This window comes from Pseudomonas sp. NFACC05-1 (assembly GCF_900100135.1).
Lineage (GTDB): Bacteria > Pseudomonadota > Gammaproteobacteria > Pseudomonadales > Pseudomonadaceae > Aquipseudomonas > Aquipseudomonas fluorescens_Q.
In genome coordinates, this window is the sequence record NZ_FMTR01000027.1 from 1 (window position 1) to 57,671 (window position 57,671).

Consider the following 57,671-nt stretch of genomic DNA (forward strand, 5'->3'; position numbering starts at 1 on the left):
CAATAAGACGATCGAGTTGGCTGACGGCGGCTACGACGAAGTGCGCACTAATCAGGCCACCTTCACCCTGAACCCGTACATCGAAAAATTGACCTACACCGGCACGACGGCTTTCACTGCTTATGGCAGTGTCACCGATAACATCATCATCGGCGGCGCAGGTAACGACGTGCTGTTCGGCGGTGACGGCGCCGATCAGCTCTTCGGCGGCGAAGGGTTGGACGTCGCCGGTTATACCGACAGCAAGGTGGCGGTGAATATCAACCTCAAGACGGGGGTTCACTCTGGTATCGCTACCGGCGATACCTTTACCGACATCGAAGTGATTCGTGGCTCAAGTTACAACGACACCTTTGTAGCTGACGGTCTGGCGATTGGCTTCGATGGTGGTCTGGGAATAGACACGGTAGATTATTCGACCTCGGCCGAAGCGATCAATGTCGATATTCGCGTCTATAAAGGCTTGCCTGGAATTGGCGGTGATGCCGAGGGCGACACGCTGGAAGGTATCGAAAAGGTTATCGGTACGGCGTTCAATGACACATTCACCAGTGCCTGGGGGGCTGTAACGCTGGAGGGAGGGCTCGGTGACGACGTCTACATTGTCAACACCAGCGGGAACAAGACGGTCGAGCTGGCTGATGGCGGCTTCGACGAAGTATTTACTAACCAGGCCATCTTCACCATGGACCCGTTCATTGAGAAGATGACTCACACTGGCACGGTGGCATTCACAGGCTACGGCAACACCGGCGATAACATCATCATAGGTGGCGCAGGCAACGACGTACTGTTCGGCGCTGCTGGTGCAGATCAACTCATTGGTGGAGCAGGCGTGGATGTCGCCAGCTATGGCGATAGCCGGGTAGCGGTTACCCTTAATATGACCACAGGCGTCCATTCCGGTATTGCAGCAGGCGATACCTATCAAGAGATTGAAACGCTGCGTGGGTCGGGTTTTAACGACACCTTCATCGGCGGTTCGCAAGCGATGGGCGTGGATGGCGCGTTGGGAACTGATCTGGCCAGCTATGAACAGTCCTCCAGCGCGGTGACCATCGACCTGACAACCAATGTGAATGCCGGTGATGCGGCAGGCGATACGTTTACCGCGATTGAGATCTATCAGGGCTCCGATTTCGATGACACGCTATTGGGCTCTGCTAAAGCCGACATTTTTATTGGTGGTGCGGGCGCCGACGTCATTGATGGTCGCGATGGTGTGGATCAAGCCTGGTATATCAACAGTGCTGCCGCTGTGGATATCAACCTTCAGACGGGTATTCACCAGGGCGGCGACGCCCAGGGTGATGTGCTGACTAACATCGAGCGGGTCATGGGCAGCCAGTTCAATGATTCGATGACAGGAGACAGCCTGGCTAACTGGTTGGAGGGTGGGCTGGGCAATGACACCATCTACGGGGGCGATGGCGCCGATTACATCTATGGCGGCTTGTACACTGCTACAGGCCCGATGCTTCCCGGTGGCCCTGCCAACGTAGCCCAGGCCGATCAGCTCTATGGCGGCCTCGGCAACGATGCGCTTACCACGGCCAACCTGGACACCGGAGCAGTGGCCTATGGAGAGGCAGGCAACGACGGCATTGCCGTGTTCAGCGGCACTGCTGATGGTGGGGCAGGCAACGATATTTTGTTGGGCAGAGGGGATGGTTTCCGCTTGTTGGGCGGGGCCGGCGATGACACTTTAACTGTCGCCGAAGGTGGTCAGGGGTTCGTTAATGGAGGTCAGGATGACGATACCTACGTCATCGATACCTACGGCCAGGTCACGATCAAGGATGACGGTACAGGAGGGTTTGATCGGGTGTTGCTGAACGGAATGGAGTCGATGGACACGATAACGACCGTGCGCAGTGGCAATGACGCGTATATCTTCAATACCTCGAGCTACCATTCAGGCCAACCGCTTTCGGACATGGGCGTGAAGCTGCAGGATTGGTACGCGGGCTTCAACACCATCGAGCAGTTCCATACCTCTAATGGAGATGTCTTTACGATCCCCGCATAACAGCGTTCCCCCTTGCCCGGGGTGCTTGATATAGGACAGGGCTACAAAAACGCCTCTGGGTCAATAAGACCCAGAGGCGTTTTTTATTTGCCCGCGCAGCATGGGCGCAATTTTACGCAGGCGAGTCCAGCCGTAAACGGACTGTCTGGTGCGGAACTTGCAGCCCAGCGCAAAGCGCTCGAAGAGCGTCAAGTTTCCTTACGACCTCTGTCATCAAGTCAGTATTGACTGGCGACATGGATGTCATGAAAAACCAAGGGATGGATAACAGTTGAAAACCCCTAACGCTGTCAGTGCGCCTGTTGTTGCGCCTCCATTGAAATCGGCATTGCGCCGGGGGCTGATAGGCGCCGCGCTGTTTTCCGGGGTGATCAATATCCTGGCGCTGATTGGCCCGGTGTTCATGCTGGAAGTCTACGACCGGGTCATTCCCAGCCAGAGCGTCCCGACCCTGGTCGCCCTGGGGCTACTGGCGCTGGGGGTTTATGCGCTTTCGGGCCTGCTGGATATCATTCGATCCCGAGTCATGGTGCGAATTGCTTCCTCGCTGGATCTGACGCTGTCTTCGAGAGTCTTCAACGTGATTGCCGGTGCTTCGCTGAAAACGCCGATTACCGGAGACGCTCTGAAACCGGCCCAGGAGCTGGATCAGATCCGCGGTTTTATTGGTGGTCCGGGACTTGTGGCATTTTTCGATTTGCCGTGGATGCCGGTTTACCTCGCGGTCTGCTTTTACATTCACCCGCTCTTTGGTCTTTTAACCGTCGCCTTGATGATTATCCTCATCGCGCTGACCGTACTCACTGACCGGCAGACCCGCAAATTGATGCAGGCGTCGGCCGATGCGTTGAACAAGCGCAATCACCTGGGCCAGCAAGCTCACCAGAACGCCGAAGCGCTGATGGCCATGGGCATGTTGGTCAACACGTCGACTATCTGGCAGAAGAATCACAGCACCTTCATTACCCTGCAACGACGCTCGATCGACATTGGTGGCTTTTACGGTGGCATTTCCAAAACCCTGCGCCAGGTCGTTCAGTCGGCCGCCCTGGCCTTGGGTGCATGGCTGGTGATCCAAGGCGACTTGAGCGGCGGCACGATGATCGCGGCCTCGATTATTGTGGCGCGGACGCTGGCACCGGCGGAGCAGGTCATTGCCTCGTGGCGCAGCCTGTTGGGTGCCCAGATCGCCTGGAAGAAACTAGTGGAAGTGTTCTCGCTGTTCCCGGATGCCCAGAGCAAGACCGAGCTTCCTGCGGCCCATCGCAACTTGCAGGTCGAAAGTGTTTTCGCAGCGCCACCCGGCGCGCAGCGCCTGACCTTGCAAAATATCAACTTCCTGGTCGCCGCGGGCACTGCTGTGGGGGTGGTGGGGCCGAGCGCATCGGGCAAGTCGTCATTGGCGCGGGTCCTAGTCAACGCCTGGGCCCCGGCGCGGGGGCATGTCCGGCTCGATGGCGCGCCGCTGGATCTGCTGACCGAACAGGCTCGAGGCAAGTTGATCGGTTATCTGCCGCAAAGCGTTGGGCTGTTTACCGGAACCGTCGCCCAGAACATCGCCCGCCTAGACCCTTCGGCACCGGACAGCGCGATTGTCAGCGCTGCGCAATTGGCCGGGGTTCATGAGCTGATCCTGCAGTTGCCCCGAGGCTATGAAACCCAAGTAGGCGAGGGCGGGGTCAACCTCTCGGCCGGTCAGCGACAACGGGTGGCACTGGCCAGGGCTTTATTCGGTGATCCGTTCCTGGTGGTGCTGGACGAGCCAAATTCAAACCTCGATGCCGAAGGCGAACAGGCGCTGGCCAAAGCCATCCTGGCGCTCAAGGCTCGTGGTGCAATCGTGGTGGTGATTGCCCATCGCACCAGTATCTTGTCGGTGATTGACCATGTGCTGATTCTCGAAAACGGCATGCAGGCAGCTTTCGGTCCCAAGGATGTCGTCCTTAAAAGGCCGCCTGCACCAGCTCCCAGGCCCGCCAACAATGTCGTGGAATTGGGAGTGCCCAACTGATGCAGGCCGATCAAGAAGCCAATCTGACCGATTCTTTATCCCGTCATCTGCGTTGGGGGGCGGTGTCATTGGTGCTGCTGCTCGGTGGAAGCCTGACTTGGGCGATGTTGACCAACCTGTCTGGTGCAGTCATTGCCTCGGGGGTAGTGGCCGTGGAGGGCAGCGTCAAGACGATTCAGCATCCTACCGGAGGTGTGGTGGCCGAATTACTGATCAAGGAAGGGCAGACAGTCGCGGCAGGGGACGTGCTGTTGCGCCTCGATGCCACATTGCCCGCCGCCAGCCAGGCCATTGTCAGTAAATCCTTGAACCAGGCTTGGGCGCGTCTGGCTCGCCTGGAGGCCGAGCGGGACGATGCCAGCGAGGTAGTGGTACCAACGGAGTTGCTGTCCCGCATGAGCCTGGAGGAGGCCGAGTCGGTCATGGCTATAGAGCAGCAACTGTTTCTTGACCGGCGCGCTTCCCGCGAAGGCCAGAAGAAGCAACTGCGCGAGCGTGTCCAGCAACTCAACGAAACCATTGCCGGTCACGACATCCAGCAGAAAACCAAGCTGGAAGAAATCGAACTGATCGATAGCGAATACCAGGCCGTCAAGAAACTGTTCGACAAAGGCATGATGACTCTCGATCGGGTCAATGCCCTGGCTCGAGGTATTGCCCGCTTGCGCGGAGAGAGGGGACAGTTGATGGCGTCCATTGCCGAGGCTCGGGGCAAGATCGCCGAAACCGAGTTGCAACGACTCCAGGTTGACCAGACTTTCCGCAGTGAAGTGTCCCAGGAACTGAGAGATTTGCTGGCCCGTCAGGGCGAATTGATCGAGCGGGAAATCACTGCCAGCGATCAGCTCAAACGCATCGACATCACCTCGCCTATTGCCGGACGCGTGCAGCAATTGGCCGTCCACACAATCGGTGGCGTCATCTCACCGGCCGAGGGGCTCATGCAGATCGTACCCGCCGACGATGAACTGCTGGTGGAGGCGAAAATCAGTGCCCAAGACATTGACCAGCTAACGGTCGGGCAATCCGCGACCTTGCGCTTGAGCGCGTTCAACCGCAGCACCACGCCCGAACTGACCGGCACCGTGGTGCGACTGTCAGCAGATCTGATTCAGGATGAGCGCACAGGGGCGGGGTTCTATCGGGCGGGTATCAAAATTCCTCAAAGCGAATTGGCGAAGCTGCAAGGGCTAGCCCTGGTGCCGGGAATGCCGGTTGAGTCGATGATCCAGACCGGCTCCAGAAACGTCATGTCTTACTTGCTCAAACCAATCAGCGACCATGCCCAGCGAGCATTCAGAGAGGGCTAGTTTTTAACGTTGAATGGCTTGGCGAGGTTATGAACGCTAGAGCTTTCGATACCAGGATTTGCTGGCGCGTTTCCTGCAAGCCCCCCTCATATCGCCATAAAACGAGCGCTCGCGGACCATCGCAGCGCCCGGATCGGCATTGAAGGTGTAATCCCCGCGCCAGCAGAGCGAAACAACGCTTGGCTGAGCCCGGTGATGGACAAGAGGGGAGACGATGAAGGCAGTTATCTTGGCAGGTGGTCTCGGCACACGGATCAGCGAGGAGTCGCACCTCAAGCCCAAGCCGATGATCGAGATCGGTGGCAAGCCAATTCTTTGGCACATCATGAAGCAGTATTCCGCCCATGGAATCCACGACTTCGTCATTTGCCTGGGTTACAAGGGCTACGCCATCAAGGATTTTTTCGCCAACTACTTTCTGCACACCTCCGACGTCACTTTCGACATGTGCAACAACCGCATGGACGTTCACCAGAACTACAGCGAGCCGTGGCGCGTGACCCTGATCGACACTGGTGAAGACACCATGACCGGCGGCCGGCTGCGTCGGGCGGCGCGTTATCTGGAAAATGAAGAAGCGTTCTGTTTTACCTATGGCGACGGCGTGTCGGATCTCAATATTGGCGCGCTGGTGGAATTTCACTTTTCGCACGGCAAGCTGGCCACGGTGACGGCCGTCCAACCGCCAGGCCGTTACGGGGCTCTGGACAGGGATAACGACCAAGTATTGGGTTTCACCGAAAAACCACGGGGGGATGGTGGCTGGATTAACGGCGGTTTCTTCGTATTGTCGCCCAAGGTGTTGCCGTTGATCGAAAACGATGCAACTTCATGGGAATCCGGTCCTCTGGACGGCCTTGCCGCGCAAGGCCAGTTGATGGCGTTCCAGCACGATGGCTTTTGGCAGCCGATGGACACCCTGCGGGATAAAAATCACCTCGAAGCCCTGTGGCAAAGCGGGGAGGCCCCATGGAAGCAGTGGGACTGAGCCCCGAGTTCTGGCGCGGCAAGCGGGTGCTGGTTACCGGTCACACCGGTTTCAAAGGCAGCTGGTTGACGCTGTGGCTGCAGAGCCTGGGCGCACAGGTCAGTGGTTTTTCCCTGGACCCGACCACTCAACCGAACCTGTTCGAACTGGCCCGGGTCGGCGAGGGCATCGATGATCGGCGCGCTGATTTGCGCGACCTTGGCGCCTTGCTGGAAGTGCTTGCCGACGTGCAGCCTCAGATCGTCCTGCACCTGGCGGCCCAGCCGCTGGTACGCGAGGGTTATCGCGACCCGTTGGGGACCTATTCCAGCAATGTCATGGGCACCCTGAACCTGCTCGAAGCAATCCGTCAGGTTGGCGGCGTGCGCGCCTGCGTATTGGTGACCACAGATAAGGTCTACGCCAACCAGGAGTGGCTGTGGCCCTATCGCGAAAATGAACCCTTGGGCGGCCACGACCCCTACAGCAGCAGCAAGGCCTGCTGCGAATTGCTGGCGCAGTCTTATGCCGCGTCGTTCTTTTCGGCCGAGCGATTCGCTGAGCACGGCCTGGCCTTGGCCACGGCGCGGGCTGGCAACGTATTGGGCGGCGGTGATTTTGCCCCTGAGCGCCTGATTCCGGACGTGCTCAAGGCCTGGTCGGCGGACGAGCCGGTGACGCTGCGTTATCCACAAGCCGTACGCCCGTGGCAGCACGCCCTGGAACCGCTGGCCGGTTATTTACAGTTGGCCGCAGGCCTTCATGAGCAGGGGCCGGAATTTGCCGGCGCCTGGAACTTTGGCCCCGGCGAAGCGGATATGTGCAGTGTCGGTGACGTCGTCCAGTTGCTGGCCGAGCGCTGGCCGCAAGCGCCGGGCCTGCGCATCGAGCCGAGTGATCTGCATGAAGCCGGCCTGCTGCGCCTGGACAGCAGCCGCGCCCGGCAATTGCTGGGCTGGCAGCCGCGCTGGTCGCTGCAGCAATGCCTGGCCCAGACCCTCGATTGGCACCTTGCCTGGCAGAACGGCGACGACATGCGCCAAGTCACGCTGGGGCAGTTGAACCTGTACCGAGGCACGTTGTGAGCGAGTTTTCAATGAAGGCATTACCGTTGGCCGGTTTGTTCACCGTCCAGCACAAGCGCTTCGAAGACCAGCGCGGGCATTTCGCCCGGCTGTTCTGCGAAGGCAGCCTGAGCGCGTTCGGCCAGCCATTCCATATCCGTCAGATCAATCATTCTTGTACCCATGAGCGCGGTAGCGTGCGTGGGTTGCACTATCAGAACGCGGCACAACCGGAAGCCAAGCTGATTACCTGTCTGCGTGGCGAAGTCTGGGATGTGGCTGTGGATTTGCGTCCCGACTCCGAGACTTTCCTGCATTGGCACGCCGAGCACCTGAAGGCCGGTGATGGCCGCAGCCTGTTGATCCCGGCTGGGTTCGCCCATGGGTTCCAGACCCTGACCGACGATGCCGAGCTGCTTTATCTGCACAGCGCCGATTACGCCCCGGAGCACGAGGGCGGCCTGTCGGTGAGTGATCCGCGGCTGGCGATTGCCTGGCCGCTGCCTGTCAATAATCTGTCGACCCGGGACAGCAGTCATCCCTTGCTCGATGAGCGTTTCGCTGGAGTGCGTGTATGAATTGCCGAGGTTGCGGGACTGCCCTGGTGTTGCCACTGATTGACCTTGGCACGTCGCCGCCGTCCAATGCATACGTGCGGGCCGACCAACTGGAGCAGGCCGAGCAGTGGGTCCCGCTCAAGGTTGCTGTATGTCAGCAGTGCTGGCTGGTACAGACCGAGGATTACACCCGCGCCGACAGTTTGTTCGACGCCGAGTATGCCTATTTCAGTTCGTTCTCCAGTACCTGGCTGGCCCATGCCGAGCGCTATGTGGCCGAGATGGTCGAACGCTTCGATTTGACCCCGAACAGCCGCGTGGTGGAGATTGCCGCCAACGACGGTTACCTGTTGCAGTACGTGGCCAAGCGCGGGATTGCGTGCCTGGGTGTCGAGCCAACTCGCAGCACCGCCAAGGCTGCCCGTGAAAAAGGCCTGGAAATTCGCGAGCTATTCTTTGGCCGCGATACCGCGTCGCAACTCATGGGGGAGGGTTGGGCAGCCGACTTGATGGCGGCCAATAACGTGCTCGCCCATGTGCCTGACATCAATGATTTCCTCGCCGGTTTCGCCACGCTGCTGAAGCCTACGGGCGTAGCGACGTTTGAGTTTCCGCAATTGCTCACGCTAATGGCCGGGCAGCAGTTCGACACCCTGTATCACGAACATTTTTCCTACCTGTCGCTGACGGCCGTGCAAACACTGTGCGAGCGCAACGGGCTGGAAGTTTTCGATGTCAGCCAACTGTCGACCCACGGCGGTTCGTTGCGGGTGTTCGTCCAGCGTACCGATGGCGTGCGTCGTCCGGTGCAGGCCACGGTGCAACAGCAACTGCAGGCTGAGCTTGATGCCGGTGTGAAAACTTCCGCATATTACGCCACCCTGGCGCCGGCCGCCGAGGCCATCAAGCATGGTTTGCTGCGTTTCCTGTTGCAGGCCAAGGCTGATGGCAAGCATGTGGTCGGTTATGGCGCGGCCGCCAAAGGCAATACGTTGCTCAACTATGCCGGGGTCAAATCCGATCTTTTAGCCTGGGTGGCGGACGCTAATCCGCACAAGCAGGGTAAATACCTGCCAGGTAGCCGGATTCCTATCGTCTCGCCGGAGCGTATCGCTCAGGAGGAACCTGATTACGTGTTGGTACTGCCTTGGAACCTACTGGCAGAGATCACAGGTCAGTTTGCCTCGATTAACAGTTGGGGCGCACAGTTCGTTGTGGCGGTCCCGGAGTTGAGTATTCAATGAGCAGAATTCATTACACCAAACCGAGCATCGGCGAACTGGAAGCGCGGTACGCACTTGACGCAGTGAAGAACGGTTGGGGGGAGCGTTGCTACGAGTACCTGAACCGTTTCGAGCGCGGTTTTGCTGAGCACCTTGGAGTGACTTATGCCATCGCAACCTCCAGTTGTACCGGGGCGTTGCACATGGGTATGGCGGCCCTGGATATTGGCATCGGTGATGAGGTAATCCTCGCCAATACCAATTGGATCGCGTCCGCGGCCCCCATAACTTACCTGAACGCCACGCCGGTGTTCGTTGACGTACTGCCAGATAGTTGGTGCCTGGACCCGGAACAGGTCCGACGTGCAATTACTTCGCGAACTAAAGCAATTCTGGCGGTGCACCTTTACGGCAACCTATGTGACATGGATGCTCTGCTGGCAATCGGCCGCGAGCACGGCATACCGGTAATCGAAGATGCTGCTGAGGCGATTGGTTCGCAATGGCGTGGTAAAGCTGCGGGATCCTTGGGAGCATTTGGTGCGTTTTCTTTTCATGGCACAAAGACCATGACTACCGGCGAGGGGGGGATTTTCGTTACTTCGGATAAGGGATTGTATGAGCGAGTTCTTACCCTGTCCAACCATGGTCGTGTTGCTGGTAGCGTCCGACAATTCTGGCCGGATTTTATTGGCTATAAATATAAAATGAGCAATTTGCAAGCGGCGGTGGGTTGTGCCCAGGTCGAGCGGATAGAGGAGCTCATTCAGCGCAAGCGCGTGATATTTGATGTTTATGCCCAAGCATTGACTTGTTTGCCGGGCCTGTACATGAATCCTGAACCGGCGCATTCCCGTAACGGCTATTGGATGCCTACTGTGGTTTTCGACGAGTCCACTGGTATTGATCGGGAGCATCTAATTGGCGCATTCCAGGCCGAAAACATTGATGCCCGAGTGTTCTTTTGGCCGCTCTCCTCGTTGCCGATGTTCTGTGGTAAGACGGTCGACACGCCAGTTTCCAATTCGCTGCCGGGGCGTGCGATTAATTTGCCGAGCTATCACGACATGACCTATGCCGATCAGCACAGGGTCATTGATGTTGTGCGAGCGGTTCTTGAGCATAAGGAAAAATTATGAAAGTTTATTTGTTGGGTGCGGCTAATCCCGAGTCGATTCGTATGATCCAAGCAGTGCGGCGCGCTACGCCAAACTTGGAGTTCGCGTTTCTAGATAACGATCCGGCCAAGCAGGGCACTTTATTTTATGGTGTTCCCGTTGTGGGAGGTCTGGATCGAGTGGGTGAACTCAAGGGTGATGATGTGCGTTTCGTCAATTTGATAACCGGTAACACTGTCACGCGTTATGAAACTACGTGTCGGCTGGTAGAGGCTGGTGCAACCCTAGGTAACTTCCTGCACCCCAATATTGATCTGACGATGACCGAAATAGGTTTGGGTAACTACCTGCAAGATGGAGTGATGGTGCAGGCCGAGGTTTCAATTGGAAATAATAGCAGCATTCACATGGGCACGCTGATCGGTCATGAGAGCCGTATCGGAAATTCGGTATTTATTGCTCACGGGGTCAGTGTTTCCGGTTGTTGTGAAATTGGCGACGGTTCTTTTGTTGGAACTAATGCAAGTATTCTGCCTCGCGTTCGCATCGGCCGCTGGGCAACAATTGGTGCGGGTGCGGTTATTAATAAAGATGTCCCGGATTACGCGGTTGTTGTAGGTAATCCCGGAAAAATTCTAAGAATTCAGGATGTTCCTTATCAGGATGCCCAAGTTCTCAAGTGATCCTAGCGTTTTTTGGAGAGTTTAAAATGAATCCTCAGGAACAGTTTCGCGAAGAAGTGGCTTCAAATATTGAAGGTTTGAAACACGACGAAGCCGTGCAAGCCGCATCTTTGGCTTGGGTATGCGATACCGCCAAACACAAATACACCTACAACTTTAGCTGGATGGGCCGTCCGATTATCCAGTTCCCTCAGGACATGATTGCCATGCAAGAAATCATCTGGTCCTTGCAGCCGGATGTCATCATCGAAACCGGCATTGCCCACGGCGGTTCAATTGTGTATTACGCTTCACTGCTTGAGTTGATCGGAAAGGGGGAGGTGATTGGGATTGATGTCGATATTCGTCAACACAATCGTGAGGCGATCGAAGCACATCCGATGAAGCGTCGTATCCATATGATCCAAGGCTCCAGTATCGACGAGGCCATTGTTGATCAGGTCCGCGCACGGGTAGCCGGTAAGAAAGTATTGGTGGTCCTTGATTCAAACCATACACACGAACATGTACTGGCCGAACTGCGTCTTTATGCACCATTGGTGTCGGTAGGCGGTTATTGTGTAGTGATGGATACGGTAGTGGAAGATATGCCTGCTGACTCCTTTCCAGATCGTCCGTGGAGTAAAGGCAACAATCCTAAAACTGCGGTGTGGGCTTACCTTCAGGAAAATCACGATTTCGAAGTTGACGAAAAAATTCAAAGCAAGTTGCTAATTACAGTTGCTCCCGATGGCTATCTGCGTCGGATTAGTTAAGTTAAAATCATCAGCGTTGGTTTGGTCGGTTGTGGGGAGGATTTATGCTAGGCAGTAATGGTTCGGGACAAAGGCTTTCATCAGAAGAGCGGTTTACCATCGTATTGATGACCCACAATCGACCTGCTTTCCTGCGTAGGGCATTGCATTATTACAGCGCGTATCCCTGCTCGATTATGGTGCTCGACTCGTCGGATGAGGCGTGTGTTGAACTTGCCAGACTCTACCCGAATATTGATTATCAGCATCTTCCTCAATTTGGCTATTGGGGTATTCAGTCAAAACTCGTCTATGGGGTAAGCCGAGTCACCACTGAGTTTATGGTTTTTGCCGCTGACGACGATTTCATTTTATTTGACGGTATTACCCAATCCCTTGAGTTTCTTAAGGCGAATAGCGATTACGGGCTGTGTCATGGTTATGGCATGATGTACTTGGCACATGCTACTTCGGTTGATTTTTACCGTCGGGATAAGATTGTTTGCGAGGATTATTGCTCACCCAGTGCTGCTGAGCGAGTGCAAAGTTATTTGGGGCAGTTTTTGCCACCGTTCTACGCGGTTACTCGAACCGATCTGCTACGTGATTGGTATAAGGTACTACCGGATGGAACTCGTTTTGAATGGCAAGAAATCGGTCATGCTTATTATTTGTTGGGGCGTGCTAAAGCTCGCTTGCTGCCCATCCCCTATTCATTGCGTGAAGTCAATTACGGCTATTCAGAGCACAGTACTAACGTGTTGACTGTGCTTGCAAATAGCGACGCAAAATCTGTGCAGGAGCGTGAACAGTTCGCTGAGTTTCTTGCTTCTTTACCCATCGGTGTCGAAGGGAACGCGGCACAGCGCCGACAAACTGCACTCGACAGCTTTACGGCCATGAGAGATGGCTTGCTGGGACGTCGGTCATTGACGCTTGAGGTTATTGTTAATTCCTATTGGCGTAATGCTTTCCAAGAGCCGCTACGCCAGTTTCGACCCAATCAGTACCTAGAGCTTCCGTTTTATAACAAGCCGTTCTTCGATCTGCTTCAGGATTTAGAGTTCATGTTGCATGCGATGCCGGCTGGCCGCCTGCAGCTTCAGGAACTGGAAGGCATTTTGGTGCGCCAGCATGAGTTGATGCGCGTCCATCCCAACGACAACGAACGCACTATCCGGGCTCGCCTGTGGGAGGCACTAGGCCTAAACGTATTCAATCGCTCGGTGGTCAAACGTCTGGCCGAGTCGCTTCAGGGCACCGAGGAATACCAAGAGGGGCTCAAGTTGCAGGTCTGGGCCGAGCGACTGGATTCGTTGCCGGGACAAGCAGGCGACGAACTGTTAAAAAACTTGCCTTCTGGTCGCCTGTTGAACTGGCTCGAAGCGCGTAACCCCGATGCGCAACAACTCAAGTCGATCGCTGCCCATTTGGCCGAGCATCAGGGCGGGCCGCGGTTCGGCATCCTGCTGCTGGATCTGGACGCTGACATGTTCAAGTTGCAGGCCACCTTCGACAGCCTGGTCAACAGCTATTGCAAAGCGTTCAACATAGTGGTGTTCACCACCGGTGACCTACCGGCTACAACCACGGCGCGTGACACCGTGCATTTCGTCAAAGTCAGCACGACCAATTACATCGACTTCATCAACCAGATCATCGGGCAATCTGCCGCCGACTGGCTGCTGCTGGCCGAGGCCGGTGACCAGTTCACTCCGAGCGGGCTGCTGCGCGCCAGCCTCGAACTGATCGGTGCCGAAGGTGTGCGCGCCGTGGCCATGGATGAAATCCAGCGCAAGGCTGATGGCAGTCTCACTGACGTATTCCGTCCGGGGGTCAACCTTGATCTGTTGCAGTCGGTGCCGTCGTTGATGGCGCGACACTGGCTGATTCGCCGTGAGGTGCTGACCCAGACCGGTGGCTTTACCGCGCAATACACCCAAGCCTTGGAGCTTGACCTGCTGTTGCGTCTGATCGAAGACGAAGGGCTGGCCGGTCTGGCGCATTTGGCCGAACCGTTGTTGATTTGCAATGCGCCATCGCAGGAGGAAAACCCTCAAGAGCGTCAGGTGCTGACTCGTCACTTGGCTGCCAGGGGCTATCGCGCTCAGGTCACTTCGGCCCAACCGCTGAGCTATCAGATCGATTACCAGCACGCCGAGCGGCCTCTGGTGTCGATCATTCTCGAGAGTCGCGACAACTTCGAGTACATCCAACAGGCGTTGGTCAGCGTGCTGCAACGTACGCGCTACCATCGTCATGAAATAGTGATCGCGGACAACCACAGCCAATCCGTGGAACTGGCCCAGTGGTTGGACAGTCTGGAAGGCAAGGGCGAGCGGATTCGCATTCTGCGCAGCGACCGACGTCTGAGCACTTCGGCGTTGTACAACTGGGCCAGTACCGAGGCCAAAGGGGATTATCTGGTGATGCTGTCGGCCCAGTCGCAAGTGGTCAATGCCAACTGGCTCGACAGTTTGCTCAACCAGGCCCAGCGGCCTGAAGTGGGGATCGTTGGCAGCAAACAGATGGACATTCGCGGTATCACCACTCAGGCCGGTCTGGTGCTCAAGCCCGATGGTCAGGTGGCCTCGGTGTTTGTCGGCGAGCGCAAGGACGCCAAGGGCTACCTCAACGGCCATCAGGTGGAGCAGAACTATTCGGCGGTGTCGGGCGTTTGCCTGATGATCCGCAAGGACTTGTTCGAAGCCGTGGGCGGCCTGGACGAGGAGCACTTCGCTGAAGCGTTTGCCGATATCGACCTGTGCCTCAAAGCGGCCGATGCGGGTTATCTCACCGTCTGGACCCCTCAGGCCCAGATGCTGCACCCCGGCACACTCGCCGAAGCGCCACAGGCTGCCGACGCTCTTCAGGACAAATGGCAGGCGCGCTTCGAACACGACGCGGCCCGTAACCCCAACCTGGCCTTGACCGGTACGGGCTTCGCGCTGGGCACCGCCACGGCGGTGGACTGGGCGCGGTTGTTGGCATAGGCCTGGCTGTCAGGCAAAAGGATTCAAAGCATGTTCAACGGTAAATCGATTTTTATTTCCGGTGGCACCGGTTCGTTCGGGCGCAATTTCATCCGCCGGTTGCTGGAGCAATACCAGCCCAAGCGCGTGGTGGTATTTTCCCGCGATGAGCTCAAGCAATACGAAATGCAGCAGACGTTCAACGCCCCTTGCATGCGTTATTTTTTGGGGGACGTACGTGACGCTGACCGTTTGCGTCAGGCCATACGCGGGATTGACTACGTGGTGCATGCGGCGGCCCTCAAGCAAGTGCCAGCAGCGGAATACAACCCCACCGAATGCATACGCACCAACGTCAATGGCGCCGAGAACATTATTGCCTCAGCCATCGACAATGGTGTGAAAAAGGTCGTTGCGCTGTCCACCGACAAAGCGGCCAGCCCGATCAATCTATACGGCGCGACCAAGTTGCTGTCGGATAAACTGTTCGTGGCGGCCAACAATATCGCCGGTGAACAGCAGACCCGTTTCGCCGTGGTGCGTTACGGTAACGTCGCCGGCTCACGAGGCTCGGTGGTGCCATTTTTCAGCAAGCTTATTGCAGAAGGCGCCACGCAGCTACCGATTACCGATGAGCGCATGACCCGCTTCTGGATCACCCTTGATCACGGCGTGCAATTTGTGCTCGACAGCTTTGCCCGCATGCACGGCGGTGAAGTATTCGTGCCGAAGATTCCGTCGATTCGTATCGTCGATCTGGCGTTGGGCATGGCTGGGCATTTACCTCACCAGAACGTCGGTATTCGTCCTGGCGAAAAACTCCATGAGCTGATGGTGCCGCTCGATGATGCGCATGACCATCGAGTTTGCCGATCACTACACTATCCAGCCGTCGATTCGTTTCACCAGCGTGGATGTGGATTTCGCACAGGACAACCTGGGTGAGCGCGGCAAGCCTGTGGCGGAGGACTTCGAATATCGCTCCGACACCAATCCGCACTTTTTGTCGGTGGATCAGATTGCCGACCTTCATGCCCGGTTGCCGACATGATCCCCTACGGGCGGCAAAGTCTCGATCAGGCTGATATCGATGCAGTGATCGCGGTATTGCACTCCGATTGGCTGACCCAGGGGCCGACTCTTGAGCGTTTCGAGCAGGCCATGGCCTTGCGTTGCCAGGCCGCTCACGCCGTGGCGGTGTGCAATGCGACCGCTGCGCTGCACATTGCCTGCGTGGCGGCGGGGCTTGGGCCAGGTGATCGTTTATGGACCACCCCCAACACCTTCTTGGCCTCGGCCAACTGCGGGCGTTACTGCGGTGCGCAGGTCGATTTTGTTGATATAGATCCACCGACCTGGAATCTCGATGCCGCTGCCCTTGCCACAAAACTTGAAGAGGCCGAGCGCGATGGGAGGCTGCCCAAGGTGCTGGTGGCGGTGGCGTTCTCGGGACAAAGCTGTGACATGCGCAGAATCGGTCAGCTATCCGAGCGATACGGCTTTACAGTGATAGAGGATGCTTCCCATGCCGTGGGGGCGTCTTATGCGGGCCGGCCGGTGGGCTGCGGCGAGTTCGCGGACATGACCGTGTTCAGTTTCCACCCGGTGAAAATCATCACCAGCGCCGAAGGCGGCATGGTCCTGACCAATCGCCCGGACCTGGCACAGCGCCTGCAACGCCTGCGCAGCCACGGAATGACCCGCGACGCCGGACAAATGACCGAGCCCAGCCATGGACCGTGGTATTACCAGCAAGTCGAGTTGGGTTTCAATTACCGCATGACAGACCTGCAGGCCGCGCTGGGGCTCTCGCAGTTGAACAAGCTGGATGGGTTTATCGCACGGCGCCGTGAGCTGGCAGCGCGATACCATCGTTTGCTGGGCGGTTTGCCATTGACCTTGCCCGGCTTACAGCCTGACGCGGAGTCGGCCTGGCATTTGTATGTGGTGCGCTTGCAACTCGATGCCATTACCCTCAACCATCTTCAGGTGTTCGAGGGCTTGCGTGCGGCCGGGATTGGCGTAAACCTGCATTACGTTCCGGTTCATTTGCAACCGTATTACCGTGACCTGGGATTCGCCACAGGTGATTTTCCCCAGGCCGAACGTTATTACAGCGAAGCCATCAGCTTGCCCATGTTTCCTTCCCTCAGTGATGAACAGCAGGACTATGTGGTCGAGCAACTGCGCCGATTGCTTGAGGAGTAACGAGGTGAACGCCATCGCGATCATTCCCGCCCGGGGCGGCAGCAAGCGGATTGCGCGCAAGAACCTGAAGCTGTTCGCTGACGTACCCATTATTGTCCACTCGATTCGCACGGCCCTGGCGTCGCGGCTGTTCGATGAGGTGATCGTCAGCACCGACGACGAAGAAATCGCCGAGCTGGCGCAGGTTCACGGCGCGAGGGTACCGTTTATGCGTCCGTCCGCGCTGGCTGATGATTTCACCGGGACGGCAGCGGTGATCGCCCATGCGGTGGGCGAGTTGCGCGAGCAGTCGTTCGATTTTGCCTGTTGTATCTATGGCACCGCGCCGCTGTTGCAGATGCGTTTCCTGCGTGAGGGATTTGAGTTGCTGCGCGAGCACCCTGACAAGTCGTTCGCGTTTTCAGTGTCCGGTTTTGGTTTTCCCGTACAACGGGCCTTGACCCTGGATGAGCAGGGCGCGCTGACCCCGCTCTATCCGCAGTTTCGCGACACTCGCTCCCAGGACCTGCCCCAAGCGTTTCAGGACGCCGGCCAATTCTACTGGGGGCGCCGGGAGGCATGGTTACGGGGGGACGTGCTATTTTCGTCCAAGAGTTTGCCGGTGATCCTGCCCCGCCATCTGGTGCAAGACATTGATACCCCTGAAGACTGGAAGCGGGCTGAATATCTCTACGCGGCCTTGAAAGCAGGCGGGGAGCTGCAATGAGGGTACTGATTCGCGCGGACGCTTCGCCAACCATTGGCAGCGGGCACATTGCTCGCTGCCTGACGCTGGCTCGCGAGTTGCGCGGGCAGGGGGCGCATGTCGCGTTTGCCTGTCGCTTGCTGTCAGGGCATCGATTACAGGCATTGGCAACCGAAGGCTTCGAAACCTTTGCCTTGCCGGATCTCTATCCCGACGAGGATCCGCTACAGGCGATCGAGTCGTTGCTGCCCTGGCAGGCGGATATCACTGCGTTGGAACAGGCCTTGAGCGGTCAGCGGGGTTTCGACTGGATCATCGTCGACCACTACGGCCTGGATCATCATTGGCAAACCGCCGCACGGCGCTTTGCGCCCAGGATCATGGCCCTGGACGACCTGGCAACGCATCCCTAGCGTCGATCTACTGCTCAATCAGAACCTGTCCGGCACCCGGGCCGCCTACGCAGGGCTATTGCCGGAGCATTGCCAGACACTGCTGGGGCCGCGGTACGCGTTGTTGCGTGATGAGTTTTGTGCTCGGGCGATTGAGCCAAAACCCAAGGTCAGAAGGGTATTGGTTAACTTCGGCGGGTTTGATGCAGCGATGCAAACCCATCACGCCATGCGGGCGATGGTGGATTTTCATAATCTTGACGTCGATTTTGTCGCCGGAGCCGACAACCCGGCCTGGGCTCAGATGCAGGCGATGGTGGCGAGTCGGCCGCGCTGGCGGTTGCACAGCTTCGTGCGTAACTTTCATCAGCTCATGTTCGAGGCCGACCTGTTCATTGGCGCCGGTGATGGTACCAGTTGGGAACGCGCCGTAATGGGGCTGCCGACAATTTGCATTGCGGTGTCGAACAATCAACAGGCCAATGGCGAGGTGATGGCGACGTTCGGCGCACACGTGTATCTCGGTCCTCGGGAAGCGGTCAGCGTCGAGCAGTTGCGCCAGGCCATTGGGTTCGTTGCGGACAATCACGGCATGCGCTGTAGTTTGGCCCAGCGCTCACGGCAATTGGTCGATGGCTTGGGCGCAAAAAGGGTCGCCGCGACGCTGGCCGGTGCCTTGCTCCAGATTCGCCCGGCCACGCAAGCCGACGCCCAGCTGCTTTTTGACGGTCGTAACGCCGAGGCCGTGCGCCGCGTATCGCTGGATACGTCGATCATTGACTGGGACCGCCATTGCCAATGGCTACAAGCAAGCCTGGTCAACGCACAGCGTCTGTTACTGATCGGCGAATCCACGGACGGGCCCGTGGGCGCCTTACGGTATGACTTGCAAGGCAGCGAGGCGCTGGTGTCGATTTATCTGTTCGAAAGTCGCCTGGGGTTTGGTTGGGGCAGGGCGCTACTGGCCCATGGCGAAGCCTTTGTCACCACCCATTGGCCTCAACTACGGACTCTCACTGCGCAAATATTACCCGGCAACCCAGCATCCCTGAACCTGTTTCGACAGGCCGGTTTTATTCAAGGTACCTGCGTGTTTACGCGTGTATTGAAGGATCACCCCCATGAGTAGTTTCAAGATTGGCCACCGCAGCATCGGGGCGCAGGTGCCACCGTTCATCATTGCCGAGATGAGCGGCAACCATAACCAGTCCTTGGAGGTGGCGTTGCAGATCGTCGAGGCCGCCGCCCGAGCCGGTGCCCACGCCTTGAAACTGCAGACCTACACCGCCGATACCATGACGCTGGATTTGAGCGAAGGTGAGTTCTTCATCAAGGACCCCAACAGCCTGTGGGCCGGGACCTCGCTTTATGACTTGTACGAAAAGGCTCATACACCGTGGGAGTGGCATGCGCCAATTTTCGCCCGGGCAAAGGCGCTGGGCATGCTGGCGTTCTCGACCCCGTTTGACGAGACAGCCGTGGATTTCCTTGAGAGCCTGGAGGTGCCGGCCTACAAGATCGCCAGTTTCGAGAACACGGACTTGCCGCTGATCCGCCGGGTCGCTGCCACCGGTAAGCCGTTGATTATTTCTACCGGCATGGCAAGCATCGCCGAGCTCGACGACACCGTGCGTGCTGCCCGCCAAGCCGGCTGCAAGGATCTGGTGCTGCTTAAATGCACCAGCACTTATCCGGCCACGCCAGTCAACAGCAATGTGCGCACCATCGCTCATTTGCGAGAGTTGTTCGGCTGTGAAGTGGGCTTGTCGGACCATTCCATGGGCGTTGGGGTGTCTGTCGCCGCCGTGGCGTTGGGGGCGACTGTGGTGGAAAAACATTTCACCCTTGACCGCGCCGCTGGCGGAGTCGACGCCAGTTTCTCCCTGGAGCCGGCGGAACTCGCGGCGCTGGTGATTGAAACCGAGCGCGCCTGGCAGGCGCTTGGGCAGGTGCATTATGGCGTGACGGAGGCTGAGCGCAAATCGCTGGTTTTCCGTCGTTCGTTGTACGTAACGCAGGACATGAGCCCTGGCGATGTGTTTACACCGCAGAACGTCCGGGCCATTCGCCCGGGCTTGGGGCTGGCGCCCAAACATGCCGAATCCCTGATGGGCCGTCGCGCTCGCCAGGCGATCACGCGGGGTACACCTCTGGCCTGGTCGCTGGTGCACTAGCTTTATGATCGAGCTTAATCAGCAAAATCGCGTGACCTGCGAGTCATAACGCGCATCTTCACTGTATTGTATTGACCGGGAAGATGGCGCCTGGCCCTTATCAGGACCAGTGATAGCCCTTTACACTTCCCGCTTGTCGGCGCCCCTCGATTCCTTGCGAGCGGTGGTATTGGGCTGTTTTTGATTGGGAAGCCGTAATGATTGGCATAAAAAGCATTGCGAGCTACGTTCCTGTAGCCGGCGTGGACAATTACGCACAAGGTGCAAAATTTGAGAAGGATGAAGAATTCATCCTTGGCAAGATTGGTTCGGCCTTCTTGCCACGCAAGGATGACGGGCAGGAAACCTCGGACCTGTGTGTAGAAGCGGCCAATGCGCTGTTTGCCAACAATCCCGGCCTGAAACGCGAATCCATCGACGTGCTGATCGTCGTTACGCAGAACGGCGATGAAGAAGGCTTGCCGCACACGGCCGCCATCGTCCAGGACAAGCTCGGCCTGCCCACTACGGTGGCGGCGTTCGATATTTCCCTGGGTTGCTCGGGTTATGTCTATGGCATCTACGCCATCAAGGGCTTCATGGAGGCCGCTGGCCTGAAGAATGGCTTGCTGGTGACCGCCGACCCGTATTCGAAGATCGTCGACCCGGAAGACCGCAACACCACGATGCTGTTTGGCGACGCCGCCACCGCCACCTGGATGGGTGAAGATGCGCCGTGGCAACTGGGCAAGGCCAAGTTTGGCACTGACGGTTCCGGTGCGCCGCACCTCAAGGTCAGCGACGGTGTGTTCTTCATGAACGGTCGCCAGGTGTTCAACTTTGCGTTGCTCAAGGTGCCGGCTCATTTGCATGAGCTACTGTCCGAATCCAACCTGCAGCCCAGTGATATCGATGCGTTTTGCATTCACCAGGGCAGCGCGGCGATTGTCGATGCCGTGGCGCGGCGCTTCGAAGGCGAGCCGGAGAAGTTCATCAAGGACATGGTCGAGACCGGCAACACCGTGTCGTCGAGCATTCCACTGCTGCTGGAGAAGCATGTGCTCGATTCCGATTGGAAGCGCGTGGCCTTGAGCGGTTTCGGTGTGGGCCTGTCATGGGGCTCGGCGATCATCTATCGCCCGTGAGCCAATAAAACCCAGGCACAAAAATGGCGTCCAAGGTGTAACCTTGAACGCTATTTTTTTGCCTGACGCGAAAGCGAGACACCATGAGCGAGTTCTTCGAGCGCAATCTCCAAATAATCCAGCAGCGTTGGCCAGTCTTGGCTGAGCGCTTGTCGATGGAGGATGTCGGTGGATTGCAAGTCGATCTGGTAGAGGGGCTTGGGTCGACGTTGAGCGTCAATGGTATCCAACTGACCAGCCGGCATGACCGTCTCGCCGAGGCGGACCAGCAAGCCGCCAGTGTGGCGTTAGATGCCTCCATTGTGCATGTCTATGGTACCGGGCTCGGCGATCTGCAGAATCGCTTGCTGGAGCGGGCCGGACTTGAACGGTTATTTGTGCATGTCCTCAACGGTGCGGTATTCGCCCTGGTGCTGCAGGTGCTGGATCAATCTCCTTGGCTTGCCGATCCGAGAGTGGTGCTGCTCTATGCCGGTGATCTGGCGGAAATCCAACTGCCATTTTTCGCTCTTCCCGCCGAATTGGTGCTGGCCGATGATTACAGCGCCAAGATTCGTGATCGGTTGATCAGTGAAATTCATCTGGACTTCACTAACCGCGCGTTCGATCCGCAGTCCCCTGAGATTGTCGAGCGCTTGCAGTCGACTTTCAGTCTTGTGCGTGAAGATCGTGACGTTGCCGAGCTGTTCGGCACCTTGAACGGGCGTGAGGCGTTTGTCGTTGCTACCGGCCCCAGTCTCGAACAGCACTTCGAGAAACTGCGTCGTCTGAGCAAACAAACCGAGCGACCGTTGCTGATTTGTGTCGATACTGCTTACCGACCGTTGATCGATCGTGGCATTACCCCGGATATCGTGGTCAGCATCGACCAGCGTATCTCGGCGCGTCATCTTCCATCCGAAAGTACGGACGCCATTGCCCTGGTCTATCTGCCGATGGCCGACCCGTTGGTGATCGGGGCTTGGCAGGGGCCGCGTTACGCCGGTTACTCTTCGAGTCCCATCTACCTTCAGATGCGGGGACTGTTGCGCCGGGCCGAACTCCATGTAGGCGGCAGCGTGATTCATCCGGCTGTCGATCTGGCGGTGAAAATGGGGGCTGCGCAGGTCACGCTCTTCGGTGCTGATTTTGCCTTTCCCCATGACAAGACTCATGCAGGTTGGGGGGACGGTGACTTGGGACCGCAGTTGGCCGCGTCCAGGCATTGGGTGTTCGATGGGTATGGCCGGCGAGTCAAGACCCAGCTCAACTTCCGCGGTTACCTCTGCGAGCTGGAGCGTTTTATTGCCGGTAACCCCCAGGTGCGTTTCCATAACAGCAGTCGGGACGGGGCTATGATTGCGGGCACTGATTTCCACCCGGAGTATGTGCAATGAACCCGCTTCAAGGGGTGGTTGATGACGCCCGCGAATGCGCACGCCTGTTTCGTCTCGGAAGGGACATTGAGGCGGGATTGGCAATGGTCGTGTTGATCGAATCGGCTCAGCCCTTGGTTGAATCGATGCCGGGCGATGTCCCCTCGTCATGGAACACGCTACTTGCCTTGATGCTGGGTGATCAGCAGGCGCAGAACTGGATCTCCTTGGCCGATTATCTGGAGTACGAGTGGGTCCAACTGCTGACCGCTGATCAGTCGTTATGATTTTTTTGCCACCGCACCGCTGCCATTCATCTCCAGCGACATCGGCGGCGTTTCCCTGACGCCATTTTTCTACCTTTGCACGGCGGCCAAGTCCTTGATTTATGAGGGGTGGCACCCTGATGGCAAAAATTTTGAAAATTCTGCTAAAGCAAGTTCCGATTACGACGATAACTATTACGAAGGTTCTCTAGGCCACACCCGGCGGTTGCCAGGGCCGGAAGCCGCAGTACCCAACCAACGAGGAATTCGTCATGGCTTTAACAGTAAACACCAACGTCACATCGTTGAACGTTCAAAAGAACCTGAACAAGGCTTCCGATGCACTGTCCACTTCGATGACCCGTCTGTCTTCCGGCCTGAAAATCAACAGCGCCAAAGACGACGCCGCCGGCCTGCAAATCGCTACCCGTATGACTTCGCAAATTCGCGGTCAGACTGTTGCGATCAAAAACGCCAACGACGGTATCTCCATCGCTCAGACCGCTGAAGGTGCTCTGCAGGAATCCACCAACATCCTGCAGCGTATGCGTGAACTGGCTGTCCAGGCACGAAACGACTCCAACGGTACCGCTGACCGTGAAGCTCTGAACAAAGAATTTGCTCAGATGTCGGACGAACTGACCCGTATCGCCGAGTCGACCAACCTGAACGGCAAGAACCTGATCGACGGTTCCGCTGGCACTATGACTTTCCAGGTCGGTTCCAACACTGGTGCCACCAACCAGATCACCCTGACCCTCGATAGCGGCTTCGACGCAGCGACCCTGAGCGTTGATTCTGCAACTGTTACCATCACTGGTAACGACAGCGCCACCGCCGAAGCCAGCACCTCTGCTGCAATGGACGCGATCGATGCCGCTCTGGCAACCATCAACGCCAGCCGTGCTGACCTCGGTGCTGCACAAAACCGTCTGACCAGCACCATCTCCAACCTGCAGAACGTCAACGAAAACGCCGCCGCTGCACTGGGTCGCGTACAAGACACCGACTTCGCTGCTGAAACTGCCCAGCTGACCAAGCAGCAGACTCTGCAACAGGCTTCCACTTCGGTTCTGGCCCAGGCCAACCAGTTGCCATCCGCTGTACTGAAGCTGCTTCAGTAATAGCTGGATGAGTTTTAGCGGGGGAGTGCGCTTGCGTACTCTCTCGCTTTTTCCGTTCAAGAGGTGATGGACATGGATATGAGCGTGAAGCTGAACTTGTCTTATCCGGCGGTGAAACCGGCGCCCAGTGTGGCCGATAAGCCCGTGGAGAAGCCTCGGGCCGAGGTTGCGGTGGTAGCTCCGGTCAAAGAAGCCCCTAAGGATGCTGCTGCTGAGCAGGACAAACTGAAGAAGGCCGTTCAGGAAATCGAGAAGTTCGTTCAGTCGGTCAAGCGCAACCTGGAGTTCTCGATCGATGAGCCTTCAGGCAAAGTAGTCGTTAAAGTGATCGCCAGTGGTTCCGGTGAAGTGATTCGCCAGATCCCGAATGAAGAAGTTCTGAAACTGGCCAATAGTTTGAATGATGCAAACAGCTTGTTGTTCAGCGCAGAAGCCTGACAACCGGCACGAATTTTGTTGTTATGTTCTTTTGGGCGTTGTAAGGGTCAAAAGACCGGCGACACACTGAAGGGAGTCCCACATGGCAAGTCCAATTCTACCTGGCTTGGGTTTAGGCTCCGGCCTTGATACCACTGCTATCGTCAAGGCACTGGTTGATTCTGACAAGGCGGCCAAGCAAGGTCAGATCGACCGCGCCACCAAAACCAACACGGCCAATATTTCAGGGATCGGCACCCTGAAGTCGTTGCTGGCTACCTTTCAGTCCGCGCTTGAAAGCCTGGGTAGCACGACCACCCCTCAGTTCACCGGAGTTGCTGCCACGTCGGCCAACAACAGTGCCTTGACGGTGACGGCCGGCAACTCGGCGGTAAGCGGCACTTACGCGGTAAACGTCACTCAGTTGGCGACGTCATCAAAAGTCGCCACCGCCGCGTTCGCCGGTGGCGCTTCCAGTGCCGTAGAGGCTGGCACGCTGACCATTAGTCAAAGTGGTAAGGATTACACGCTTGATATTCCGGCCGACGCGACGCTGCAGTCGGTTCGAGACGCGATCAATAGCAAGTATTCTTCCAGTGGTTTGACTGCCAACATCGTCACGGACAATTTTGGTTCCCGTTTAGTGGTGGGATCGACAAAAACTGGCGCAGGCAGTGATATTTCGCTCAGCGGTATTGCCAGCCTGGCTGCCAACGGCTCCGTGGAGATGGGGACGCCTAGTGCAACCTCTTCGGGATCAATCGGCCTCGCCAAGGACGCGGTTTTTACGGTCGATGGGCTGTCGATGACCAGTCCAACCAACAAGTTGGATAATGTTATTTCTGGTTTGAATATGACATTGCTCGTCGCCGGTTCCGGACCGACGACTGTCACCGTCGCCACCAACGCCGATGGCCTGAAAGCTTCGATCCAAAAATTCGTCGATGCTTATAATGCCATTGCCAAGGCAGTCACCTCGTTGACCAAGCCTTCGACGGACGCTAATGGTAATTCGGTCCCGGCAGCGCTGACGGGCGACTCGTTGCCGCGTTCTCTGTTGGCGGCCATTCGTGCGCCTTTGTCCGAAACAGGAGCGGGCGACAAGCTCACCGTACTGTCTCAGTTGGGTATCACCACCAACCAGACAACGGGTGCGCTTGATTTCAACAGCGCGAAATTCACCGAAGCCTTGAACACCAAGCAGTTGGGGGGAGAGGTCCAGACGCTGTTCACCGGTGAAAACGGTTTGATCGAGCGTATGCAGAACGCGCTCAAGCCTTACACTGAGACTGGCAAAAAAGATTCCAACGGCAAGCCTGTCGATAACATCCTGACGGCACGCTCCAAAAATCTTGAAATCCTCAAGGCGAAATTGGGCGAAGATCAGTTGGCCTTGGACCGTCGGATCGAGACCCTGACTGCTGTGCTGACCAAAAAGTACAACGACATGGATACCTTGGTCGGCAAGCTGAAAGCCACCGCCAGCAACATCACTTCCATGTTCGAAGCATTGACGGCACAACAGAAGAACAGCTGATTTTCGACCGATGCAAAAAGCCCGGCAGCGATTTGACAGCGCTCCGGGCTTTCGGCTTTTCGACCTAAAGTTTTTTGACGCAGTGTCGATACGCTGTTTATACGAACCGAAGTTTTTTGATGAGGTAGAACATGAATCCGATGTTAGCCCTTCGCCAATACCAGAAGATTGGCGCCCAGGCGCAAACCTCCGAAGCAAGTCCCCATCGTCTCGTGCAGATGCTCATGGAGGGCGGGTTGGACCGTATCGCCCAGGCCAAGGGTGCGATGGAACGCAAGGATATTGCCAACAAAGGCGTACTGATCAGCAAGGCTATCGGTATCGTTGGCGGCTTGCGTGAAGGCCTGGACCTGGAGAACCAGGCTGAGTCGGTAGCCGAACTGGATGCTCTCTACACCTACATGATGAAGCGCCTGGCCGAAGCCAATGCCAAGACCGATCCGAAGATCCTCGACGAAGTCGCCGATCTGCTTCGCACGGTCAAGGAAGGCTGGGACGGCATTGCGCCACCTGGTCCGCAATTCTAAGGAGTACGCTCATGAGTCTTGTCTTGCAGCGAATAGAACAAACCCGTGACGCCCTGGTCGATGCTTTGGCAGCGCGTAACTGGGAGGCCATCGGTCAGTTGGACCTGGCGTGCCGTTCCTGCATGGAAGACGTCCTGGGTGAGCCTCAGGTGGACGAGGCGGCGTTGCGGATCAATCTTGAGGAATTGCTAGGGGTCTATCGGCAATTGCTGGAGGCTGCGACGGGAGAGCGTCAGGCGATCGTCGACGAGATGCAACAGATCCATCAAGCACAGAACGCCGCAAAGGTTTACCATCTGTTCGGTTAATGCTCAGTTAATCCGAGCCCGTTGCGCCATAAATTTGACTGTGCACGGTTTTTTGACTTAACTAGTAGCTGTTTACAGATTTAAGGCGTCTACAGGCATGACAAGTCTGCAAGCGTCTAGCTTGCCCCTAATTTCGGGCATTGGGTTGACTAGGGAAGTTGCTATTGCATGTGGCGTGAAACCAAAATTCTCCTGATCGATGACGATAGCGTCCGCCGCCGCGACCTGGCGGTGATCCTAAATTTTCTTGGTGAAGAAAATTTACCCTGCGGAAGCCATGACTGGCAGCAGGCTGTCGGCTCATTGTCGTCCAGTCGTGAAGTCATCTGTGTCCTTATCGGGACCGTAAATGCTCCCGCAACGCTTTTGGGCTTGCTAAAGACACTCTCAACCTGGGATGAGTTCCTTCCGGTTTTGTTAATGGGCGAAAATTCTTCCCTTGACTTGCCTGAAGACCAGCGCCGCCGGGTACTTTCCACGCTCGAAATGCCGCCCAGCTACAGCAAGCTGCTGGATTCTCTGCATCGCGCGCAGGTTTATCGCGAGATGTATGACCAGGCCCGCGAGCGTGGCAGGCATCGCGAACCCAATCTCTTCCGTAGCCTCGTCGGCACCAGCCGGGCGATCCAGCACGTGCGCCAGATGATGCAGCAGGTCGCCGATACCGACGCCAGCGTATTGATTCTCGGCGAGTCGGGCACCGGCAAGGAAGTGGTCGCGCGCAACCTGCATTACCACTCCAAGCGCCGCGAAGCGCCGTTCGTGCCAGTCAACTGTGGCGCGATCCCGGCCGAGTTGCTGGAAAGCGAACTGTTCGGCCATGAGAAAGGCGCCTTCACCGGCGCGATCACCAGCCGCGCCGGGCGTTTCGAACTGGCCAACGGCGGTACGCTGTTTCTCGATGAAATCGGCGACATGCCGTTGCCGATGCAGGTCAAGCTGTTGCGGGTCCTGCAGGAGCGCACCTTCGAGCGCGTGGGCAGCAACAAGACCCAGAGCGTTGATGTGCGCATCATTGCCGCTACGCACAAGAACCTCGAGAGCATGATCGAGGTTGGCAGTTTCCGCGAAGACCTCTATTACCGTCTCAACGTTTTCCCGATCGAAATGGCGCCACTGCGCGAGCGGGTCGAAGACATTCCGTTGCTGATGAACGAACTGATCTCGCGCATGGAGCACGAGAAACGCGGTTCGATCCGCTTCAACTCGGCGGCGATCATGTCCCTCTGTCGCCATGGCTGGCCGGGCAACGTCCGTGAGCTGGCCAACCTGGTGGAGCGCATGGCGATCATGCACCCGTACGGGGTGATTGGCGTGAACGAACTGCCGAAGAAATTCCGCTACGTCGACGACGAAGACGAGCAAATGGTCGACAGCCTGCGCAGCGACCTGGAGGAGCGGGTGGCCATCAACGGTCACACGCCGGACTTTACCGCCAATGCCTTGCTGCCGCCCGAAGGCCTGGATCTCAAGGATTACCTGGGAGGCCTTGAACAAGGGCTGATCCAGCAGGCGCTGGACGATGCCAACGGCATCGTGGCCCGCGCCGCAGAACGCCTGCGCATCCGTCGCACCACCCTGGTGGAGAAGATGCGCAAGTACGGCATGAGCCGTCGCGAAGGAGATGAACAGGCGGATGATTGACGCCTGTTTTCCAACCGCCTGATTTTCAGGCGGTTTTTTTTCGGCACGGGTATTGCTATAGCCCTCGCAACGTTCCGTTTAACTGACGGTCAGCCAAGCGAGAGAGCACGATGACCCAAGTCGCCCAGATGTCTCCTGTCCCCGAGCCGGGACACATGCCCTCCGCCGAGCAGGCAAGCCGGCTTGGACTTGAGCAGGCATTTTCGCTGTTCAGCCAGATGTCCAGCCAACTGACGGATTCCTACAGCCTGCTCGAAGCCCGGGTCACCGAGCTCAAGGGTGAGCTGGCCGTGGTCAGCGCCCAGCGCATGCAGGAGCTGGCGGAAAAGGAACGCCTGGCCAATCGTCTGCAAAACCTCCTCGATCTGTTGCCCGGTGGCGTGATCGTCATCGACGCCCACGGCCGTGTGCGCGAAGCCAACCCCGCGGCCTGCGAGTTGCTCGGCCTGCCCCTGGAAGGCGAGCTGTGGCGGCACGTCATCGCCCGTTGCTTTGCGCCCCGGGACGACGACGGCCATGAAGTGTCCCTCAAGGACGGTCGGCGCCTGTCCATCTCGACGCGCTCGCTGGACGCCGAGCCAGGGCAATTGGTGCTACTCAATGACTTGACTGAAACCCGGCACCTGCAAGACCAGTTGGCTCGCCACGAGCGCTTGTCTTCCCTGGGGCGGATGGTAGCGTCGCTGGCCCATCAGATTCGTACGCCGCTGTCCGCCGCGCTGCTCTATGCCAGTCATCTGACTGAACAGCAATTGCCGATGGAAACCCAGCAACGCTTCGCTGGACGCTTGAAAGAGCGCCTGCACGAACTGGAGCACCAGGTGCGGGACATGCTGGTATTCGCTCGCGGCGAGCTGCCGTTGACCGACCGTGTCACCCCCAAGGCCTTGTTGCAATCGCTGCAGGCCGCGGCGTTGACCCATGTACAGGAGCTGCCGATCCGCTGGCAGTGCGACAGTCACGTCGGCGAAGTGTTGTGCAACCGCGACACGTTGGTGGGCGCGGTGTTGAACCTCATCGAAAACGCGATCCAGGCCAGCGGCGGCGACGTCCGGCTGAAAGTGCACTTATATACACGCGATCACACCTTGCGCCTGTGTGTCAGCGACAACGGCAGTGGTATCGAGCCGGTCGTGCTGGCGCGCTTGGGCGAGCCATTCTTCACCACCAAGACCACTGGCACCGGCCTGGGCCTGACCGTGGTCAAGGCCGTGGCCCGTGCCCATCAGGGAGAATTGCAACTGCGCTCGCGGTTGGGCCGTGGCACCTGTGCGACGGTGTGCTTGCCGCTGTTTTCCAATGCGCCAGGGGTGGAGTGAAAGCAATGGCGATCAAGGTGTTACTGGTTGAGGATGACCGGGCCCTGCGCGAGGCGCTGGCCGATACCCTGGTGCTGGCCGGGCACGACTACGCCGCCGTCGGTTCGGCGGAAGAGGCGCTGCTGGCGGTGGGCCGCGAAGCGTTCAGCCTGGTGGTCAGTGACGTCAATATGCCGGGCATGGACGGCCATCAATTGCTCGGCCTGTTACGTGCCCGTCAGCCGCAACTGCCCGTCTTGCTGATGACCGCTCACGGCGCCGTCGAGCGCGCGGTGGACGCCATGCGCCAGGGCGCCGCGGATTACCTGGTCAAGCCGTTCGAGCCAAAAGCACTGCTGGACCTGGTCGCACGCCATGCCTTGGGCAGCCTCGCGGTCGAGGGCGAAGGCCCGGTGGCCATCGAACCGGCCAGCGCGCAACTGCTGGAATTGGCCGCGCGGGTGGCGCGTAGCGATTCAACCGTGTTGATTTCCGGCGAGTCCGGTACGGGCAAGGAAGTGCTGGCGCGCTATATCCACCAGCAGTCCCGGCGCGCCAGCGAACCGTTCATTGCCATCAATTGCGCGGCGATTCCCGACAACATGCTCGAGGCGACACTATTCGGTCACGAAAAGGGCTCGTTCACCGGCGCCATCGCGGCCCAGGCCGGCAAGTTCGAGCAGGCCGACGGTGGCACGATCCTGCTCGATGAAATTTCCGAAATGCCGATGGGCTTGCAAGCCAAGCTGTTGCGGGTATTGCAGGAGCGGGAAGTGGAGCGGGTCGGCGCGCGCAAGCCCATCAGCCTGGATATCCGCGTGGTGGCGACCACCAACCGCGATCTGGCCAGCGAAGTGGCGGCGGGACGGTTTCGTGAGGACCTCTATTACCGCTTGTCGGTATTCCCGCTGGCTTGGCGTCCGTTGCGCGAGCGCACCGCCGATATCCTGCCGCTGGCCGAGCGGTTGCTGAACAAACACGTCAATAAAATGAAGCACGCGGCGGCCCGGCTTTCAGCCGAAGCCCGGGCTTGTCTGGTTGCCTACCCGTGGCCGGGTAATGTCCGAGAGCTCGATAACGCCATCCAGCGGGCCTTGATCCTGCAGCAGGGTGGCTTGATCCAGCCGGAGGATTTCTGCCTGGCGGGGCCGGTGGCCTGCGCGCCGTTGCCTGCGCTGTCGCCGGTGCCAGCAGCGGCCTTTGCCCCCTCGGTGGAAGTGGAAGGCGAGTCGGCCGGCGCCTTGGGAGACGACCTGCGTCGTCGCGAGTTCCAGATGATCATCGACACCCTGCGCGCCGAACGCGGTCGTCGCAAGGAGGCCGCCGAACGCCTGGGGATCAGCCCGCGCACCCTTCGCTACAAGCTGGCGCAAATGCGCGACGCCGGCATGGATGTCGAGGCTTATCTGTTCGCCAGTTGAATAAGCATAAGACCCCGCTGTGGGAGCGAGCTTGCTCGCGATAGCGGCGGGTCAGTGATGTGATGGGCAAGTTCGCTCCCACAATGAGGCAGTGCGCGCATTTGTTTTCCATCGCCATGGAGCTGGCACCCTTGTTGCTAATACCTGAATACCCGCTGAGTAAGTGTCAAAAAAATGCGGGCCGCCAGAGAGAGTAGACCATGAGCCAAGGTATTGAATTTAATCGGTTGATGTTGGACATGCGGGCCATGCAAATGGACGCCATGGCCCAGCCTAAATCGGTCGCGGTCCCCCAGGTGGGTGGCAGCAGCTTTTCCGACATGCTCGGTCAGGCCGTCAATAAAGTGAACGATACCCAGCAGGCATCGAACCAGTTGGCCAGTGCTTTCGAGATTGGCAAAAGTGGCGTCGACCTGACGGACGTAATGATCTCCTCGCAGAAAGCCAGTGTCTCGTTTCAGGCGTTGACCCAGGTTCGTAACAAACTGGTTCAAGCCTACCAAGACATCATGCAGATGCCGGTTTAAGGAAATTATTGAGTCATGGCAGAAGCAGCCGTTGATAACGTTCCGGCCAAGGCCACTCCGGTAGACGGCAAACCGCCGCTGTTCGGTCTGTCCTTCCTGGAAAATCTCTCCGAGATGACCATGCTGCGTCAGGTGGGCCTGTTGGTCGGCCTGGCTGCCAGCGTGGCGATTGGTTTTGCCGTGGTGCTGTGGTCCCAGCAGCCGGACTACCGGCCGCTGTATGGCAGCTTGGCGGGCATGGACGCCAAGCAAGTCATGGAAACCCTGGCTTCCGCCGACATTCCTTACACCGTCGAACCCAATTCCGGCGCGTTGCTGGTCAAGGCTGATGACGTTGCCCGTGCGCGCCTCAAGCTCGCCGCCGCTGGCGTGACGCCTACCGATGGCAACATCGGTTTCGAGATCCTGGACAAGGATCAGGGCCTGGGCACCAGCCAATTCATGGAAGCGACCCGTTATCGTCGCGGCCTGGAAGGTGAGCTGGCGCGGACCATTTCCAGCCTGAACAACGTCAAGGGCGCCCGTGTGCACCTGGCGATTCCGAAAAGCTCGGTGTTCGTGCGCGATGAACGCAAGCCCAGCGCTTCGGTATTGGTCGAGCTGTATTCGGGCCGTTCCCTGGAGCCAGGCCAGGTCGTGGCCATCGTCAATCTGGTGGCGACCAGCGTACCCGAACTGAGCAAATCGCAGATCACCGTGGTCGACCAGAAAGGCAACCTGTTGTCCGATCAGGCGGAAAACTCCGAACTGACCATGGCTGGCAAGCAATTCGATTACAGCCGCCGCATGGAAGGCATGCTGACCCAGCGGGTGCACAACATCCTGCAACCGATCCTGGGTAATGATCGCTACAAAGCCGAAGTGTCGGCCGATGTCGACTTCAGTGCCGTCGAGTCCACTTCCGAGCAGTTCAACCCGGACCAACCGGCGTTGCGCAGCGAACAGTCGGTGAATGAGCAGCGTACCGCCAGCAATGGCCCGCAAGGCGTACCGGGTGCCCTGAGCAACCAGCCGCCATCGCCGGCCAGCGCGCCGCAGACCACCGGTGGCGCCACCGCGGCCGCCGGCATGGTCCAGCCTGGGCAGCCGCTGATCGATGCCAATGGCCAGCAGATCATGGACCCGGCCACCGGCCAGCCGATGCTGGCGCCGTATCCGGCCGACAAGCGTCAGCAGTCGACCAAGAACTTCGAACTCGACCGTTCCATCAGCCACACCAAGCAACAGCAGGGCCGCTTGAATCGCCTGTCGGTCGCCGTGGTGGTGGACGATCAGGTCAAGGTCAACGCGGCCAACGGCGAAACCAGTCGTGCGCCATGGAGCGCCGACGAATTGGCGCGCTTTACTCGCCTGGTGCAGGACGCCGTCGGTTTCGACGCCAGCCGCGGCGACAGCGTCAGTGTGATCAACGTGCCGTTCTCCCTGGAGCGCGGTGAAGTGGTCGCCGATATTCCGTTTTATTCGCAACCCTGGTTCTGGGATGTGGTCAAGCAAGTACTGGGTGTGTTGTTTATCCTGGTGCTGGTGTTTGGCGTGCTGCGTCCGGTGCTCAACAACATCACCGGTGGCGGCAAGAACAAGCAGTTGGCAGCTTTCGGCGATGTCGAGCTGGGAGGCATGGGCGGCCTGGATGGCGAATTGGCCAACGATCGCGTCAGCCTCGGCGGGCCGCAGAGCATTCTGCTGCCAAGCCCGAGCGAAGGCTATGACGCTCAGTTGAACGCTATCAAGAGTCTGGTGGCAGAAGATCCGGGTCGTGTGGCCCAGGTCGTGAAAGAGTGGATTAACGCAGATGAGTGATAATCGAGCCGCTGTTGCCAAATTGTCCCGGGTCGACAAAGCCGCGATCCTGCTGCTGTCCCTGGGCTCGACCGACGCCGCCCAGGTGCTGCGCCACATGGGGCCCAAGGAGGTCCAGCGCGTGGGCGTGGCCATGGCGCAGATGGGCAACGTGCACCGTGAACAGGTCGAGCAGGTGATGAGCGAGTTCGTCGACATCGTCGGCGATCAGACCAGCCTGGGCGTCGGTTCCGACGACTACGTGCGCAAGATGCTCACCCAGGCACTGGGCGAGGACAAGGCCAACGGCCTGATCGACCGGATCCTGCTGGGCGGCAACACCAGTGGCCTGGACAGCCTCAAGTGGATGGAACCGCGGGCGGTTGCCGACGTGATCCGTTACGAGCACCCGCAGATCCAGGCGATCGTGGTGGCTTACCTCGACCCGGATCAGGCCGGTGAAGTGCTGGGCAATTTCGACCACAAGGTCCGCCTGGACATCATCCTGCGGGTGTCTTCGCTCAACACCGTGCAGCCGGCGGCGCTGAAAGAATTGAACCAGATCCTCGAGAAGCAGTTCTCGGGCAACTCCAATGCCTCGCGCACCACCCTGGGCGGCATCAAGCGCGCGGCGGACATCATGAACTTCCTCGACAGTTCGATCGAAGGTCAGTTGATGGACTCGATTCGCGAGTTCGACGAAGACCTGTCCGGTCAGATCGAAGATCTCATGTTCGTGTTCAACAACCTGTCCGATGTCGACGATCGTGGCATCCAGGCGCTGTTGCGCGAAGTGTCGTCCGACGTGCTGGTACTGGCCCTCAAGGGCTCGGACGAAGGCGTCAAGGAAAAGATCTTCAAGAACATGTCCAAACGGGCGGCCGAACTGTTGCGCGACGATCTCGAGGCCAAGGGCCCGGTACGCGTCAGCGACGTGGAAACCGCACAGAAGGAAATCCTCACCATCGCCCGCCGCATGGCCGAAGCCGGGGAGATCGTTCTCGGTGGCAAGGGCGGCGAAGAGATGATCTAAGGTCGTTATGTCTGCCAAGAGTGATGAAGCACCCAGCGACCTGATCCGCGCCCGTGACGTCGGTGGTTTCGACGTCTGGTCGCTGCCCAGCTTCGACCCCCATGTTCCCGAGCCTGAGCCGGAACCGGTGGAAGAGTTGCCGGAACCGGAGGAAGTGCCGCTGGAGGAAGTCCAGCCACTGACCCTCGAGGAAGTCGAGAGCATTCGCCAGGAGGCCTACAACGAAGGCTTTGCCGTGGGTGAAAAGGAAGGCTTCCACAGCACCACGCTCAAGGTCCGCCAGGAAGCCGACGTGGCGCTGACGGCCAAGCTCCGTGCGCTGGAATCGCTGATGCTCAACCTGTTCGACCCCATCGCCGAGCAGGACACCCAGATCGAGAAATCCCTGGTCGGGCTGGTGCAGCACATTGCCCGGCAAGTCATCCAGCGTGAACTGGCCATCGATTCGACCCAGATCGAACATGTCATGCGCGAAGCGCTCAAGTTGTTGCCATTGGGCGTGGGCAATGTGCGGCTGTACATCAATCCCCAGGACTTCGAGCTGGTCAAGGCCCTGCGCGAACGTCATGAAGAAACCTGGCGTATCGTCGAGGACGCTTCGCTGCTGCCCGGCGGTTGCCGTGTGGAAACCGAACACAGCCGCATCGACGCAACCGTTGAAACCCGCATCAGCCAGATCATGGCCAAATTGTTCGACCAGTTGCACGAACAGGCCCTGCATCCGGCCGCTCCCGACCTGAGCCTGGAGTTGCCGGACGAACCCCTGATCAGCGCTGATGCCGCGCCGGCCGATGCTGGCTTGGATGTACCTGAATTGGACGCTTCTGCACTGGACAGCCGCGATGCGCCTTGAGCGAACCAGCTTCGGCAAGCGCCTGGGCAGCTACGCCGAGGCCAGTGAGCTGGCCGGCCAACCGATCCTGGAAGGTCGCCTGCTGCGCATGGTCGGCCTGACCCTCGAAGCCGAGGGCCTGCGTGCCGCCATGGGCAGCCGTTGCATGGTGATCAACGACGACAGCTACCACCCGGTGCAGGTCGAAGCCGAAGTCATGGGATTTTCCGGCAGCAAGGTTTTCTTGATGCCGGTGGGCAGTGTCGCCGGTATCGCGCCCGGTGCGCGCGTGGTGCCCCTGGCCGATAACGGTCGCCTGCCCATGGGCATGAGCATGCTCGGGCGCGTGCTGGACGGGGCCGGACGCGCCCTGGACGGCAAGGGCGGCATGAAGGCCGAAGATTGGGTGCCGATGGACGGCCCGACGATCAACCCCCTCAAGCGCGACCCCATCAGCGTACCGCTGGACGTGGGCATCCGCTGCATCAACGGTTTATTGACGGTCGGGCGCGGCCAGCGCCTGGGCCTGTTTGCCGGTACCGGGGTGGGCAAGAGTGTGCTGCTGGGCATGATGACCCGCTTCACCGAGGCCGACATCATCGTGGTGGGACTGATCGGCGAGCGGGGTCGTGAGGTGAAGGAATTCATCGAGCACATTCTTGGCGAGGAAGGGCTCAAGCGTTCGGTGGTGGTGGCTTCGCCAGCGGACGATGCGCCATTGATGCGCCTGCGGGCAGCCATGTACTGCACGCGCATTGCCGAGTACTTTCGCGACAAAGGCAAGAACGTGCTGTTGCTGATGGATTCTCTGACCCGTTTCGCCCAGGCTCAGCGGGAAATCGCCTTGGCCATCGGCGAGCCGCCGGCCACCAAGGGGTATCCGCCTTCGGTATTCGCCAAGCTGCCGAAACTGGTGGAACGCGCCGGCAATGCGGAAAAGGGCGGCGGTTCCATCACCGCCTTCTATACCGTGCTGTCCGAAGGCGACGACCAGCAGGACCCCATCGCCGACTCGGCCCGGGGCGTACTCGACGGGCACATCGTGCTGTCCAGACGCCTGGCCGAAGAAGGGCATTACCCGGCCATCGACATCGAGGCGTCCATCAGTCGGGTCATGCCGTCGGTGATCAGTGCCGAACACATGAAGCGGGCCCAGCAGTTCAAGCAGTACTGGTCGCGCTACCAGCAAAGCCGCGACCTGATCAGCGTCGGCGCCTATGTCCCCGGCGGTGATCGCGAGACCGACACCGCCATCAGTCTTTACCCGTCCATGGCCGTTTACCTGCGCCAGAGCCTGAACGACAACATCGGCATGGGCGCCAGCGAAGCGCACTTGCAGACTATTTTCGCCCCGGTCTCAGGCACGTAACCGGCCATGGCCACGAGTCGTGCGGCACGCCTGGCGCCAGTGGTGGACATGGCCGAAAAGGCCGAGAAGACCGCCGTCCAGCGACTGGCCTATTTCCAGGGCCAGGTCAAAGTCGCCGAAAGCAAGCTGGCTGACCTCGAAAACTTTCGACTCGAATACCAGGAACAGTGGATCGCCCGTGGCGCCCATGGGGTTTCCGGGCAGTGGTTGTTGGGTTACCAAGGATTCCTCGCGCAGTTGGGTACCGCTATCGACCAACAGCGTCAAAGCCTGGTCTGGCACCAGAACAACCTGGAAAAGGCCCGTCAGAGCTGGCAAGAGGCGTTTGCCCGGGTCGAAGGGTTGCGCAAACTGGTGCAGCGCTATATTGATGAGGCGCGGCAACTGGAAGACAAGCGCGAACAGAAACTGCTGGATGAGTTGTCCCAGCGCCTGCCGCGTCAGAATCCCTATTGATGAGAAACCAGGATTTTGTCGGATGATCGAGGCAAAACCTTGCTCAGACCTCTACCTGATGCTACACCTTGTACACGTATGTCCATGACAGGGAAGCTGAACATGTCAGTCGTTACAGAAGTATCCCAAGATGGGAAGAAATTGACGATTTCGATCGAAGGTCGATTCGATTTCGGACGGCACCAGGAGTTTCGCGAGTCTTACGAGAGACTCAATAACAAGCCCGAGTCCATTGTGGTGGATTTGAAGAAAGCCACCTATCTCGACAGTTCCGCCTTGGGCATGCTCTTGCTGTTACGTGATCATGCCGGTGGCGACGAGTCGGACATCCGGGTCGTCAACAGCAGCAGCGACGTCAAGAAAATCCTTGCGATCTCCAATTTTGACAAGCTGTTCGACATCAGTTGATCGCCATGCAATCGTCGTCGGAGCCACTGACGGTCCTGATTGCCGAAGACAGTGCCGCTGATCGACTGCTGTTGTCGACCATCGTCCGCCGCCAGGGGCATCATGTGCTCACTGCGGCCGATGGCGCCGAAGCGGTCGAGGTCTATCTGGAAAAGCGTCCGCACCTGGTGCTGATGGACGCAATGATGCCGGTAATGGACGGCTTCGAAGCCGCGCAGAAAATCAAGCAGTTGGCCGGGGACCAGTTGGTCCCGATCATTTTCCTCACCTCGTTGACCGAGAGCGAAGCCTTGGCCCGTTGCCTGGAGGCGGGCGGCGACGATTTCCTGGCCAAACCCTACAACCAAGTGATCCTGGCGGCCAAGATCAAGGCCATGGACCGTTTGCGTCGGTTGCAGGCCACGGTGGTGGAGCAGCGCGACCAGATTGCCCGGCACCATGACTACTTGCTCAACGAGCAACGGGTCGCCAAGGCCGTGTTCGACAAGATCGCCCACTCCGGCTGCCTGAGTGCGCCGAACATCCGTTACTTGCAATCGCCTTATGCCTTGTTCAACGGTGACCTGCTGTTGGCAGCGTTCAATCCGGCTGGCGACATGCACGTCCTGCTGGGGGATTTCACCGGCCACGGTTTGCCGGCGGCGGTCGGCGCGATGCCGCTGGCGGAAGTGTTCTACGGGATGACTGCCAAAGGCTATGGCCTGGCGCAGATCCTGCGAGAGATGAATGCCAAGCTCAAACGCATCCTGCCCGTGGACATGTTCTGTTGCGCGACGTTGTTATGCCTGAGCTTCCAGCGTTGCACGGTAGAGATCTGGAACGGCGGCATGCCCGATGGATACCTGCATGACAGCCTCAGCGGCGTGCGTACGCCATTGCCGGCGCGTCACCTGCCATTGGGCGTGCTCACCCCTCAATTATTCGATGACCGCACCGAAGTGCATACCATGTCGCTGGGTGACCGGGTGTTCCTGTTGTCCGATGGCGTGATCGATACCACTGACGAAGACGAGCAACTGTTTGGCGTTGAACGGCTGCAACAGGTGTTTGCCGCCAACCGTGAACCCGACCTGCTGTTTGAAGACATCCAGCAGGCCTTGCGAGATTTTCGCGGTGAGTCGCGGGATGACTTCAGCATGGTCGAGTTGCGACTGGTCGCCCCGACGCAACTCAATCCGCCGCCACCGGTCTATTCCGATAGCGGCCAGTCCAGCCCTCTGGATTGGTCGGTGAGCTTCGAATTCCGGGCGCAGACGCTCAAGCGCTTCAATCCGATGCCCTATTTGCTGCAGTTGTTACTTGAGGTCCATGGGCTCAGGGTGCAAAGTGGCGCCCTTTATAGCGTCATGTCGGAGCTGTATTCCAATGCCCTGGATCATGGGGTGCTGGGGCTTGACTCCAGCCTCAAGCGTGACGCGGTGGGTTTTGCCCGCTATTACAGAGAGCGCAATACGCGCCTGGATGAGCTGAGCGACGGCTATGTGCGGGTGCACTTGCATGTCTCGCCAAGCGGCGAGGGTGGTCGCCTGGCCATAGAGGTCGAGGACAGTGGCGAGGGTTTTGACGTCGCCAGGGTGCTGGCGCGTCCTGTGGACACTGATCGGTTGTCGGGGCGTGGGGTGAGCCTGGTACGCCAGTTGAGCCACCAGGCCAGTTGGTCAGACGATGGTCGTAGTGCGCGCGTGGAGTTTTTCTGGGAGGCTCCGGCATAATCGGCGCCATTCTTGATCAGGGAGCGAACAAGTGAACGAGATTCATCTGGACCGCGACGTGCTCAGCACGCTGAAGGAAGTCATGGAGGAGGGGTATCTGGAGTTGCTGGATACGTTTCTCAATGATTCGGAGGCTCGCTTGCGCGTGCTGCATGAGGCACGGGACGCTGAAAAACTGAGCGCCACGGCCCACAGCTTCAAGGGCAGCAGCAGCAACATGGGCGCTATCCGCCTGGCCGAGCTGTGTGGCGAACTGGAGCAACGTGCCAAGCAGCCGTCATTGGGCGGTATCGAGAAACTGGTCAACGAAATCGACAGCGAATTTGCTTATGTTCGCAAGCTTTGCAGGGAAGAGCGCGAAGGCTTTCACTGCTGAGATTTGACGGTCGGGCAGACGTTGGCCCGTGCCTTGCATTGCCTAGTCTCGACTGTACCTATGATTCCAGTGCAGCGGAGACCTTTTTATGCCCGTTACCCCCAATACACTGCTTCAGGCCTCTGTCCAGGCCAAGCCCAAGGCCGCCGTCAATTCACCGGCAGCGGCCCCGGATCTCGGGGATAGAGCCTCCAGCTTCGCTCAAGTCTTCGCCAAGCAGGCGCCTGACAAGGCTGCGGCGGCCCCTGAGCCACCAGTGAAATCGGCGCGCGACAACGCTTCCAGTAACACCGTCAAAAAAGACACCGGCAACCAAACCCCTGCCACCTCGGAACCGACAGTTGCCGATAGCGGCAAACCCTTGCCCGCGGACAAACCGGTTAGCGCCGACGACGAGACTGCCAGTGACGACAACGCCGACTCGGCTGAGACGCCAGTGGCGGATGCTGCACCCGTCGATCCGAGCCTTGATCCAGGATTGCTACCCGACGTGACGGTGCCGGTGGCGACAATCGCGCCGGAACCTGCGCCTGTGGCCACGACCGAGACTCAGGTCTCCACAGCCGTCGCGGCACCGCTTGCCCCGCTGGTGGCGCCAGCCCAGGCTGCGGTGGTCCCGGAGGTCGACCCAGCCTTTGACCCTGAAGCCGACCCGCTCGACGCATTGCCTGCCTTGCGGTTGGCGATGGAGCAGGGCGGTCATGTTTCCGCCTCCAGCCAGGCGCAATCCAAGACTGCTGCCTCGGCGTCGCTCGACGGTGAGCCGACTTCGGCGCAGACCTTCGCCGCAGGCATGGCGAGCATGCTCACCGTGCAGGCCGACCAGAACAGTACCGATTCTGGTAGCCAGCAGGGCGGTGACAAGGCATTCGGCGGCTTGATCAGCGAGGGTCTCAAGGACCTGAGCGCCGCTTCCAATGATACTCGCGTGGACGATTTCGCCAACCGCCTGGCCGCACTGACCCAGGCTGCTACGCCCAAGACCGCCAACGCGGTGCCGGTCAATCAACCTATCGCGATGAATCAGAGCGGTTGGACCGAAGAGGTGGTCAACCGGGTGATGTACCTGTCCAGCGTCAATCTCAAGGCGGCCGACATCCAGCTGCAACCCGCCGAACTCGGACGCCTGGATATCCGGGTGAACATGGTTCCGGACCAGCAGACCCAGGTCACGTTCATGAGTGCCCACTCCGGCGTTCGCGAAGCTCTCGAGGGTCAGATGCATCGCCTGCGGGACAGTTTCGCCCAGCAGGGCATGGGCCAGGTCGATGTCAGCGTGTCCGATCAATCCCGAGGCTCGCAGAACCAGGGGCAGCAGGCCCAGCAGCAAGCCCAGGCCGGGCGCACGACGTCGTCCGGTGGGCGAGTGGACTCGGCGGATGAACACCTGCCGGCCAGCGTTGCGGAAGTGGCGGCCAGTACCACCAGCGTCATTGGCTCCAGTGCGGTCGACTACTACGCCTGATGTCACAGCCCCCCCCCTCAGTGGGAGCGAGCTTGCTCGCGATAGCGGCTTGTCAGTTACCTTGCAGGTAACTGATCCTTCGCTATCGCGAGCAAGCTCGCTCCCACATTGGTTTCAGGGCGATCAAAGATTGCATCCGCCCAGCCATCTTCTCTCTTGCCACTTCTGGCATAACACTTGCTCCAGCCTTGCCGTGCAACAGTGAAAACCCCGATTAGTGACGGATTATTGGCATGGCGAAGAGTGAAGCAGCAGCTGTAAAAGACCCTGCAACCAAAGGCAAACTCAAGCTGATCATCATGATCGTAGTGGGTTTGCTCCTGGCGATCGGTGTATCTGTGGGTGCGACCTGGTATTTCATGCACAGCGCTCAAAGCAAGCCGGCAGTGGCGGTCGAAGCTGCGCCAGTGGGCAAGCAGCCGGCGATTTTCGAACCGATGGCGCCAGCCTTCGTGGCCAACTACACCCAGAACGGTCGTCAACGCTACATGCAGGTGAGCATTACCCTGCTGGGTCGCAACCAGGCTGACCTGGAAGCGCTGCGGGTACACATGCCACTGATCCGCAATAACCTGGTGATGCTCTTTTCCGGACAGAGTTTCGACACCTTGGCCACGCCCGTCGGCCAGGAAATGTTGCGTCAGAAAGCCACGGCCAGCGTGCAGGAAGTCGCTCAGAAAGAGCTTGGCAAAGTGGTGATCGAACAGTTGCTCTTCACTAACTTCGTATTGCAGTAGGAACACGACATGGCCGTGCAGGACCTGCTGTCCCAGGACGAAATCGATGCGCTGTTGCATGGTGTCGACGACGGTCTGGTACAGACCGAAAACGCTGCTGAACCGGGCAGCGTCAAAAGCTACGACCTGACCAGCCAGGATCGCATCGTTCGCGGACGCATGCCGACCCTGGAAATGATCAACGAACGTTTCGCCCGCTACACCCGCATCAGCATGTTCAACATGCTGCGCCGTTCGGCCGATGTGGCCGTCGGTGGCGTGCAGGTGATGAAGTTCGGCGAGTACGTGCACTCGCTGTACGTGCCCACCAGTCTCAATCTGGTGAAGATCAAGCCGTTGCGCGGCACCGCGTTGTTCATCCTTGACGCCAAGTTGGTGTTCAAGCTGGTGGACAACTTCTTCGGTGGTGACGGCCGTCACGCCAAGATCGAAGGTCGGGAATTCACCCCAACCGAGTTGCGGGTGGTGCGCATGGTGCTGGAGCAGGCCTTCGTCGACCTGAAGGAAGCCTGGCAGGCGATCATGGAAGTGAACTTCGAGTACATCAACTCGGAAGTGAACCCGGCCATGGCCAACATTGTCGGCCCGAGCGAGGCCATTGTGGTCTCGACCTTCCACATCGAACTCGATGGCGGTGGCGGCGATCTGCACGTGACCATGCCGTACTCGATGATCGAGCCGGTGCGTGAAATGCTCGACGCCGGTTTCCAGTCGGACCTCGACGATCAGGACGAGCGCTGGATCAATGCCTTGCGCCAGGACGTGCTGGATGTCGACGTGCCGATCGGTGCGACGGTCGCTCGCCGGCAACTGCGCCTGCGGGACATCCTGCACATGCAGCCGGGGGACATCATCCCCGTAGAGATGCCGGAAGACATGATCATGCGCGCCAATGGCGTGCCGGCCTTCAAGGTCAAGATGGGCTCTCACAAAGGCAACCTGGCGTTGCAGGTGATCGAGCCGATCGAACGCCGCTGAGCGGTGTCGAACGCCTTAAGTTTGTAACGGTTTTTTGCTTCTAACTGAATTTTTGCCCGCCGAGGAAACATGATGGCTGACGATATGAATACCCAGGATGACCAGGCGCTGGCCGACGAATGGGCCGCGGCCCTGGAAGAAACCGGCGATGCCGGGCAAGCCGACATCGACGCCTTGCTGGCGGCCGATACTGGCGCCCATGCGTCCAGTCGCCTGCAGATGGAAGAATTTGGCAGCGTGCCGAAGAGTCATGAGCCGGTGACGCTCGATGGTCCGAACCTGGATGTGATCCTCGATATCCCGGTGTCGATCTCCATGGAAGTGGGCAGCACCGACATCAACATCCGCAACCTGCTGCAGCTCAACCAGGGTTCGGTGATCGAACTGGACCGCCTGGCCGGCGAGCCGCTCGACGTACTGGTCAACGGTACCTTGATCGCCCATGGCGAAGTGGTGGTGGTCAACGAGAAGTTCGGCATTCGCCTGACGGACGTGATCAGCCCGAGCGAACGCATCAAGAAGTTGCGCTGAGTGAAAGGTTTCTTCGCTGCAGCCGCGATGCTGCCATTGAGTGTGCTGGCGGCCGAACCGGTTGCCACGGCCGCCGCTGCGCCGGTAGCAGGCAGTGGTATCGCCGGGCAATTGGCGCAGTTGGTGCTCGGCTTGCTGCTGGTTCTGGGCTTGATCTTCTTTCTCGCCTGGTTATTGCGGCGTGTGCAGCAGGCGGGGCCGGCTGGCAAGGGGCAGGTCATCGACATCGTCGGTTCGCGCGCGCTCGGGCCACGCGACCGGCTGGTGCTGGTACAGGTCGGTAACGAGCAGATCCTGCTCGGCTTGAGCCCGGGCACCATCACCGCCTTGCACGTCCTCAAGGAGCCGGTGCAGGTGCCCTCCGCCGAGCAGGCCAGCCCCGAATTTGCCCAGCGCCTCATGGAACTGTTGGGTAAAGACCAGAAGGATAAAAAGTAATGCCATTGCGCATTCTGTTGGCATTGGCCTTGATGCTGGCCGCACCGTTGGCGTTCGCCGCCGATCCGCTGTCGATCCCGGCGATCACCCTCGGAACCAACGCCGAAGGGGCCCAGGAATACTCGGTCAGCCTGCAGATCCTGCTGATCATGACCGCGCTGAGTTTCATCCCGGCGTTCGTCATGCTGATGACCAGCTTCACCCGGATCATCATTGTCTTTTCGATCCTGCGCCAGGCCCTGGGCCTGCAACAGACCCCCTCGAACCAGATCCTCACCGGTATGGCGCTGTTTTTGACCATGTTCATCATGGCGCCGGTGTTCGACCGGGTGAACCAGGATGCGCTGCAACCCTACCTGGCAGAAAAAATCACCGCCCAGGATGCCGTGGCCAAGGCTGAAGTGCCGATCAAGGATTTCATGCTGGCCCAGACTCGCAGCAGCGACCTGGAGCTGTTCATGCGCCTGTCCAAGCGCACCGATATCCCCAGTGCCGACCAGGCGCCGCTGACCATCCTGGTGCCAGCGTTCGTGACCTCTGAACTCAAGACCGCGTTCCAGATCGGCTTCATGATTTTCATCCCGTTCCTGATCATTGACCTGGTGGTCGCCAGTATCCTGATGGCCATGGGCATGATGATGCTCTCTCCGCTGATCATTTCCTTGCCGTTCAAGATCATGCTGTTTGTGTTGGTGGATGGCTGGGCGCTGATCATCGGTACCCTGGCGGGCAGTTTCGGCGGTGTTTAGGCCTTTTGTGCGGGGAGGGCGATATGACGCCTGAAGTAGCGGTAGACCTGTTCCGTGAAGCACTCTGGCTGACGACCATAATGGTTGCCATCCTGGTGATCCCCAGTCTGCTGGTGGGGTTGCTGGTGGCAATGTTCCAGGCCGCGACCCAGATCAACGAACAGACCTTGAGCTTCCTGCCGCGCCTGCTGGTGATGCTGGTGACGCTGATCGTCGCTGGCCCCTGGCTGGTACAAACCTTCATGGAATACATTCTGCAGCTGTATGGCAGTATTCCGCAGTTGATCGGCTGACCCCATGTCGATGCTCGCGCTGACGGACACCCAGATCAGTACCTGGGTGGCGTCGTTCATCCTGCCGCTGTTTCGCGTCACCGCGGTACTCATGAGCATGCCAGTCTTCGGCACGACCCTGGTGCCGACCCGCGTGCGGCTGTATTTCGCCTTGGCCATCACGGTGGTCATTGCGCCTGGGTTACCACCGATGCCGCCGGTCAATGCCTTGGATCTCAGCGGCCTGATGTTGATCGCCGAGCAGATCCTCATCGGCGCCTTGATGGGGTTTTCGCTGCAGCTGTTCTTCCAGGCCTTCGTGGTGGCCGGGCAAATCATCTCGATCCAGATGGGCATGGCCTTCGCGTCCATGATCGACCCTACCAACGGCGTCAACACGGCGGTGATCGGTCAGTTCCTGACGATGCTGGTGACTCTGTTGTTCCTCGCCATGAACGGGCATCTGGTGGTGTTCGAGGTGTTGACCGAGAGTTTCACCACGATGCCGGTGGGCAGTGCGTTGCTGGTCAATCATTTCTGGGAAATCGCCGGCAAGCTCGGCTGGGTCCTGGGTGCGGCGATGGTGCTGGTATTGCCGGCGATCACCGCGTTGCTGATAGTCAACATCGCGTTTGGCGTGATGACCCGCGCGGCGCCGCAGTTGAATATTTTCTCCATTGGTTTCCCGCTCACCCTTGTGCTGGGCATGGTGATTTTCTGGGTCAGCCTGGGGGATATCCTCAATCAGTATCAGCCGCTGGCTACCCAGGCCTTGCAGCTTTTACGCGACATGGCACAGGCGCGCTGAACCATGGCCGAGAGCGAGAGTGGTCAGGACAAGACAGAAGACCCCACGGATAAGCGCAAGAGGGAGTCCCGGGAAAAGGGTGAGATCGCTCGCTCCAAGGAACTCAATACCCTGGCGGTGATGCTGGCCGGGGCGGGCGGGTTGCTGATTTATGGTGGTGGGTTGGCCTTGGACTTGCTGGAAATCATGCGGCTGAATTTCTCCCTGCCCCGTGAAGTGCTGCTGAGTCCGGGAGCGATGGGGCAGTATCTGCTGCACTCGGGAAAAATTGCGATTCTGTCGGTACAGCCAGTCCTGCTCTTCTTGTTGTTGGCTGCCATCATTGGCCCGATTTCCCTCGGTGGCTGGCTGTTCGCCGGCAAGAGCTTGGCCCCTAAATTCAGCCGGATGAATCCGGCCGCCGGCATCAAACGTATGTTCTCTACTACGGCGCTGATGGAGCTGCTCAAGGCTTTTGGGAAATTCCTGCTGATTCTGTTTGTGGCGCTCACCGTCTTGCAGTCCGACATTGACGACCTGTTGCGCATCGCCCATGAGCCTCTGGAGCAGGCCATTATCCATAGTGTGCAGTTGGTGGGCTGGAGCACATTGTGGATGGCCTGCGGCCTGATCCTGATCGCTGCCATCGATGTGCCAATCCAGCTGTATCAGAGCAAGCAGAAGTTGATGATGACCAAGCAGGAGATACGCGACGAGCACAAGGACCAGGAGGGCAAGCCGGAGGTCAAGCAGCGGATTCGCCAGTTGCAGCGCGAGGTGTCCCAGCGGCGGATGATGGCGGCGATCCCCGACGCCGATGTGGTTATCACCAACCCGACTCACTACGCCGTAGCCCTCAAGTACGACCCCGAAAAAGGCAACGCTCCGGTGTTGCTGGCCAAGGGCAGTGACTTCCTGGCGCTGAAAATCCGTGAAATCGCCGTGGCCAATGAAGTGATGTTGCTCGAATCCCCGGCCCTGGCGCGATCGATTTACTACTCCACCGAACTCGATCAGGAAATCCCTGGCGGCCTGTACCTGGCCGTGGCCCAGGTACTGGCCTACGTCTACCAGATCCGCCAACACCGCGCCGGCAAGGGCAAGCGCCCCGAGCCACTCAAGGATTTGCCGATTCCGCCGGATTTGCGACGGGATTCCTGAGTCTGGCTATTGCAGGCGTTGAACCAGGTGCAGAACTGTTTGGAGCGGGGACACGGTGGACCTGTGGCGAGGGAGCTTGCTCCCGCTGGGCTGCGAAGCGGCCCCAAACCAGACCCACTCAATTCCCCAGGCATACCTGAATATCCCAGATTCAGGGGCCGCTTCGCAGCCCGTCGGGGATAAATCCCCTCACTACAGGTTCTGCGTTCGGCGGGGCATGATTTTTCCTGTAGCGCCCTCCGTTCCTACCTGCGGCCAAAGTTGGAAGGCTTCTTGCAATACCCCGTCTGCGCCCGTCCGGGGCGTCAAAAGTTTGCTTTACAGGCACGGGGATTATTGGTGGATCGCTCTCAGTTACTCAGCACCGCTCGCAGCAACGTAGCAGACCTCAGCCGGGGTAACCTGGGTGTGCCGCTGTTGCTGCTGGTCATGCTCGCCATGATGATGCTGCCGGTGCCGCCGTTCCTGCTGGACGTGTTCTTCACGTTCAACATCGCGCTGTCGATCGTGGTGCTGCTCGTTTGTGTCTACGCCTTGCGGCCATTGGATTTCGCAGTATTCCCCACCATCCTGCTGGTAGCCACGTTGATGCGCCTGGCGTTGAACGTGGCCTCCACCCGGGTCGTGATGATCCACGGGCATGAAGGGCACGCTGCCGCCGGTAAGGTGATCCAGGCGTTCGGTGAGGTGGTGATCGGCGGCAACTATGTGGTCGGTATCGTGGTCTTCGCCATTTTGATGATCATCAACTTCGTCGTGGTGACCAAGGGTGCCGGACGGATTTCCGAGGTGAGCGCGCGTTTTACCCTCGATGCGATGCCTGGCAAGCAAATGGCGATCGACGCCGACCTCAACGCCGGCTTGATCGACCAGAGCCAGGCCAAGCTGCGTCGTCTGGAAGTGGCCCAGGAGGCCGAGTTCTACGGTTCCATGGACGGTGCCAGCAAATTCGTACGCGGTGACGCCATCGCCGGTTTGCTGATTCTGTTCATTAACCTGATCGGCGGCATGGCCGTCGGTATCTTCCAGCACGGCATGACTTTTGGCGATGCCGGTAAGGTGTACGCCCTGCTGACCATCGGTGACGGTTTGGTGGCGCAATTGCCATCACTGTTGCTATCCACAGCTGCTGCGATCATGGTGACCCGCGCTTCGGGCTCCGAAGACATGGGCAAGCAAATTGGTCGTCAGATGTTCGCCTCGCCCAAGGCCTTGGCCGTGGCCGCAGGCTTGATGGCGGTGATGGGGATCGTGCCGGGAATGCCGCACTTTTCCTTTCTGACCATGGCTGCCATGGCTGCCGGTGGCGCCTACCTGTTCTGGAAAAAGCAGAACGTGCAGAAAGTCCAGGCCCTGCAAGAGGTCAAGCGTCAGCAGGAGCTGCTGCCGTCGCCGGCCCGCGCCATGGAAACCAAGGAACTGGGCTGGGATGACGTGACGCCTATCGACATGATCGGCCTGGAAGTCGGTTACCGCCTGATTCCATTGGTCGACCGCAACCAGGGTGGTCAGTTGCTGGCGCGTATCAAGGGGGTGCGCAAGAAGCTCTCCCAAGACCTGGGCTTCTTGATGCCCACCGTGCATATCCGCGACAACCTCGATCTGGCGCCGAGCGCGTATCGCTTGACCTTGATGGGGGTGATCCTGGCTGAAGCCGAGATCTACCCGGATCGCGAGCTGGCGATCAACCCGGGGCAGGTCTACGGCAGCCTCAACGGCATCACCGCCAAGGATCCGGCTTTCGGCCTGGAAGCGGTGTGGATCGAAATCAGTCAACGGGCCCAGGCGCAGTCCCTTGGCTACACCGTGGTGGACGCCAGTACAGTGGTGGCGACCCACTTGAACCAGATCCTGTACAAGCACTCCAGCGAGCTGATCGGCCACGAAGAAGTCCAGCAACTCCTGCAAGTACTGGCCAAAGGCTCGCCGAAGCTGGCCGAAGAGCTGGTGCCGGGTGTGGTTTCGTTGTCGCAGTTGCTCAAGGTGCTGCAGGCGCTGTTGGCCGAACAGGTGCCCGTGCGCGACATACGCAGTATTGCCGAGGCTATCGCCAACAACGCTTCCAAGAGTCAAGATACCGCCGCCCTGGTGGCTGCGGTTCGGGTCGGCGTGTCCCGTGCAATCGTCCAAAGCATTGTAGGCACTGAGTCTGAGCTGCCTGTGATCACCTTGGAGCCAAGGTTGGAACAGATATTGCTCAATAGTCTGCAGAAGGCAGGACAAGGCTCGGAAGAGGGTGTTCTGCTGGAGCCAAGCATGGCCGAGAAGCTGCAGCGTTCGCTGATCGAAGCAGCCCAGCGGCAAGAGATGCAAGGCCAACCGGTGATCCTGCTGGTGGCCGGTCCGATTCGCGCGATGCTCTCGCGATTCGGGCGCCTCGCGGTTCCGGGGCTGCATGTGCTGGCGTACCAGGAAATACCGGACAACAAGCAAGTGACCATCGTTGCGACAGTAGGGCCCAACGGCTGAGGTAGTGGTTTATGCAAGTGAAGCGTTTTTTCGCCGCCGATATGCGTCAGGCCATGAAGCTGGTTCGTGACGAGCTGGGCGCTGAAGCGGCCATCATCGGTAATCGCCGGATCGCTGGCGGTGTCGAACTGACGGCTGCGCTGGATTATAAATTGTCGGCGCTGGCTCCCCGGGTTCCGAACATGGAACTTGAAGACGAGCTGCGCAAGACCCAATCGCGCATCGCCAGCGCCCAGGCCGAGCTGAGCCTGCGCAGCAGCGAAGGCGAGGGCGCGGCAGGCACCAATCGTCAATTGTTTGCCGGTCAGCCGCTGACGGCCGGCCTGCCTTTGACTGCTGCCGAACCGCTGATCGAGCAGGCCCACGCCGAACCGCGTCGTCCTGAGCCAGCGCCCGCAGCGCCTGCCCGGGGTGTCGATCCGCGGGCCCTGGATTCGATGCGCTTTGAACTCAACAGCCTGCGTGAGCTGATGGAAGTCCAGCTCGGCTCCCTGGCCTGGAACCAGCTGCAAGGCAGCCGTCCAGCCCAGGCCAACCTGTGGCGTCGCCTGCAACGCATCGGCCTGTCCGGCCCGTTGTCCCGGGACCTGCTGGCGCTGATCAATGATATCGAGGAGCCTCGTCAGGCCTGGCGCATGTTGCTGGCGCACTTGGCGCGGATGATCGCGACCCCGGAAGTCGAGCCGTTGGAAGAAGGCGGGGTAATCGCCATGGTCGGTCCTGCCGGCATGGGCAAGACCACCACCCTGGCCAAGCTCGCCGCCCGTTATGTACTCAAGTACGGCGCCCAGAGCATTGCCCTGGTGAGCATGGACAGTTTCCGTATCGGCGCCCAGGAACAACTCAAGACCCTCGGCCGGATCCTCAATGTGTCGGTGACCCATGTGGATCCGGGTCAGTCCCTGGCCCAGGCGCTGGAGCCGCTGCTGCGCAAACGCGTCGTGCTGATCGATACCGCAGGCCTGCAAGCCAGCGATCCAGCCCTGCGCATGCAGCTCGAAAGCCTGGCCGGACGCGGTATCAAGTCAAAAAATTATCTCGTATTGGCAACCACCAGCCAGAAACAGGTTCTAACCGCCGCATACCACAGCTACAAACGCTGCGGGCTGGCCGGCTGCATCCTGACTAAGCTGGACGAAACGGCAAGCCTGGGCGAGGTGTTGAGCCTGGCGATCGGTCATGAATTACCGGTGGCCTACCTGACCGACGGGCCGCGGATCCCGGATGATTTGCATCTGCCGCGCCGTCATCAACTGGTCAGTCGTGCCGTGAGTGTGCAAATGCAGGAAGAACCCAGCGAAGAAGCCATGGCTGATATGTTCGCTGATATCTACCACAGCCCGACCAAGCAGGTCGGCTGAGGTAATCATGAATATTTTTTGTACCTACATCGATGGTCTGCCATGCATTGTTCCGTATGTGAACGCGCAGCCAGTAATGTGGCCTCCGTCTAAGTAAGACAAGGTAAAGAACGAACATGGGCAGCATGCATCCCGTACAGGTGATCGCGGTGACCGGCGGCAAAGGTGGCGTCGGGAAGACTAACGTGTCAGTGAACTTGTCCCTGGCTCTGGCAGAGCTTGGCCGACGGGTCATGCTGCTGGACGCCGACCTGGGCCTGGCGAACGTCGACGTGTTGTTGGGGCTTACACCCAAACGCACGCTGGCGGACGTGATTGAAGGGCGCTGTGAGCTGCGTGACGTATTGTTGCAGGGGCCGGGCGGGATTCGCATCGTGCCGGCTGCCTCAGGCACCCAGAGCATGGTTCACCTGACCCCGGCCCAGCACGCGGGCCTGATCCAGGCTTTCAGCGACATCGGCGACAACCTCGATGTGCTGGTGATCGACACCGCAGCCGGTATCGGTGACTCGGTCGTCAGTTTTGTCCGCGCGGCCCAGGAAGTGCTGCTGGTGGTCTGCGACGAACCGACGTCCATCACCGACGCCTATGCCCTGATCAAGTTGCTTAACCGCGACTATGGCATGAACCGCTTCCGCGTCCTGGCCAACATGGCCCAGAGCCCGCAGGAAGGACGCAACCTGTTCGCCAAGTTGACAAAGGTCACGGATCGTTTCCTGGACGTCGCCCTACAATACGTCGGCGCAGTGCCTTACGACGAAAGCGTACGCAAGGCCGTCCAGAAGCAACGTGCCGTTTATGAAGCCTTTCCACGTTCCAAATGCGCGCTGGCGTTCAAGGCAATCGCCCAGAAGGTCGATACCTGGCCACTGCCGGCCAACCCTCGCGGGCATCTGGAATTTTTCGTCGAGCGTCTTGTGCAACAAACAGCAGGGCCCGTGCTATGACAGCCAGCGGTTACAACCATCTCTACAAAAAATCGGCACGGGACGCCCAATACGAATTGATCGAGCGTTACGCGCCACTGGTCAAGCGTATCGCCTATCACTTGCTGGCGCGGTTGCCGGCCAGTGTCCAGGTCGAGGACTTGATCCAGGCGGGCATGATCGGCCTGCTCGAAGTGTCGAACAAATACGACGCGAGCAAGGGCGCGAGTTTCGAGACGTATGCCGGTATTCGCATTCGCGGTGCGATGCTCGATGAAGTCCGCAAGGGCGATTGGGCGCCGCGTTCGGTACACCGCAATACCCGCATGGTCAGTGATGCAATTCGGGCAATTGAAGCTAAAACCGGGCGTGACGCTAAAGATCACGAGGTTGCGGCCGAACTCCAGTTGAGTCTCGACGATTATTACGGGATTTTGAACGATACCTTGGGCAGTCGCCTGTTCAGTTTCGACGACCTGTTGCAGGACGGCGAGCATGAAGGGCTGCACGAGGATAATGCAAGTGCTCACATGGAGCCGTCGCGTGACCTGGAAGATGAACGTTTCCAGAGCGCGCTGGCGGATGCGATTGCCAATCTGCCGGAGCGTGAGCGGCTGGTCTTGGCGCTGTACTACGACGAAGAGCTGAACCTCAAGGAAATCGGTGAGGTCCTGGGGGTCAGCGAATCGCGGGTCAGCCAGTTACACAGCCAGTGCGCGGCCCGTTTGCGGGGGCGTTTGGGGGAGTGGCGAGCGCGTTGACAGGCAGTGTGGGGACACTGCGAACGAGGCTGGCCTGGCAGGTGCTGTACCAGTCTCCATCCGTTGTGCTCCAGACCGTTGTCGAGTGTTGTGCCGGATTGATTGAAATGGCGCGTCCAGGTGCTGGGCGCGTTTAAGACTGCTTGGAGGTCGAATTGGACAAGAACATGAAAATCCTCATCGTTGATGACTTCTCAACGATGCGGCGGATCATAAAAAACCTGTTGCGTGACCTTGGGTTCACCAACACGGCCGAAGCAGATGACGGGACCACTGCGCTCCCGATGTTGCACAGTGGCAACTTCGATTTCCTGGTCACCGACTGGAACATGCCGGGCATGACCGGTATCGACCTGTTGCGCCAGGTGCGTGCCGACGAAAAACTCAAGCATCTGCCGGTGCTGATGGTCACTGCCGAAGCCAAGCGCGAGCAGATCATCGAAGCGGCCCAGGCCGGTGTAAACGGCTATGTGGTCAAACCCTTCACGGCCCAGGCGTTGAAAGAGAAGATCGAAAAAATCTTCGAACGCATCGGTTAACGGCGCCACGGGGGAGCTATGGATAACGAATCTTCAATGGGCGATTTCGAATCGACCCTGAAAAAACATGCCCGCGAACTGGTCGACAGCCTTGAAAAAGGTCGCTTTGGCGATGCGGTTCAAATGATCCATGAGCTCAACCAGACCCGTGACCGCGGTCTGTATCAGGAGGTGGGCAAGCTCACGCGTGAATTGCACAGCGCGATTGTCAATTTCCAGATCGACCCGAATATGCCGCAGGCCGAGGAAGTCTCGCAGATCACCGACGCCACCGAGCGTCTGGGTTATGTGGTCAAGCTGACCGAGGCTGCGGCCAACCGCACCATGGACCTGGTGGAAAGCGCAACGCCCCTGGTCAATGGCCTGAGCGACGAAGCCCAGGCCTTGAGCACCGACTGGGGTCGGTTCATGCGGCGCGAAGTCGGCGCCGAAGAATTTCGGGAGCTGGCCCGTCGGGTCGACGGTTTCCTGACGCGCAGCAGCAACGAGAACCGCGCCGTGGCCAGTAACCTCAACGACATCCTGCTGGCTCAGGACTATCAAGACCTGACCGGTCAGGTGATCAAGCGCGTGACCCAGTTGGTCACCGAAGTCGAAAGCAACCTGCTCAAACTGGTGTTGATGGCCAGCCAGGTCGACCGCTTTGCAGGCATCGAACACGACCGTGAAGCGATGCTCGCTGAAAAAGATCCACAAAAACATCTCTCTCAGGGTGAAGGTCCGCAGATTCATGCCGATAAAAGAGAAGACGTTATGTCCGGTCAGGACGATGTGGACGATTTGCTGTCCAGCCTTGGATTCTGAGTTTTAGCCCTGTTTTAGGAGCAGCCATTAATGAGCTTCGGCGCCGATGAAGAGATCCTTCAGGATTTCCTGGTTGAGGCCGGCGAGATTCTAGAGCAACTGTCTGAACAGCTGGTCGAGCTGGAAAGCCGACCAGATGATGCGGATCTGCTCAATGCAATTTTTCGCGGTTTCCACACTGTAAAAGGAGGCGCCGGCTTCCTCCAGCTCAACGAGTTGGTGGAGTGCTGTCACATTGCCGAAAACGTGTTCGACATCCTGCGCAAGGGTGAGCGTCGCGTTGATTCGGAACTGATGGACGTGGTGCTTGAAGCGCTGGATGCGGTCAACAGCATGTTCAGCGAAGTGCGTGAGCGCTCGCCGATCACCGCTGCCACCCCCGAACTGCTCGCTGCGCTGGCGCGCCTGGCCGAGCCGCAATCGGCTGACGAAGCGGCTCCGGTTGCCGAGCCTGCGGTTGAAGAACCGGTCGCCGAGGCATCGGGCGACATCACCGATAACGAATTCGAACAACTGCTGGACTCCCTGAATACCGTCAAGGCCCAGGCCGAGGCGCCGGTCGCTCCGGCTGCACCTGCTGCACCGGTCGCCGATGGGGCTGCCAGCGATGAAATCACCGATGCCGAGTTCGAGTCACTGCTCGACCAGCTCCATGGCAAGGGCCAGTTCGCGCCGGATGCGGTCGTGCCGCCGACGGCTCCGGCCGCCCCGAAAGCCGCGGGCGACAGCTCGGACATCACCGACGACGAATTCGAAGCCTTGCTCGATCAGTTGCATGGCAAGGGCACCTTTGCCGTTGACGCGCTGGATTCAGCCATCGCTTCGGCGCCGACACCGGCCAAGCCTGCCGCTGCTACCGCGGGCAGCGACCTGATCAGCGATCACGAATTCGAATCACTGCTCGACGAGTTGCATGGCAAGGGCAAGTTCAGCGAAGTCGGTACCGCTTCTGCTGCGCCTGCTGCCGCTGCCGCAGCGGCTGCACCGGCGGCCAAGGCTGCGCCCAAACCCGCTGCCAAGGCACCGGAACCGAAGGCCGAACCTGCCAAGCCTGCCGCTGCTGCTCCGGCGCCCGCCCGTGCTGCGGCGGCTGCGCCAGCGGAAAAACCGGCCAGCGAAGCCGAGACCACTGTTCGGGTCGATACCGCGCGCCTGGACGAGATCATGAACATGGTCGGCGAACTGGTGCTGGTGCGTAACCGTCTGGTGCGCCTGGGCCTCAACAGCCAGGATGAAGCCATGTCCAAGGCCGTGTCGAACCTCGACGTGGTCACGGCGGATCTGCAGACCGCGGTCATGAAGACCCGGATGCAGCCGATCAAGAAAGTCTTCGGGCGCTTCCCGCGCCTGGTTCGCGACCTGGCTCGCCAGCTCAAGAAAGAAATCAACCTGGAACTGGTGGGTGAAGAAACCGACCTCGACAAGAACCTTGTCGAGGCCCTGGCCGACCCGCTGGTCCACTTGGTGCGCAACGCGGTCGACCACGGCATCGAGTCGCCGGAAGAACGCGAAGCCTCGGGCAAGGTCCGCAGCGGCAAGGTGATCCTGGCCGCCGAGCAGGAAGGCGACCACATCCTGCTATCGATCTCCGACGACGGCAAAGGCATGGACCCTAACGTGCTGCGTTCCATCGCGGTGAAACGCGGTGTGATGGACAAGGATGCCGCTGACCGCCTGAGCGACACCGAGTGCTACAACCTGATCTTCGCCCCAGGTTTCTCGACCAAGACCGAGATTTCCGACGTGTCGGGCCGTGGCGTGGGCATGGACGTGGTGAAAACCAAGATTTCCCAGCTCAACGGTTCGATCAATATCTACTCGACCAAGGGCCAGGGCTCGAAGATCGTCATCAAGGTCCCGCTGACCCTGGCGATCATGCCGACCCTGATGGTGATGCTGGGCAACCAGGCGTTCGCCTTCCCGCTGGTCAACGTCAACGAGATTTTCCACCTCGACCTGTCGCGCACCAACGTGGTGGACGGCCAGGAAGTGGTGATCGTACGGGACAAGGCACTGCCGCTGTTCTACCTCAAGCGCTGGCTGGTCAGTTCCGCCGCTCATGTGGAGCAGGGCGAAGGCCACGTGGTGATCCTTTCGGTGGGCACCCAGCGGATCGGCTTCGTTGTCGACCAGTTGGTGGGCCAGGAAGAAGTGGTCATCAAGCCGTTGGGCAAGATGCTCCAGGGCACCCCGGGCATGTCCGGCGCCACCATCACCGGCGACGGCCGCATCGCGTTGATCCTCGATGTGCCAAGCATGCTCAAGCGTTACGCCGCTCGGCGTATTTGATTCTGGAGGGGCGTGGCCCAGGGCCGCGCCTCGTCTAACGGAGTGTTTATGGTAGTTAAAGTCCTGGTGGTGGACGATTCGGGGTTTTTCCGCCGCCGCGTCTCGGAAATTCTTTCGGCGGACACGAGTATTCAGGTCGTCGGTACCGCGACCAATGGCAAAGAGGCGATTGATCAGGCCCTGGCGCTCAAGCCGGACGTGATCACCATGGACTACGAGATGCCGATGATGGACGGCATCACGGCCGTGCGGCATATCATGCAGCGCTGCCCGACCCCGGTATTGATGTTCTCGTCCCTGACCCATGAAGGCGCTCGGGTGACCCTCGATGCGCTGGACGCCGGGGCGGTGGATTTCCTGCCGAAGAATTTCGAAGACATTTCGCGCAACCCCGACAAGGTCCGGCAGTTGCTGTGCGAAAAGGTCCACAGCATTTCCCGCAGCAATCGCCGTGTCGGTGCCTACAGCGCACCGGCGCCAGCCCCGGTTGCGGCACCAAGCCCTGCGCCAGCGCCGACGGCATCGAGCAGTTTCAATCCGGCCCCGGTACGCAGCGCGCCGGCACCTGCGCCGACGCGTTCGGCACCCGCCAGTGCAACGTCGCCGGCACCCAAGCGCAAAGCCTACAAGCTGGTCGCTATCGGTACGTCCACGGGTGGCCCGGTGGCACTGCAACGGGTCCTGACCCAGTTGCCGGCCAACTTCCCGGCCCCCATCGTGTTGATCCAGCACATGCCGGCGGCGTTCACCAAGGCTTTCGCGGAGCGTCTGGACAAGCTGTGCAACATCAGCGTCAAGGAAGCCGAGGATGGCGACATCCTGCGTCCCGGCCTGGCGTTGTTGGCACCCGGTGGCAAGCAGATGATGATCGATGGTCGGGGCGCGGTGAAAATCCTGCCCGGTGACGAGCGTCTGAACTACAAGCCTTGCGTGGACATTACCTTCGGTTCCGCGGCCAAGTCCTACGGTGACAAAGTTCTGGCGGTGGTGCTCACCGGCATGGGCGCCGACGGTCGTGAAGGTGCGCGCCTGCTCAAGCAAGGCGGCAGTGCGATCTGGGCCCAGGACGAAGCCAGCTGCGTGATCTACGGCATGCCGATGGCCATCGTGAAGGCGGACCTCGCCGACGCGGTGTACGGGCTGGACGACATCGGTAGACACCTGGTCGAGGCGTGCCTGTAATGGATGTGCTCAGCCTGATCGGCATCGTCATGGCGTTCGTCGCCATCATTGGCGGCAATTATCTGGAAGGTGGGCATCTGGGCGCGCTGGCCAACGGCCCGGCGGCGTTGATCGTGCTCGGTGGCACCATTGGCGCGGCGCTGTTGCAGTCGCCCATGAGCGCTTTCAAACGCGCCATGCAGGTGCTGATCTGGATTCTGTTCCCGCCCCGTGTCGACTTGGCCGGTGGTATCGACCGGGTGGTGAACTGGAGCCTGACCGCGCGCAAGGAAGGCTTGCTGGGCCTGGAAGGGGTGGCCGATGCCGAACCTGACAGCTACTCACGCAAAGGCCTGCAATTGTTGGTGGACGGCGCCGAGCCGGAAGCCATCCGCAGCATTCTGGAAGTGGATTTCTACACCCAGGAAAGTCGCGATATCGAAGCGGCCAAGGTATTCGAAAGCATGGGCGGCTACGCGCCGACCATCGGCATCATCGGTGCGGTGATGGGCCTGATCCATGTAATGGGCAACCTGGCCGATCCATCGCAACTGGGCAGCGGCATCGCCGTGGCGTTCGTCGCCACGATCTATGGCGTGGCCA

General features: G+C 59.2%; 52 protein-coding genes and 2 pseudogenes (1 of these 54 running past the window's edge). All 54 read left to right on the plus strand.

The window, feature by feature from the left end; all coding sequences use genetic code 11:
* On the plus strand, positions 1-2,029 hold a 2,029-nt coding region (locus tag BLO97_RS26175), incomplete at its 5' end, for a calcium-binding protein (RefSeq protein ID WP_092348931.1).
* A 271-nt stretch (positions 2,030-2,300) separates the two neighbouring features.
* Positions 2,301-4,040, plus strand: a complete 1,740-nt coding sequence (locus BLO97_RS26180; RefSeq protein ID WP_092348934.1) for a type I secretion system permease/ATPase — start codon at positions 2,301-2,303, stop codon at positions 4,038-4,040.
* Complete coding sequence (locus tag BLO97_RS26185) at positions 4,040-5,350, plus strand: HlyD family type I secretion periplasmic adaptor subunit (protein ID WP_092144997.1); 1,311 nt, start codon at positions 4,040-4,042, stop codon at positions 5,348-5,350. The genes BLO97_RS26180 and BLO97_RS26185 overlap by 1 nt, the downstream gene beginning before the upstream one ends.
* Positions 5,351-5,564: 214 nt before the next feature.
* Positions 5,565-6,338: a glucose-1-phosphate cytidylyltransferase gene (rfbF, locus tag BLO97_RS26190; RefSeq protein ID WP_092222821.1), complete on the plus strand. Its 774-nt coding sequence runs from the start codon at positions 5,565-5,567 to the stop codon at positions 6,336-6,338.
* Entirely contained in the window at positions 6,320-7,402 is a 1,083-nt protein-coding gene (rfbG, locus tag BLO97_RS26195) for a CDP-glucose 4,6-dehydratase (RefSeq protein ID WP_092222823.1), read from the plus strand. Before rfbF ends, rfbG begins: the two co-directional genes overlap by 19 nt.
* Positions 7,399-7,959, plus strand: a complete 561-nt coding sequence (locus BLO97_RS26200; RefSeq protein WP_092222824.1) for a dTDP-4-dehydrorhamnose 3,5-epimerase family protein — start codon at positions 7,399-7,401, stop codon at positions 7,957-7,959. The genes rfbG and BLO97_RS26200 overlap by 4 nt, the downstream gene beginning before the upstream one ends.
* Positions 7,956-9,182, plus strand: coding sequence for a class I SAM-dependent methyltransferase (locus tag BLO97_RS26205; RefSeq protein WP_092222826.1), 1,227 nt, complete (start codon positions 7,956-7,958; stop codon positions 9,180-9,182). The genes BLO97_RS26200 and BLO97_RS26205 overlap by 4 nt, the downstream gene beginning before the upstream one ends.
* A complete protein-coding gene (locus BLO97_RS26210; protein ID WP_092222828.1) occupies positions 9,179-10,300 on the plus strand; it encodes a DegT/DnrJ/EryC1/StrS family aminotransferase in 1,122 nt (373 codons plus the stop codon). The genes BLO97_RS26205 and BLO97_RS26210 overlap by 4 nt, the downstream gene beginning before the upstream one ends.
* A complete protein-coding gene (locus BLO97_RS26215) occupies positions 10,297-10,962 on the plus strand; it encodes a DapH/DapD/GlmU-related protein (RefSeq protein ID WP_092222830.1) in 666 nt (221 codons plus the stop codon). The genes BLO97_RS26210 and BLO97_RS26215 overlap by 4 nt, the downstream gene beginning before the upstream one ends.
* A gap of 26 nt (positions 10,963-10,988) precedes the next feature.
* Positions 10,989-11,717, plus strand: a complete 729-nt coding sequence (locus BLO97_RS26220; RefSeq protein WP_092222832.1) for a cephalosporin hydroxylase family protein — start codon at positions 10,989-10,991, stop codon at positions 11,715-11,717.
* A 44-nt stretch (positions 11,718-11,761) separates the two neighbouring features.
* On the plus strand, positions 11,762-14,689 hold the full coding sequence (locus BLO97_RS26225) for a TIGR00180 family glycosyltransferase (RefSeq protein WP_092222835.1): 2,928 nt from the start codon (positions 11,762-11,764) through the stop codon (positions 14,687-14,689).
* Between the two features lie 30 nt (positions 14,690-14,719).
* A pseudogene (gene pseB, locus BLO97_RS26230) lies at positions 14,720-15,719 on the plus strand (UDP-N-acetylglucosamine 4,6-dehydratase (inverting)).
* Complete coding sequence (pseC, locus tag BLO97_RS26235) at positions 15,716-16,876, plus strand: UDP-4-amino-4,6-dideoxy-N-acetyl-beta-L-altrosamine transaminase (RefSeq protein WP_092222839.1); 1,161 nt, start codon at positions 15,716-15,718, stop codon at positions 16,874-16,876. Before pseB ends, pseC begins: the two are co-directional and overlap by 4 nt.
* Before the next feature lie 4 nt (positions 16,877-16,880).
* Positions 16,881-17,582: a pseudaminic acid cytidylyltransferase gene (gene pseF, locus BLO97_RS26240; RefSeq protein ID WP_092222841.1), complete on the plus strand. Its 702-nt coding sequence runs from the start codon at positions 16,881-16,883 to the stop codon at positions 17,580-17,582.
* A pseudogene (gene pseG, locus BLO97_RS26245) lies at positions 17,579-19,082 on the plus strand (UDP-2,4-diacetamido-2,4,6-trideoxy-beta-L-altropyranose hydrolase). The gene pseF and the pseudogene pseG overlap by 4 nt, the downstream one beginning before the upstream one ends.
* The gene (pseI, locus tag BLO97_RS26250; RefSeq protein ID WP_092222843.1) at positions 19,075-20,127 is read left to right on the plus strand and encodes a pseudaminic acid synthase; all 1,053 of its coding nucleotides are present in this window, start codon (positions 19,075-19,077) and stop codon (positions 20,125-20,127) included. Before pseG ends, pseI begins: the two are co-directional and overlap by 8 nt.
* Positions 20,128-20,324: 197 nt before the next feature.
* Positions 20,325-21,251, plus strand: coding sequence for a ketoacyl-ACP synthase III (locus tag BLO97_RS26255; RefSeq protein WP_092222845.1), 927 nt, complete (start codon positions 20,325-20,327; stop codon positions 21,249-21,251).
* Positions 21,252-21,334: 83 nt separating this feature from the next.
* Complete coding sequence (locus BLO97_RS26260; RefSeq protein WP_092222847.1) at positions 21,335-22,627, plus strand: motility associated factor glycosyltransferase family protein; 1,293 nt, start codon at positions 21,335-21,337, stop codon at positions 22,625-22,627.
* Positions 22,624-22,893, plus strand: a complete 270-nt coding sequence (locus BLO97_RS26265) for a hypothetical protein (RefSeq protein ID WP_092222849.1) — start codon at positions 22,624-22,626, stop codon at positions 22,891-22,893. The genes BLO97_RS26260 and BLO97_RS26265 overlap by 4 nt, the downstream gene beginning before the upstream one ends.
* A gap of 251 nt (positions 22,894-23,144) precedes the next feature.
* Positions 23,145-23,996 carry a flagellin domain-containing protein gene (locus BLO97_RS26270; protein WP_092222851.1) on the plus strand — a complete coding sequence of 284 codons (852 nt, stop codon included), beginning with the start codon at positions 23,145-23,147 and terminating at the stop codon, positions 23,994-23,996.
* A 72-nt stretch (positions 23,997-24,068) separates the two neighbouring features.
* Positions 24,069-24,434: a flagellar protein FlaG gene (locus BLO97_RS26275; protein ID WP_092222853.1), complete on the plus strand. Its 366-nt coding sequence runs from the start codon at positions 24,069-24,071 to the stop codon at positions 24,432-24,434.
* An 82-nt stretch (positions 24,435-24,516) separates the two neighbouring features.
* Positions 24,517-25,950, plus strand: a complete 1,434-nt coding sequence (gene fliD, locus BLO97_RS26280; RefSeq protein ID WP_092222855.1) for a flagellar filament capping protein FliD — start codon at positions 24,517-24,519, stop codon at positions 25,948-25,950.
* 131 nt (positions 25,951-26,081) lie between these two features.
* Positions 26,082-26,477, plus strand: a complete 396-nt coding sequence (fliS, locus tag BLO97_RS26285; protein ID WP_092222857.1) for a flagellar export chaperone FliS — start codon at positions 26,082-26,084, stop codon at positions 26,475-26,477.
* Between the two features lie 11 nt (positions 26,478-26,488).
* Positions 26,489-26,785: a flagellar protein FliT gene (locus tag BLO97_RS26290; RefSeq protein WP_092144965.1), complete on the plus strand. Its 297-nt coding sequence runs from the start codon at positions 26,489-26,491 to the stop codon at positions 26,783-26,785.
* A gap of 168 nt (positions 26,786-26,953) precedes the next feature.
* On the plus strand, positions 26,954-28,429 hold the full coding sequence (locus tag BLO97_RS26295; RefSeq protein WP_003199076.1) for a sigma-54 dependent transcriptional regulator: 1,476 nt from the start codon (positions 26,954-26,956) through the stop codon (positions 28,427-28,429).
* A 110-nt stretch (positions 28,430-28,539) separates the two neighbouring features.
* Positions 28,540-29,748, plus strand: coding sequence for a sensor histidine kinase (locus BLO97_RS26300; RefSeq protein WP_092222859.1), 1,209 nt, complete (start codon positions 28,540-28,542; stop codon positions 29,746-29,748).
* A 5-nt stretch (positions 29,749-29,753) separates the two neighbouring features.
* Positions 29,754-31,148 carry a sigma-54-dependent response regulator transcription factor FleR gene (fleR, locus tag BLO97_RS26305; protein WP_092222861.1) on the plus strand — a complete coding sequence of 465 codons (1,395 nt, stop codon included), beginning with the start codon at positions 29,754-29,756 and terminating at the stop codon, positions 31,146-31,148.
* A 200-nt stretch (positions 31,149-31,348) separates the two neighbouring features.
* A complete protein-coding gene (fliE, locus tag BLO97_RS26310; protein ID WP_003199082.1) occupies positions 31,349-31,675 on the plus strand; it encodes a flagellar hook-basal body complex protein FliE in 327 nt (108 codons plus the stop codon).
* Between the two features lie 15 nt (positions 31,676-31,690).
* Entirely contained in the window at positions 31,691-33,475 is a 1,785-nt protein-coding gene (gene fliF, locus BLO97_RS26315) for a flagellar basal-body MS-ring/collar protein FliF (protein ID WP_063322404.1), read from the plus strand.
* A complete protein-coding gene (gene fliG, locus BLO97_RS26320) occupies positions 33,468-34,487 on the plus strand; it encodes a flagellar motor switch protein FliG (RefSeq protein WP_003199086.1) in 1,020 nt (339 codons plus the stop codon). Before fliF ends, fliG begins: the two co-directional genes overlap by 8 nt.
* Before the next feature lie 7 nt (positions 34,488-34,494).
* On the plus strand, positions 34,495-35,340 hold the full coding sequence (gene fliH / locus BLO97_RS26325) for a flagellar assembly protein FliH (RefSeq protein ID WP_092348938.1): 846 nt from the start codon (positions 34,495-34,497) through the stop codon (positions 35,338-35,340).
* Positions 35,330-36,688 carry a flagellar protein export ATPase FliI gene (fliI, locus tag BLO97_RS26330; protein WP_063322402.1) on the plus strand — a complete coding sequence of 453 codons (1,359 nt, stop codon included), beginning with the start codon at positions 35,330-35,332 and terminating at the stop codon, positions 36,686-36,688. The genes fliH and fliI overlap by 11 nt, the downstream gene beginning before the upstream one ends.
* A gap of 6 nt (positions 36,689-36,694) precedes the next feature.
* Positions 36,695-37,144: a flagellar export protein FliJ gene (fliJ, locus tag BLO97_RS26335; RefSeq protein WP_003199091.1), complete on the plus strand. Its 450-nt coding sequence runs from the start codon at positions 36,695-36,697 to the stop codon at positions 37,142-37,144.
* A 102-nt stretch (positions 37,145-37,246) separates the two neighbouring features.
* Positions 37,247-37,552 carry an STAS domain-containing protein gene (locus tag BLO97_RS26340; protein ID WP_053182985.1) on the plus strand — a complete coding sequence of 102 codons (306 nt, stop codon included), beginning with the start codon at positions 37,247-37,249 and terminating at the stop codon, positions 37,550-37,552.
* Positions 37,553-37,557: 5 nt separating this feature from the next.
* Positions 37,558-39,264: an ATP-binding SpoIIE family protein phosphatase gene (locus BLO97_RS26345; RefSeq protein ID WP_072341619.1), complete on the plus strand. Its 1,707-nt coding sequence runs from the start codon at positions 37,558-37,560 to the stop codon at positions 39,262-39,264.
* Positions 39,265-39,295: 31 nt separating this feature from the next.
* Positions 39,296-39,640 (plus strand): Hpt domain-containing protein, encoded by a 345-nt coding sequence (locus tag BLO97_RS26350; RefSeq protein ID WP_063322400.1) that lies wholly within the window; start codon positions 39,296-39,298, stop codon positions 39,638-39,640.
* 88 nt (positions 39,641-39,728) lie between these two features.
* Positions 39,729-41,105 (plus strand): flagellar hook-length control protein FliK, encoded by a 1,377-nt coding sequence (locus tag BLO97_RS26355; RefSeq protein ID WP_092348941.1) that lies wholly within the window; start codon positions 39,729-39,731, stop codon positions 41,103-41,105.
* Positions 41,106-41,338: 233 nt separating this feature from the next.
* Positions 41,339-41,842: a flagellar basal body-associated protein FliL gene (gene fliL, locus BLO97_RS26360; RefSeq protein ID WP_092348944.1), complete on the plus strand. Its 504-nt coding sequence runs from the start codon at positions 41,339-41,341 to the stop codon at positions 41,840-41,842.
* A 9-nt stretch (positions 41,843-41,851) separates the two neighbouring features.
* Complete coding sequence (gene fliM, locus BLO97_RS26365; RefSeq protein ID WP_003184019.1) at positions 41,852-42,820, plus strand: flagellar motor switch protein FliM; 969 nt, start codon at positions 41,852-41,854, stop codon at positions 42,818-42,820.
* Between the two features lie 72 nt (positions 42,821-42,892).
* Positions 42,893-43,351 (plus strand): flagellar motor switch protein FliN, encoded by a 459-nt coding sequence (fliN, locus tag BLO97_RS26370; RefSeq protein WP_003199107.1) that lies wholly within the window; start codon positions 42,893-42,895, stop codon positions 43,349-43,351.
* Positions 43,352-43,378: 27 nt separating this feature from the next.
* Positions 43,379-43,789, plus strand: a complete 411-nt coding sequence (gene fliO, locus BLO97_RS26375; protein ID WP_063325145.1) for a flagellar biosynthetic protein FliO — start codon at positions 43,379-43,381, stop codon at positions 43,787-43,789.
* Positions 43,789-44,538, plus strand: coding sequence for a flagellar type III secretion system pore protein FliP (gene fliP / locus BLO97_RS26380; protein ID WP_003199111.1), 750 nt, complete (start codon positions 43,789-43,791; stop codon positions 44,536-44,538). Before fliO ends, fliP begins: the two co-directional genes overlap by 1 nt.
* A gap of 23 nt (positions 44,539-44,561) precedes the next feature.
* Entirely contained in the window at positions 44,562-44,831 is a 270-nt protein-coding gene (gene fliQ / locus BLO97_RS26385) for a flagellar biosynthesis protein FliQ (RefSeq protein ID WP_014337170.1), read from the plus strand.
* 4 nt (positions 44,832-44,835) lie between these two features.
* Positions 44,836-45,618 (plus strand): flagellar biosynthetic protein FliR, encoded by a 783-nt coding sequence (gene fliR / locus BLO97_RS26390; protein WP_063322398.1) that lies wholly within the window; start codon positions 44,836-44,838, stop codon positions 45,616-45,618.
* 3 nt (positions 45,619-45,621) lie between these two features.
* Complete coding sequence (gene flhB / locus BLO97_RS26395) at positions 45,622-46,758, plus strand: flagellar biosynthesis protein FlhB (protein WP_092144955.1); 1,137 nt, start codon at positions 45,622-45,624, stop codon at positions 46,756-46,758.
* A 339-nt stretch (positions 46,759-47,097) separates the two neighbouring features.
* On the plus strand, positions 47,098-49,227 hold the full coding sequence (gene flhA / locus BLO97_RS26400) for a flagellar biosynthesis protein FlhA (RefSeq protein ID WP_092145041.1): 2,130 nt from the start codon (positions 47,098-47,100) through the stop codon (positions 49,225-49,227).
* A gap of 11 nt (positions 49,228-49,238) precedes the next feature.
* On the plus strand, positions 49,239-50,588 hold the full coding sequence (gene flhF / locus BLO97_RS26405) for a flagellar biosynthesis GTPase FlhF (protein ID WP_063322396.1): 1,350 nt from the start codon (positions 49,239-49,241) through the stop codon (positions 50,586-50,588).
* A 116-nt stretch (positions 50,589-50,704) separates the two neighbouring features.
* The gene (gene fleN / locus BLO97_RS26410) at positions 50,705-51,535 is read left to right on the plus strand and encodes a flagellar synthesis regulator FleN (RefSeq protein WP_003184001.1); all 831 of its coding nucleotides are present in this window, start codon (positions 50,705-50,707) and stop codon (positions 51,533-51,535) included.
* Positions 51,532-52,275 carry an RNA polymerase sigma factor FliA gene (gene fliA / locus BLO97_RS26415; RefSeq protein WP_014337177.1) on the plus strand — a complete coding sequence of 248 codons (744 nt, stop codon included), beginning with the start codon at positions 51,532-51,534 and terminating at the stop codon, positions 52,273-52,275. Before fleN ends, fliA begins: the two co-directional genes overlap by 4 nt.
* A 167-nt stretch (positions 52,276-52,442) precedes the next feature.
* Positions 52,443-52,814 (plus strand): chemotaxis response regulator CheY, encoded by a 372-nt coding sequence (locus BLO97_RS26420; RefSeq protein ID WP_003199125.1) that lies wholly within the window; start codon positions 52,443-52,445, stop codon positions 52,812-52,814.
* A gap of 18 nt (positions 52,815-52,832) precedes the next feature.
* Positions 52,833-53,618, plus strand: a complete 786-nt coding sequence (locus tag BLO97_RS26425) for a protein phosphatase CheZ (RefSeq protein WP_063322395.1) — start codon at positions 52,833-52,835, stop codon at positions 53,616-53,618.
* Positions 53,619-53,648: 30 nt separating this feature from the next.
* Entirely contained in the window at positions 53,649-55,907 is a 2,259-nt protein-coding gene (locus tag BLO97_RS26430) for a chemotaxis protein CheA (RefSeq protein ID WP_092348947.1), read from the plus strand.
* A gap of 48 nt (positions 55,908-55,955) precedes the next feature.
* Positions 55,956-57,089: a protein-glutamate methylesterase/protein-glutamine glutaminase gene (locus tag BLO97_RS26435; RefSeq protein ID WP_072341648.1), complete on the plus strand. Its 1,134-nt coding sequence runs from the start codon at positions 55,956-55,958 to the stop codon at positions 57,087-57,089.
* Positions 57,089-57,671, plus strand: the 5' portion of a protein-coding gene (locus tag BLO97_RS26440) for a flagellar motor protein (RefSeq protein WP_063322393.1). Its footprint extends 158 nt past the window's final position; the window shows 583 of its 741 coding nt (coding positions 1-583); it begins with the start codon at positions 57,089-57,091; its stop codon lies beyond the right edge, outside the window. The genes BLO97_RS26435 and BLO97_RS26440 overlap by 1 nt, the downstream gene beginning before the upstream one ends.

Coding starts and splice junctions, on each gene's coding strand:
- BLO97_RS26430 (WP_092348947.1), top strand. CDS start 53,649: ATGAGCTTCGGCGCCGATGAAGAGATCCTTCAGGATTTCCTGGTTGAG.
- BLO97_RS26270 (WP_092222851.1), top strand. CDS start 23,145: ATGGCTTTAACAGTAAACACCAACGTCACATCGTTGAACGTTCAAAAG.
- BLO97_RS26220 (WP_092222832.1), top strand. CDS start 10,989: ATGAATCCTCAGGAACAGTTTCGCGAAGAAGTGGCTTCAAATATTGAA.
- BLO97_RS26340 (WP_053182985.1), top strand. CDS start 37,247: ATGTCAGTCGTTACAGAAGTATCCCAAGATGGGAAGAAATTGACGATT.
- fliE (WP_003199082.1), top strand. CDS start 31,349: ATGAGCCAAGGTATTGAATTTAATCGGTTGATGTTGGACATGCGGGCC.
- BLO97_RS26345 (WP_072341619.1), top strand. CDS start 37,558: ATGCAATCGTCGTCGGAGCCACTGACGGTCCTGATTGCCGAAGACAGT.
- BLO97_RS26185 (WP_092144997.1), top strand. CDS start 4,040: ATGCAGGCCGATCAAGAAGCCAATCTGACCGATTCTTTATCCCGTCAT.
- pseC (WP_092222839.1), top strand. CDS start 15,716: ATGATCCCCTACGGGCGGCAAAGTCTCGATCAGGCTGATATCGATGCA.
- flhB (WP_092144955.1), top strand. CDS start 45,622: ATGGCCGAGAGCGAGAGTGGTCAGGACAAGACAGAAGACCCCACGGAT.
- fleR (WP_092222861.1), top strand. CDS start 29,754: ATGGCGATCAAGGTGTTACTGGTTGAGGATGACCGGGCCCTGCGCGAG.
- rfbG (WP_092222823.1), top strand. CDS start 6,320: ATGGAAGCAGTGGGACTGAGCCCCGAGTTCTGGCGCGGCAAGCGGGTG.
- BLO97_RS26300 (WP_092222859.1), top strand. CDS start 28,540: ATGACCCAAGTCGCCCAGATGTCTCCTGTCCCCGAGCCGGGACACATG.
- BLO97_RS26355 (WP_092348941.1), top strand. CDS start 39,729: ATGCCCGTTACCCCCAATACACTGCTTCAGGCCTCTGTCCAGGCCAAG.
- BLO97_RS26265 (WP_092222849.1), top strand. CDS start 22,624: ATGAACCCGCTTCAAGGGGTGGTTGATGACGCCCGCGAATGCGCACGC.
- fliN (WP_003199107.1), top strand. CDS start 42,893: ATGGCTGACGATATGAATACCCAGGATGACCAGGCGCTGGCCGACGAA.
- pseI (WP_092222843.1), top strand. CDS start 19,075: ATGAGTAGTTTCAAGATTGGCCACCGCAGCATCGGGGCGCAGGTGCCA.
- fliG (WP_003199086.1), top strand. CDS start 33,468: ATGAGTGATAATCGAGCCGCTGTTGCCAAATTGTCCCGGGTCGACAAA.
- BLO97_RS26420 (WP_003199125.1), top strand. CDS start 52,443: ATGAAAATCCTCATCGTTGATGACTTCTCAACGATGCGGCGGATCATA.
- fliH (WP_092348938.1), top strand. CDS start 34,495: ATGTCTGCCAAGAGTGATGAAGCACCCAGCGACCTGATCCGCGCCCGT.
- fleN (WP_003184001.1), top strand. CDS start 50,705: ATGGGCAGCATGCATCCCGTACAGGTGATCGCGGTGACCGGCGGCAAA.
- fliD (WP_092222855.1), top strand. CDS start 24,517: ATGGCAAGTCCAATTCTACCTGGCTTGGGTTTAGGCTCCGGCCTTGAT.
- BLO97_RS26215 (WP_092222830.1), top strand. CDS start 10,297: ATGAAAGTTTATTTGTTGGGTGCGGCTAATCCCGAGTCGATTCGTATG.
- fliM (WP_003184019.1), top strand. CDS start 41,852: ATGGCCGTGCAGGACCTGCTGTCCCAGGACGAAATCGATGCGCTGTTG.
- BLO97_RS26255 (WP_092222845.1), top strand. CDS start 20,325: ATGATTGGCATAAAAAGCATTGCGAGCTACGTTCCTGTAGCCGGCGTG.
- fliF (WP_063322404.1), top strand. CDS start 31,691: ATGGCAGAAGCAGCCGTTGATAACGTTCCGGCCAAGGCCACTCCGGTA.
- BLO97_RS26435 (WP_072341648.1), top strand. CDS start 55,956: ATGGTAGTTAAAGTCCTGGTGGTGGACGATTCGGGGTTTTTCCGCCGC.
- fliQ (WP_014337170.1), top strand. CDS start 44,562: ATGACGCCTGAAGTAGCGGTAGACCTGTTCCGTGAAGCACTCTGGCTG.
- fliA (WP_014337177.1), top strand. CDS start 51,532: ATGACAGCCAGCGGTTACAACCATCTCTACAAAAAATCGGCACGGGAC.
- BLO97_RS26290 (WP_092144965.1), top strand. CDS start 26,489: ATGAGTCTTGTCTTGCAGCGAATAGAACAAACCCGTGACGCCCTGGTC.
- BLO97_RS26425 (WP_063322395.1), top strand. CDS start 52,833: ATGGATAACGAATCTTCAATGGGCGATTTCGAATCGACCCTGAAAAAA.
- rfbF (WP_092222821.1), top strand. CDS start 5,565: ATGAAGGCAGTTATCTTGGCAGGTGGTCTCGGCACACGGATCAGCGAG.
- flhF (WP_063322396.1), top strand. CDS start 49,239: ATGCAAGTGAAGCGTTTTTTCGCCGCCGATATGCGTCAGGCCATGAAG.
- fliI (WP_063322402.1), top strand. CDS start 35,330: ATGCGCCTTGAGCGAACCAGCTTCGGCAAGCGCCTGGGCAGCTACGCC.
- BLO97_RS26295 (WP_003199076.1), top strand. CDS start 26,954: ATGTGGCGTGAAACCAAAATTCTCCTGATCGATGACGATAGCGTCCGC.
- fliO (WP_063325145.1), top strand. CDS start 43,379: ATGCTGCCATTGAGTGTGCTGGCGGCCGAACCGGTTGCCACGGCCGCC.
- BLO97_RS26225 (WP_092222835.1), top strand. CDS start 11,762: ATGCTAGGCAGTAATGGTTCGGGACAAAGGCTTTCATCAGAAGAGCGG.
- fliS (WP_092222857.1), top strand. CDS start 26,082: ATGAATCCGATGTTAGCCCTTCGCCAATACCAGAAGATTGGCGCCCAG.
- BLO97_RS26260 (WP_092222847.1), top strand. CDS start 21,335: ATGAGCGAGTTCTTCGAGCGCAATCTCCAAATAATCCAGCAGCGTTGG.
- BLO97_RS26205 (WP_092222826.1), top strand. CDS start 7,956: ATGAATTGCCGAGGTTGCGGGACTGCCCTGGTGTTGCCACTGATTGAC.
- fliR (WP_063322398.1), top strand. CDS start 44,836: ATGTCGATGCTCGCGCTGACGGACACCCAGATCAGTACCTGGGTGGCG.
- fliP (WP_003199111.1), top strand. CDS start 43,789: ATGCCATTGCGCATTCTGTTGGCATTGGCCTTGATGCTGGCCGCACCG.
- fliJ (WP_003199091.1), top strand. CDS start 36,695: ATGGCCACGAGTCGTGCGGCACGCCTGGCGCCAGTGGTGGACATGGCC.
- fliL (WP_092348944.1), top strand. CDS start 41,339: ATGGCGAAGAGTGAAGCAGCAGCTGTAAAAGACCCTGCAACCAAAGGC.
- BLO97_RS26210 (WP_092222828.1), top strand. CDS start 9,179: ATGAGCAGAATTCATTACACCAAACCGAGCATCGGCGAACTGGAAGCG.
- BLO97_RS26275 (WP_092222853.1), top strand. CDS start 24,069: ATGGATATGAGCGTGAAGCTGAACTTGTCTTATCCGGCGGTGAAACCG.